The organism is Psychrobacter sp. NC44 (assembly GCF_904846655.1).
GTDB lineage: Bacteria > Pseudomonadota > Gammaproteobacteria > Pseudomonadales > Moraxellaceae > Psychrobacter.
In genome coordinates, this window is sequence record NZ_CAJHBN010000020.1 from 1 (window position 1) to 52,151 (window position 52,151).

At 43.1% G+C, this 52,151-nt stretch carries 36 protein-coding genes, 1 tRNA gene and 1 pseudogene; 6 read left to right on the forward strand and 32 right to left on the reverse strand.

From position 1 onward, the window contains the following. Nucleotides 1-88: 88 nt before the first annotated feature. From JMX95_RS12335 to JMX95_RS12355, 5 genes are all read right to left on the reverse strand, one after another. Complete coding sequence (locus JMX95_RS12335; RefSeq protein ID WP_201560967.1) at nt 89-859, reverse strand: hypothetical protein; 771 nt, start codon at nt 857-859, stop codon at nt 89-91. Between the two features lie 365 nt (nt 860-1,224). Further along, nucleotides 1,225-1,716: a hypothetical protein gene (locus tag JMX95_RS12340; RefSeq protein ID WP_201540150.1), complete on the reverse strand. Its 492-nt coding sequence runs from the start codon at nt 1,714-1,716 to the stop codon at nt 1,225-1,227. Nucleotides 1,717-1,793: 77 nt separating this feature from the next. Continuing rightward, complete coding sequence (rph, locus tag JMX95_RS12345) at nt 1,794-2,510, reverse strand: ribonuclease PH (RefSeq protein ID WP_045443953.1); 717 nt, start codon at nt 2,508-2,510, stop codon at nt 1,794-1,796. 241 nt (nt 2,511-2,751) lie between these two features. Then, the gene (locus JMX95_RS12350; RefSeq protein ID WP_201560968.1) at nt 2,752-4,524 is read right to left on the reverse strand and encodes an AMP-binding protein; all 1,773 of its coding nucleotides are present in this window, start codon (nt 4,522-4,524) and stop codon (nt 2,752-2,754) included. 608 nt (nt 4,525-5,132) lie between these two features. Further along, nucleotides 5,133-6,860 carry an AMP-binding protein gene (locus tag JMX95_RS12355; RefSeq protein ID WP_201560969.1) on the reverse strand — a complete coding sequence of 576 codons (1,728 nt, stop codon included), beginning with the start codon at nt 6,858-6,860 and terminating at the stop codon, nt 5,133-5,135. Between the two features lie 571 nt (nt 6,861-7,431). On the opposite strand from JMX95_RS12355, the gene parC reads away from it, so the two are divergent. The 3 genes from parC (at nt 7,432) to JMX95_RS12370 (ending at nt 10,599) form a co-directional block, all read left to right on the forward strand. Beyond that, nucleotides 7,432-9,741 carry a DNA topoisomerase IV subunit A gene (parC, locus tag JMX95_RS12360; protein ID WP_201560970.1) on the forward strand — a complete coding sequence of 770 codons (2,310 nt, stop codon included), beginning with the start codon at nt 7,432-7,434 and terminating at the stop codon, nt 9,739-9,741. Beyond that, complete coding sequence (locus JMX95_RS12365; RefSeq protein WP_201560971.1) at nt 9,741-10,172, forward strand: hypothetical protein; 432 nt, start codon at nt 9,741-9,743, stop codon at nt 10,170-10,172. Before parC ends, JMX95_RS12365 begins: the two co-directional genes overlap by 1 nt. A 106-nt stretch (nt 10,173-10,278) precedes the next feature. After that, entirely contained in the window at nt 10,279-10,599 is a 321-nt protein-coding gene (locus JMX95_RS12370; RefSeq protein WP_201560972.1) for a hypothetical protein, read from the forward strand. Nucleotides 10,600-10,738: 139 nt separating this feature from the next. Here the strand turns inward: JMX95_RS12370 and JMX95_RS12375 are convergent, their stop codons facing one another. The 3 genes from JMX95_RS12375 to JMX95_RS12385 all read right to left on the reverse strand — a co-directional run bounded on the left by JMX95_RS12375 (nt 10,739) and on the right by JMX95_RS12385 (nt 13,106). Beyond that, complete coding sequence (locus tag JMX95_RS12375) at nt 10,739-11,554, reverse strand: hypothetical protein (RefSeq protein ID WP_201560973.1); 816 nt, start codon at nt 11,552-11,554, stop codon at nt 10,739-10,741. Nucleotides 11,555-11,733: 179 nt separating this feature from the next. Further along, nucleotides 11,734-12,213, reverse strand: a complete 480-nt coding sequence (locus JMX95_RS12380; protein WP_201560974.1) for a BLUF domain-containing protein — start codon at nt 12,211-12,213, stop codon at nt 11,734-11,736. Between the two features lie 377 nt (nt 12,214-12,590). Beyond that, nucleotides 12,591-13,106, reverse strand: coding sequence for a hypothetical protein (locus JMX95_RS12385; protein ID WP_201560975.1), 516 nt, complete (start codon nt 13,104-13,106; stop codon nt 12,591-12,593). A 300-nt stretch (nt 13,107-13,406) separates the two neighbouring features. Here JMX95_RS12385 and JMX95_RS12390 point away from each other — a divergent pair, with 300 nt between their 5' ends. Continuing rightward, the gene (locus JMX95_RS12390; RefSeq protein WP_227676067.1) at nt 13,407-14,237 is read left to right on the forward strand and encodes a Cof-type HAD-IIB family hydrolase; all 831 of its coding nucleotides are present in this window, start codon (nt 13,407-13,409) and stop codon (nt 14,235-14,237) included. Nucleotides 14,238-14,312: 75 nt separating this feature from the next. On the opposite strand, the gene JMX95_RS12395 is transcribed toward JMX95_RS12390, so the two are convergent. Next, nucleotides 14,313-14,576, reverse strand: a complete 264-nt coding sequence (locus JMX95_RS12395; RefSeq protein WP_193009072.1) for a hypothetical protein — start codon at nt 14,574-14,576, stop codon at nt 14,313-14,315. 404 nt (nt 14,577-14,980) lie between these two features. Here JMX95_RS12395 and JMX95_RS12400 point away from each other — a divergent pair, with 404 nt between their 5' ends. Further along, nucleotides 14,981-16,102, forward strand: a complete 1,122-nt coding sequence (locus JMX95_RS12400; protein WP_201560976.1) for an ABC transporter substrate-binding protein — start codon at nt 14,981-14,983, stop codon at nt 16,100-16,102. Nucleotides 16,103-16,343: 241 nt separating this feature from the next. Here the strand turns inward: JMX95_RS12400 and JMX95_RS12405 are convergent, their stop codons facing one another. From JMX95_RS12405 to JMX95_RS12460, 12 genes are all read right to left on the reverse strand, one after another. Next, on the reverse strand, nt 16,344-17,579 hold the full coding sequence (locus tag JMX95_RS12405) for an FUSC family protein (protein ID WP_055124822.1): 1,236 nt from the start codon (nt 17,577-17,579) through the stop codon (nt 16,344-16,346). Between the two features lie 245 nt (nt 17,580-17,824). Next, entirely contained in the window at nt 17,825-19,060 is a 1,236-nt protein-coding gene (locus JMX95_RS12410; protein WP_045443935.1) for an FUSC family protein, read from the reverse strand. 162 nt (nt 19,061-19,222) lie between these two features. Beyond that, entirely contained in the window at nt 19,223-20,644 is a 1,422-nt protein-coding gene (locus JMX95_RS12415; RefSeq protein WP_055124824.1) for a glutamate synthase subunit beta, read from the reverse strand. A 180-nt stretch (nt 20,645-20,824) separates the two neighbouring features. Continuing rightward, on the reverse strand, nt 20,825-25,288 hold the full coding sequence (gene gltB, locus JMX95_RS12420) for a glutamate synthase large subunit (protein ID WP_201560977.1): 4,464 nt from the start codon (nt 25,286-25,288) through the stop codon (nt 20,825-20,827). Between the two features lie 910 nt (nt 25,289-26,198). After that, complete coding sequence (locus JMX95_RS12425) at nt 26,199-27,272, reverse strand: hypothetical protein (RefSeq protein WP_201560978.1); 1,074 nt, start codon at nt 27,270-27,272, stop codon at nt 26,199-26,201. 129 nt (nt 27,273-27,401) lie between these two features. Then, nucleotides 27,402-28,511, reverse strand: coding sequence for a 3-dehydroquinate synthase (gene aroB, locus JMX95_RS12430; protein ID WP_201560979.1), 1,110 nt, complete (start codon nt 28,509-28,511; stop codon nt 27,402-27,404). A 118-nt stretch (nt 28,512-28,629) separates the two neighbouring features. Beyond that, on the reverse strand, nt 28,630-29,190 hold the full coding sequence (gene aroK, locus JMX95_RS12435) for a shikimate kinase AroK (RefSeq protein ID WP_045453412.1): 561 nt from the start codon (nt 29,188-29,190) through the stop codon (nt 28,630-28,632). Between the two features lie 164 nt (nt 29,191-29,354). Further along, nucleotides 29,355-31,694 (reverse strand): type IV pilus secretin PilQ, encoded by a 2,340-nt coding sequence (pilQ, locus tag JMX95_RS12440; protein WP_201502547.1) that lies wholly within the window; start codon nt 31,692-31,694, stop codon nt 29,355-29,357. A 27-nt stretch (nt 31,695-31,721) separates the two neighbouring features. Continuing rightward, the gene (locus JMX95_RS12445) at nt 31,722-32,255 is read right to left on the reverse strand and encodes a pilus assembly protein PilP (RefSeq protein WP_201560980.1); all 534 of its coding nucleotides are present in this window, start codon (nt 32,253-32,255) and stop codon (nt 31,722-31,724) included. Beyond that, nucleotides 32,255-32,989, reverse strand: coding sequence for a type 4a pilus biogenesis protein PilO (locus tag JMX95_RS12450; protein ID WP_045453405.1), 735 nt, complete (start codon nt 32,987-32,989; stop codon nt 32,255-32,257). The genes JMX95_RS12445 and JMX95_RS12450 overlap by 1 nt, the downstream gene beginning before the upstream one ends. Then, nucleotides 32,986-33,648, reverse strand: coding sequence for a PilN domain-containing protein (locus JMX95_RS12455; RefSeq protein WP_045443917.1), 663 nt, complete (start codon nt 33,646-33,648; stop codon nt 32,986-32,988). The genes JMX95_RS12450 and JMX95_RS12455 overlap by 4 nt, the downstream gene beginning before the upstream one ends. Continuing rightward, nucleotides 33,648-34,703 (reverse strand): pilus assembly protein PilM, encoded by a 1,056-nt coding sequence (locus tag JMX95_RS12460; protein WP_201554834.1) that lies wholly within the window; start codon nt 34,701-34,703, stop codon nt 33,648-33,650. Before JMX95_RS12460 ends, JMX95_RS12455 begins: the two co-directional genes overlap by 1 nt. 193 nt (nt 34,704-34,896) lie before the next feature. On the opposite strand from JMX95_RS12460, the gene JMX95_RS12465 reads away from it, so the two are divergent. Then, nucleotides 34,897-37,554 (forward strand): penicillin-binding protein 1A, encoded by a 2,658-nt coding sequence (locus JMX95_RS12465; RefSeq protein ID WP_201560981.1) that lies wholly within the window; start codon nt 34,897-34,899, stop codon nt 37,552-37,554. A 184-nt stretch (nt 37,555-37,738) separates the two neighbouring features. Here JMX95_RS12465 and JMX95_RS12470 read toward each other — a convergent pair whose 3' ends face one another. The 11 genes and pseudogenes from JMX95_RS12470 to JMX95_RS12520 form a co-directional block, all read right to left on the reverse strand. Further along, the gene (locus tag JMX95_RS12470; RefSeq protein WP_201560982.1) at nt 37,739-38,260 is read right to left on the reverse strand and encodes a DUF6586 family protein; all 522 of its coding nucleotides are present in this window, start codon (nt 38,258-38,260) and stop codon (nt 37,739-37,741) included. A 167-nt stretch (nt 38,261-38,427) separates the two neighbouring features. Then, nucleotides 38,428-42,660 (reverse strand): DNA-directed RNA polymerase subunit beta', encoded by a 4,233-nt coding sequence (gene rpoC, locus JMX95_RS12475; protein ID WP_055124834.1) that lies wholly within the window; start codon nt 42,658-42,660, stop codon nt 38,428-38,430. A gap of 188 nt (nt 42,661-42,848) precedes the next feature. Then, the gene (gene rpoB, locus JMX95_RS12480; protein WP_201560983.1) at nt 42,849-46,967 is read right to left on the reverse strand and encodes a DNA-directed RNA polymerase subunit beta; all 4,119 of its coding nucleotides are present in this window, start codon (nt 46,965-46,967) and stop codon (nt 42,849-42,851) included. Between the two features lie 790 nt (nt 46,968-47,757). Continuing rightward, nucleotides 47,758-48,129 (reverse strand): 50S ribosomal protein L7/L12, encoded by a 372-nt coding sequence (gene rplL / locus JMX95_RS12485; RefSeq protein ID WP_011514491.1) that lies wholly within the window; start codon nt 48,127-48,129, stop codon nt 47,758-47,760. 126 nt (nt 48,130-48,255) lie between these two features. Beyond that, nucleotides 48,256-48,783, reverse strand: coding sequence for a 50S ribosomal protein L10 (gene rplJ, locus JMX95_RS12490; RefSeq protein ID WP_045443904.1), 528 nt, complete (start codon nt 48,781-48,783; stop codon nt 48,256-48,258). Between the two features lie 446 nt (nt 48,784-49,229). After that, a complete protein-coding gene (gene rplA, locus JMX95_RS12495) occupies nt 49,230-49,931 on the reverse strand; it encodes a 50S ribosomal protein L1 (protein WP_045443901.1) in 702 nt (233 codons plus the stop codon). Continuing rightward, nucleotides 49,932-50,363: a 50S ribosomal protein L11 gene (gene rplK, locus JMX95_RS12500; protein ID WP_010201717.1), complete on the reverse strand. Its 432-nt coding sequence runs from the start codon at nt 50,361-50,363 to the stop codon at nt 49,932-49,934. It abuts the gene before it with no gap. A 91-nt stretch (nt 50,364-50,454) separates the two neighbouring features. After that, nucleotides 50,455-50,985 carry a transcription termination/antitermination protein NusG gene (nusG, locus tag JMX95_RS12505; protein WP_045443893.1) on the reverse strand — a complete coding sequence of 177 codons (531 nt, stop codon included), beginning with the start codon at nt 50,983-50,985 and terminating at the stop codon, nt 50,455-50,457. Between the two features lie 57 nt (nt 50,986-51,042). Then, nucleotides 51,043-51,531 (reverse strand): preprotein translocase subunit SecE, encoded by a 489-nt coding sequence (secE, locus tag JMX95_RS12510; protein ID WP_083475710.1) that lies wholly within the window; start codon nt 51,529-51,531, stop codon nt 51,043-51,045. Between the two features lie 51 nt (nt 51,532-51,582). Next, nucleotides 51,583-51,658 (reverse strand) — tRNA-Trp (locus JMX95_RS12515). Between the two features lie 379 nt (nt 51,659-52,037). Continuing rightward, a pseudogene (locus JMX95_RS12520) lies at nt 52,038-52,151 on the reverse strand (elongation factor Tu); the annotation flags it as partial.

Here is a 52,151-nt window from a genome sequence, read left to right on the forward strand (position 1 = left end):
GGCGTTGATTCCTTGCAAATATAGACAGTATATAGCGTTAGACCCTACGCCAGCATGAATTTTGTCCATTACACCTAAATATGACACCTTAAACACTAGGGCGCATGATTTGATAGACATTACTCAAATCATAAACACGGTAACGCGCAGGTTCGCGGCGGTTTTCGCCCGCATAGCTGAGGATCAGTGCTTGCTTTGCACGCTCATCAACCCAGCCGACAAACAGTCCACTATGCTCGACGCCATTATAGCCATGATTGATATAATAGAGCCAATCCCCAACTTCAATCTCGCCACTATTGGCATACGGACCTTGACCATAAGTACCTTTATGAATGGTATCGCGTGTCACCCCGGCGCGTTTAAACACGGCATTGAGATAGTCCCAGCAGCCACCTTGAATGATCGCGCGCTCATTCAGCGCCATCTTGCGTGCTGTACTAACTACTTCACGTGCGGCCAAACTACTCTGCATCTCCGCACTGCTCAGTAACGGTAAATACTCGCTATCGACATTATCATAATTACCCGATAAAAAAGCGGGCATCACTGCTGGTGCTTGACGCGCTACTTCAGGATAACGATAGGATGTCTGAATCACTGGTGGAGCACTGGCAGAATTTGAGCGATAAGTTCCTGCACGTTGAATGGTAGAACGCGTGCTGACTTTCGCAGAGGGCACGGCTGAGTATGAAGGTGTATAGCGAGCACTAAAATCAGATTGCACAGATTTTTGGGCGATCAGCGCACTCATACTATCGGCATGGGCCTGACCTACTAAGCCAACGGTAAACAATAAAAGACTGCACGACGCGGTAACCGACGGCGATATAGATAATGACACAGGCAAACGCGACATGACCAACTCCTTGTCAATAAAATATAAATGACAACATAAACCATAATAATAGGATGTTCTAATCTTACTTATAAACCATTTAGACATGAAGCTGCAAGCATTATTCGGCTCAAATAGCCGATAAAAGGTATAAAAATGCCGACTAATGGTTAGATAAGAAGAGCACGTAGAAAAACGATGGAGAGCTGGCGCTAAATAAAAAGGAAATAGAATAAGCAGTGTTTAGATTAAATACTGCGTAGATAGAGTACTGAGCAGATAAAATATTATCTGAGATAGAAGATTGCTGAAATAAAATACTGCTCAGAGAAAGCCACTTAGGTTTTTTATAGCCCAATCCAGTAGATAATCGGCTAAGAAATAAGCTAATCGTTACTCATTTTGATATTCACATGGCGCTTGCCCAATGCTTGACCTTGCAAAATAGCTTTGGCAGCGGTTGCCTCTTGGATACTATCAAAGCCGCTAATATGGTATTTGCGTATATCATCACAATCAACAATCTGTAATTGCTCACCAATAAGCATGATTTTATCACCGTCGGTTAACTGAATATGCTGACGCTTACCTTGATTGTCATGCACCAGCTCACCCGCACGCAGCCACAAGATGCCGCTACTGATAACGCCAGCCATGGCTTTTTTATGTTGTTGGCGTTTTCGATTAAAGATAAAGCTACCAATAATCAGTAGCGCCAATGCCCCTATAGCCAAGCGCTCAGGCAGCAGACTCATTGCCAAAGCAACCGCCACTGCTCCTATTAATAATGCTGAGCCAAACCAAAACATGCCATCATCAGTCGTTTTTGGCTGATCTTGTAGCGTGATTTTGGCACCATCGTCGGTCAGCTTGAGCATGCATGACTACCTGTTACAGAGTAATAAGAAAGTAAAAGTTTACTGAAAATACGATGAGCAAGTAGTCATCAATAGGACTACCAACCCAAGGCTGTTTTTTGCATGGCAATCAGCTCAGCGATGCCTTTTTCGGCAAGGATCAGCATATCATCGGCTTGAGCGCGGGTAAATGGCTTTTCTTCCGCCGTTCCTTGTAGCTCAATAAATTCGCCTTTTTGGGTCATAACCACATTCAAATCAGTATCACAGCTGGCATCTTCTTCGTAGTTTAAATCTAGATACGCTTTGCCGTCTTTCATACCAACAGAGACCGCAGCGACCAAACCAATCAGTGGATCTGCCTTGAGTTTTTTGCTTTTTTGGATACTCTCTAATGCATCGATAAGCGCAATAGCAGCCCCTGTCACACTAGCAGTACGAGTACCGCCATCGGCTTGCAAAACATCACAATCAAGATAAATGGTATTTTCACCCAGCTTACTCAAGTCAATCATCGCTCGTAAGCTACGACCAATCAAACGCTGGATTTCTTGGGTACGACCTGATTGTTTACCACGTGCCGCTTCACGTTGGTTACGAGTATTCGTCGCGCGTGGCAACATACCATATTCAGCAGTGATCCAGCCTTTGCCTTTACCTTTAAGCCAACGCGGTACGCCAGATTCAACACTAGCGGTACACAATACTTTGGTATCACCAAAGCTGACTAACACTGACCCTTCGGCATGCTTAGTATAATGGCGCTCAAAGCTGATCGAGCGAAGTTGGTCAAGCTCACGATTGTCAATACGCATAAAAATCCCTAGTACAATGTTTTAAAGGCGGTGTCATAAAATGAGGTGTCTGTCATTACGTGGCCAACCTTCATTTATCTAGCAAACTATTAACAAGCTAAAATAAATAATAATTGGATGCCATAGCAGACGTAAATATTGAGATATCCTAACGTGGCAGCGGCGCAATAGCAAGATTCGTTCGAGCTATTGCGCCGCTACTTGAGCCAGTCATTGGCTTAACAAAGAAATAGCACCAACTTTATTCTAACCCTTCCATCTTACGCAATTCTTTACGCAGGATTTTACCCACGTTTGATTTTGGTAATTCATCGACGAACTGTATGTGACGCGGACGCTTGTAGCCAGTCAGTTGCTTTTTGCCAAAATCAAGCAACTCTTGCTCGGTCACATCGCCTTTTTTGACCACAAACAACTTGGGCTCTTCACCGCGGTCATCGTTTGGAATACCGATAGCGCCGCATTCTACCACAGCTGGATGCTCGCTCATGGCTTCTTCAATTTCGTTCGGATAAACGTTAAAACCAGAGACTAAAATCATGTCTTTTTTGCGATCAACGATTTTGATAAAGCCTTTTTCGTCCATGATGCCGATATCGCCAGTTTTCAGAAAGCCATTGGCAGTAAACGTTTCAGCCGTTTCTTCTGGACGATTTTGATAACCTATCATTACCTGCGGGCCTTTGACACAAATCTCGCCGCGATCACCCAATGCGACTTCATTTTCATCATCATCGATTAGTATTATATCGGTGCTAGAGGCAGGAATACCAATTTTACCCGTGAATTCAGCAATGGTCATCGGGTTAAAAGCAGCCACTGGTGAGGTTTCTGACAAACCATAACCTTCCACGATAGGCAGACCAGTGATTTTATGCCACTCTTTTGCCACGCTTGGCAAGACAGACATACCGCCACCGATAGACGCTTTTAGGTTAGAGAAATCTAAGTCTGCAAAGCCGTCTTTGTGTACTAGACCGTTGAACAAAGTATTCACCGCAGGGATAAAGGCGGGTTTGTATTTGGCCATCTCTTTAATCAGACCATCAAGATCACGAGGGTTTGGGATAAGCAAGCCTGCATAACCTCGGTACATGCCATACATGCCGCAGACCATAAATGAGAATACATGATATAGCGGCAGTGCCGTCAGGATGACATCACTAGCATCAACATCATCATCAAAGGCACTGTCCATCAATGCACTAATCTGTAGCATGTTGGCAACTAAGTTACCGTGCGACAGCATTGCACCTTTGGCAACCCCTGTCGTACCGCCAGTATATTGCAATAATGCCACGTCGCTTAAATTCAAATCAGGGCGTTTATATTTGCTGGCTGATACTGCATTTAAAGCGTGCTTAAAACTCACGCTGTTTGGCAGACTATAAGCCGGAATCATTTTTTTGACATGGCGCGCAACGAGGTTAACGACGGCTCCTTTCACTGTTCCTAGCATATCGCCAATCTTACAAACGATGACATGCTCAACCTGACCTTTGTCTTCTGCCTCTTGATAGGTGTTCGCAAAGTTCTCTACAATGAATAGGGCTTTGGTGCCACTATCATGCAGCTGATGCGATAACTCTCGGCTGGTATATAAAGGGTTGACGTTGACCAACACCATACCGGCACGGATGATCCCCAAAGCAACCACTGGATATTGCAGGAGGTTGGGCATCATCACCCCAACTTTATCACCTGTTACCAATCCTAATGATTGTAAGTAACTGGCAATTTGGCGACTGTATAAATCCAATTCCTTAAAGCTAATCGATGCACCCATACAAATATAAGCCGTTTTTTTCCCATAACGGCTAAAGTTACGCTCAAACACATCAAGTAAAGAGGTATTGTCATCAGGCATATCGATAGTCGCATCAATGCCATAACGCTCATAAGTTTTCAACCATGGGCTGTCACTATCTATCGTCGGCATAGTAGGAAATACGCTGTCTTTATTGTTCATTGCAGCGTTATCGTTTGTGGTCTCTTTATTGATACTGTCGGTCATAATTTTCCCTAAATGTTACCGTTAAAAACGTAGAATAATCTAATGAAAACACCATTATTTTTTGTGATTGATCAATGACAGCAGAAGCTTGTGAATAAAAAACGTGGTAACAAAAAAGGTTTGTCATTCACAAGCTTTGTCAATCAAAGCGCAACGTTAAGTCCTTGATAAATAGCATAATAACTCAGCACTACCGAATTAAAAACCCCTTTATCCCTGATAGTTTTATCAGAGATATAGCGCAAAACTAACGTCATCTCGTCGATAAATAGACAAATATGTCGGTAAGCACTATAGCAGTTTTGCTAAAAATTCTCTATCTCTACCTGACTGGGTCATAGCGACAAAAAAAGCAATAAATACAAAAAATGATAAGGCAGCATACCAGCAACCTTACCATTTTTGGATCACGACACCCAGTATCACAACCACCACTATCACGACAACTTAGCATCCTGATAGTTTCTTTCAGATTTAGTTCGTAGCGTTAGTTGGTAGCTTTAGTTTTTATCATTAGTATCGTGGTGACTTATCATGATGACTTTACGAGTGCCTAACAAACAGTAGCAGACACTCATAAAAATACTCTGGCACTGAAGGCTAGCTTATTAACCGTGGTTCTGTTCTTCCAGCACGCGCAAATCTTTGTGCAAAATCTTACCGACATTTGACTTTGGTAGCTCATCGATGAACTCAACATAACGAGGACGCTTATAACCAGTTAAATTCTCTTTGCTATAAGCAAGCACTTCTTCTTTAGTCAAACTGTCATCACTACGCACGACATAAATCTTTGGCACTTCGCCGCTCTTTTCATCTTCGATACCGATGACACCGCACTCTAAAATCTTTGGATGACCTGACATCACATCTTCGACTTCGTTTGGATAGACGTTAAAGCCTGATACCAAAATCATATTCTTTTTACGATCAACGATTTTAAAGTAGCCTTCTTCATCCATCACGCCGATATCACCCGTACGGAAATAACCGTCAGACGTCATGACTTCAGCAGTAGCATCATCACGTTTCCAGTAGCCTTTCATAACCTGTGGACCACGAACACAAATCTCGCCACGCTCACCCAGTGCGACCTCATTGCCTTCTTCATCCAAGATAGCCATGTCTGTCGCTGGCATCGGCAGACCAATATTGCCTGAGAATTCGCCCGTACCTTCTGGGTTTGCTGACGCCACAGGAGACGTCTCTGACAGACCATAGCCTTGTACGATCACATTACCAGTAATTTTTTGCCATTTGTCAGCGGTGTCTTTTAATACTGCCATGCCACCGCCCATCGACATCTCAAGTTTGCTATGATCTAAGGCTTTAAATGGATCGCTATTTGCTAAAGCATTAAACAGCGTATTGACCGCTGGGAAAAACGCTGGTGGATAATCTTTGTAAGCTTTGATTAAGCTTGCGCCGTCACGTGGGTTTGGTACCAGTAGCCCGATACAGCCGCGATATAAGCCAAACATACCGCAAACGGTAAACGAGAAGATATGATATAGCGGCAAGGCGGTCATGATAACTGGCTGCTCATCCATACCTTCAAACTTATCAAAAGCATCGCCAAGATAGGTATCACATTGAATCAGGTTGGCGACTAAATTACCATGCGTGAGCATTGCACCTTTAGCAACACCGGTCGTACCACCGGTATATTGCAAAACGGCAATGTCATCAAGGCAGATATTATCTGGACGTTTGTAATTTTTGGCTGAGAAGCGATTCAGTGCTGTTTTAAAGTTGGTGCTGGTTTTAAGGTTATAGTCAGGTACAAGCTTCTTCACGTGACGCACGACCATATTAACGATAAAGCCTTTCAATGGACTCATCAAATCACCCATTGACGTCACGATGACATGGTCAACCAAGTCCTTACCAATGTCTTCATACGTTTTGGCGAAGTTTTCTAAAATAAATAATGCTTTGGTATCAGAGTCTGTTAGTTGATGCTCAAGCTCTTTTGAGGTGTAAAGCGGGTTAACGTTAACCAAGGTCATGCCAGCACGCAGCACACCCAATACGGCAACCGGTAGCTGCAAAATATTTGGCATCATGACGCCGACTTTATCGCCTTTTTTTAACCCAAGTGATTGCAAGTAGGCAGCAATTTGTTTGCTATAACGATCTAAATCTTCGTAGGAGAGTTTTGCATCCATACAGACAAACGCTGTCTTGCCAGCGTGCTTCGTAAAATTCTGCTCAAATATATCGATTAAAGAAGTATTAGCGGCTGGCATATCAATGTCGTATTGAATACCAAGCTTTTCGTAAGTTTTGACCCATACTTTATCGTTACGACGAATTAGGTTACTGTGATTTTCCATAATCTTTTCTCTCCTAGTAATAGTACGCTACCGTCAACCCATACGAATCACAGTGTGATAAAAATATAAAAACTCAGAGCGCAGGCTTGTCATCGTAATAGCAAGCTTGGCTGTGAGGCAATCATATGGTGATGAGCAAACAATATAGCGGTAAATAGCCCTCTGTTCATTAACATACACACTTTATACAGACTACTCAATATAAAAGATTGCTACTTGAGTTCGCAAACTGTCTTGACGGTCAATAATGTCATAGTTATCAAAACCTTAATAACAATAAGCGATAATTTTTCAGCGATTTATTAGCGAACATTTATTCATTAATACTCTTTATAGTGTTTTATCGTTAACTATTTTTTACCTTTACTATCAAGGGCAGTAGCAAGCTCTGCTAAGGTCACAAAGTTACGCTGTGTACTCTCTTTATCGTTATTTAGCACGTCACGACCTGTCGTCTATTCTGACTTATGCCTTTTTAATTTTGCCAATATCCTTTACGATAGCGCTATCCTATTTGTACGCTTGCACCGATTATTTATACCTATTAAAACTGATAAGTGAACCCTATTTTATGTCCGATGTTATTGATCATACGATTGACCCTATTATTCCCAATGAACCGATGGATACTCGCTCAGTCGCAGAGTTCACTGAGCAGGCCTATCTCAACTATGCGATGTACGTCATCATGGATCGGGCGCTGCCAAATATCGCCGATGGCCTAAAGCCTGTCCAGCGCCGCATTGTTTACGCCATGAGTGAGCTGGGGCTAAAATCTACTGCCAAAGCTAAAAAGTCTGCGCGTACCGTCGGTGACGTCTTAGGTAAATACCATCCGCATGGCGATAGTGCTTGTTATGAGGCCATGGTGCTCATGGCGCAGCCGTTCAGCTATCGCTATCCGCTCATTACGGGTCAAGGTAACTGGGGTAGTCCTGATGATCCCAAATCCTTTGCCGCCATGCGTTATACCGAAGCCAAAATGTCGGCTTATGCCAATACGTTGCTGGCAGAACTCGGACAAGGTACAGTCGATTGGCAGGATAACTTTGATGGCACGATGCAAGAGCCAACTACCCTACCTGCCCGCCTACCTAACATACTATTAAACGGCACAACAGGTATCGCGGTCGGTATGGCAACCGATATTCCACCGCATAATCTTAATGAGGTGGTGCGTGCAGCGATTCGCTTGCTTAAAAATCCAGAGTTGTCCGTTAAGCAGCTCACGCAATCAATACCAGCGCCTGATTTGCCAACTCCAGCTGAAATCATCACCAGCAAAAAAGATTTGCAAGCGATGTATGAGACTGGACGCGGTAGCTATAAAATGCGTGCAACCTTCCATGTTGACCCTAAAGAGAAAAATCTCGTCATCATTGACGCGCTGCCTTACCAAGTCTCAGGCAACAAGATTCAAGAGCAAATCGCCAAGTTAATGACGGACAAAAAGCTGCCTTGGATTACCGATATCCATGATGAGTCAGATCACGAAAATGCCTGCCGTATCGTGCTTGAGCTCAAATCAACCCGGGTCGATGTCGCTCGCGTCATGAGCCATCTGTTTGCCAGTACGGATCTAGAAAGCAATTATCGCGTCAATATGAATATGATTGGCCTAAATGGTAAACCACAGGTCAAAAATCTAAAAGAAATCCTTGATGAATGGCTAATCTGTCGCCGTTCAGTGGTCACCCGTCGCTTACAATATCGCCTCGATAAAATCGATAAACGCTTACATATCTTGGCGGGCTTGTTGATTGCTTATCTCAATATTGATGAAGTCATTCGCATCATTCGTGAAGAGGACGATCCAAAATTATCGTTAATGCAAGATTACGACCTCACTGAGATTCAAGCCAATGCTATTTTGGATATTCGTCTGCGTCAGCTAGCAAAGTTAGAGGAAATTGAGCTGCGCCGCGAGCAAGATGAGCTGGCTGCCGAACGCGCGATCATTCAAGAGTATTTGGACAATCCAGACAGTCTGACCAATCTGATGATTGAAGAACTCACAGCTGATATGAAAGAACATGGCAATGAGCGCGTATCACCACTAGCAGAGCGCGAAGAAGCGCAAGCATTAAAAGAATCTGACCTTGTACCGAGCGAACCAATCACTGCCATCCTATCAAAGGCAGGTTGGATTCGTGCTGCCAAAGGTCATGACGTCGATGCCGCTGGCATGAGTTATCGTTCAGGTGACAGCTATCAAGCGCACGTCCGTGGCAAATCCAATGAGAAAATCTACGTGCTCGATAGCACTGGACGCAGCTATAGTATTGACGCGCACAATCTCGCATCGGCTCGTGGTCAAGGCGATCCTCTGACCAGTGTGTTAAAACCACCAGCAGGTGCTAGCTTTGAGCAGCTATTAACCGGTGCTGACAACCAGCGCATCATCCTCGCTAGCTCCGCAGGTTATGGCTTTATCAACACCATCGGTAATCTCGATAGTAATCAAAAAGCAGGTAAGAACATCATTAACTTAGCGGCTGATAGTCGCTTGCTCCCTGTTGCGCGTATCGATGCGCCAGTAGAAACGACCGCTAATGCTGACGGTGAGAATAGCAATACACGTGTAGCACCTGACCATATCGCCGTCGTGACCAATGCTGGATATTTACTGATATTTGCCCTCGATGATTTGCCTGAACAGGCACGCGGTAAAGGCAATAAACTTATCAAGTTAAAAGAAGGCGAAGAAGTGCTTACAATCACGCCACTCAGTCAGCAAGACAGCCTAATCATTACTGCTGGCAAACGTCATGTGACGCTAAAACCAAATGATTTGGCTAACTATACGGGTGTGCGCGGCAATCGTGGTGGTCAGTTGCCAAGGGGCTTTCAGAACGTGACTAGTGTTGAGGTTGGTAAGTAATGAAAAAATCAACTTCACTATTGCTTATATTGCTGCTCTCACAACCAAGCTTCGCTGAATGGCAATTGATAAATGAAAATGATCCAACTGACCCTGTTGAAATCTATATCAATCCGCATCAGACTGAGCATTTAGGCGATTCGCAACATGAAATACCTATGAAGACAAGTACTTGGCCTCAAAGTCATTTCTCTGATTACCCCATTGCGCTTTATGAGCCTTACATAACTGCTTCATATATTATTGACTGTAGAGAACAAACTATCACTACGCACTCTCAAAGGCTGTTTGCAAAGACAGAGCCTTTAGGGTCTTTTGTAGATATATTTGACATGTTTGAGCTGGGGGCAGATGATCGTTCTACTCGCCCTCTTGAGTTTACTGATGCAGTAGATAAGCGTTTATATGAGCGACTTTGTCAAAGTAATTAAGAAACAACAGTGATTGACGTAGGGTGCGTTCCACGCATTAATGAGATTAGTAACGCTAAAAATCGCACACTAGGCGCGACCTACGACTTTAATTATTAGTGATTTTATGAAAATTTTAGCGATAGCAACATCATTTTTATTTTTATTCTGCGCAATAGTAGTAATTTTGGTGACTCCAACTTTTGGAGAATTGTATAAAAGTTTTGGTGTTGATATACCAGTCTTCACTAAGGTCGTGTTAAGTACTCATAAATACTGGTTAGGGTTAGCCTTGATCCCAATACCCTTGGTTTATTTGTTGGAACCGTCAAAAAGATGGCAAGCTACCACTCAATATTTTCTCTTAGCTTTGGCTATTCTTCTTATTCCTTTGACCATTATTGCTCTTTATCTACCTATTTTTGAAATGGGTAGCGTCGTTGGTTAAATTGCATTAGTAAATATAAATGATGCCTTTATCATATAGAGTTGACGGCCTGGCGTAGGCTGAACTTCAGGTTTCCATTACATAAATAAAACCCGAAAGGTGCATGGAAGGCACGCTTTAACTTTCGAAAGCCGACACGCTATATACAGCTACGACTACCACCGCATTGACCATATGCTGCTGCGAAAGCTGCATATGTAAGACCAACACCTAAAGCTTGAATAGGTAGAGTGACGATATCTACTGCCATGGCAACTGGTAGTAGAACCGCGCTAAACTTATTAGCGTTACTGCCTGTCTCCCACTTATAATTCAACTGGATATTTAAGGGCTGCTTGAGCTTATAATTGACGTCATTAATGTTTTGTACTGCAGAAGCTACCGTCAGCTCAACGTTTACTGCACGCTGACAAATTAAATTTTGTTGCTCAGTAACAATGGCTGTCTTACATTCAAATCCAAAACTTTCTAACTTTGATTGCTCGCTAATCTTTAGGGCACTAATCGGCTTAGCATATAGCAAGCCAACAGTTGTAGGTACGTTTTTAATTTGATTTGATTCATCATTTTCTACATCTAGAATAAGCTCATTGGAACCAGCTTGAGTTTTTTGTTGAATATTACGATTGGTATATGAAGATTGAGTGTCGATGTATAACGAGCCTAAATCCACTTGAGCGAAAATTCTTTTAAACAGATCAGATTGTGTATTAGCAGAGACTACAGGCTCTACCAAAAAACTATAATTTTTACCAGCTAGAATCATAGCATCTTCGTATCCTTGTATAGGTTTATTAGGATATCCCACTGCAATGACGCTCTCAGATAAAACGTTTTTTGTGTGCTCCGTTGTATTATCGTTTTTGGCATAATCTGTAAGACCGATAGTCGCACAACTATTTAATACGATTGATGAACCTAAAAGCGTTACTAGCAATAAAGACAATTTTTTCATATGTATAATCCGTTTAAGTTATTCAAATAGCGAACGCCTCAGATGATAATACACAACATATGTAGAATTACAACGCTCAACCTTTACGATCTATAAATATAAGATATTGAAAACAACTAAAAAGCCGCCTACACACTGTATAGACGGCTTTTTTACGCTAGTTATAATAGAGAACTTATCTAAAAATTGCTGGATTTGGTATCTTTAAAAACTGCTGTCAAAAAGCTTTTAATCTGAGCACTTGTCATTAGATAGGGATTATAGTCAGAACCTGCTGAGAAGCTTTTTAGGGCATATTCTTCGTCTTCAGCGCTTGATGTTAGATGTTTCACTAAAAACCCATTCCATTGACGCGACTCTATTTCCTCTATATTAACAATATTGGGAAAAATGGTTGAATGCTCGTCAAGTATTTTTTCTAAGGCAATATTGATAGCGGGCCTTGTTCCTTGAAAACTTTGAACGAAATAACCTTCACTAATGACTAAAGCTGAAGCTATATTGTTTTCTTCAAAATACCTTCGCCAATACTCAAGTGCGCGAGTTAGCTCGATTCCTGAATCTAGGTCGACATTTTTGGCGATATATATCATGTTGATAAGAATATGCTCGCCATTTATTTTTTTGCTTTCTGGAGTATGGCTTGTCGCTATAGTCATGAGAAACCTTATTTATAAAAACCTGATCTAATTTAAGATAAAGTATAATCAATAAAATTTTTTTTCTTAGTGGTTTTTTGTCATCTAGCATCATTGTATTTCTAGAAATAACCATTGGAATTTTAATGAAATAGGATGCTGACATTTCTCGGAGTACAATTGTACTATAAAACTTGGCACAATGACTGCGATATCATTAGTCTAATAATTAACAAGCCTAATCTATATTTTCCTATAGCACGGTCTCAACCCTAACATACGACTGACCCACGCTTACTCATGTCTCAGTCGTTGCAAACATCACTTACTCTTACTAAAAATCCGTCTATACACACGGTATAGACGGATTTTTTATGCTCATTAAAACGACTAAGGCATCAATACCGACCCATCTCAACCGTTGTCTCAGCAAGCACACTATCGCCTTGCCATGCCTGCACATCTACCGTATACAGATGGTTTTTGCCACCTGAACAAGGTGGTTTATATGCCCCTCCCGCTTCCCCTGCACGGCTACGATATTCCGCGACCATCTCAATCCCAACTGGCACTTCATAAGTATGCCCAAACACACGTGGAATCTCAGCACTCGTAGCACCTTCTGGTCGGTTAAACTCTACAATGCCATGTCCACCATGTTGCATACGTTTATTGCTCACATCGTTATAAACGAAGACCAAGCTCTCCGCGCCCATCGGTATGTTTGAGACCGTCATGCTCGGCGTGGCTGGATTTTTGCCATCATAGTTTAGACACTGCTGCCCTTCAGGTATTTTTTTGCCATTCCAAGCAGCATCGTTAAACTTAACATCCATTGCAAAGGCATTGGCAGATAGTGCCAATGTTGCTAAAGCCGTCAAAGTGGTGACTGATTTTAAGGTAAAAATTTTCATACTAGCTCCTTTAGGTAGCGGATACACTGATAAAAATCGTTCATCATTTTGTTAACTGATATTGATCGTTAATCTTAACCTTATAATAAATAGCCACTCTTAAGTTAATTATATCGTTTAGAGTTTTTGTTAACCTTTCCAATAAGCGCAAATCAATCACAATGCCAGCAAAGCTAATACCGCAGCAGTAGCCAAATTTGCATCATCGCAGGTTACTTTATAGGTATTTATCTCTTTGGGTGTGTTGTAGTAGTATCTAAATCATTGGTATTGAAACGACTAAAAAACAATAGGATCATCATGTTTATCGAAGACAAAATCGCCACAGAAAGTATGACTATCAAGACTCCGACACCCAAGATCATCTTTTTTGACATCGATGATACCTTGAGCCGCAATGGCATCATTGCCGAACACAACAAAACAACACTTGAGGAGCTTGCAGGTACTGATATTAAGCTGGTGATTTCAACGGGACGCTCCAAAGCCATATTGCCAGCAGATATTTTAGCCTTGCTCGAAGCTGATGTCTTAGATGCGATTATTTGTATGAATGGACAGTATAGTTTTGATAAAAAGGGTCGGATTAGCCACTATCCGTTGTCCGCTGAGCAAACGGATACCATCGTGCGTCTGTGCCAACAGAGCGAGTTGATTCATAAGTTTGACTCTGCCACCCATATCGCTTGGTCAGGTGAAAATGAGCGCTTGCGCGAGTTTAATGCCATCACGCCAAACTCTATCGTTGACCCTGAATACCATAAAGGGAATACCGTCTATCAATGCTCAGTATTTTTTAACAATCAACAAGAGAAAATGCAGGACGTCGATTTTGCCCAGTACGATTTAAAGCTCGTCCATTGGCATCATATCGGCGCAGATATCTTACCGATAGAGGCATCCAAGGCGCGAGGCATTAAAGACGTCTGTCAATATTATGGGGTAGATGCCAGTGAGTGTATGGCGTTTGGTGATGGAATGAATGATTTAGAGATGTTTGACTTGGTCGGCTATGCAGTAGCAATGGGCGATGCAAAGCAAGAATTGATTGCACGTGCAGACTTTGTTACGGGTACGATTGAGGAGCGCGGTATTCAGTCGGTGCTTGAGCAGTTTCATATTGCGTCTTAGTAATCAGACTTTGCAAATTGCTATTTATCTAGGACGTGTTCTCACTTTTAAAATAAGGACACGTCCTAGCAAAATCTAACCACGCTTCGTCATTAAACTATAAATCCAACTACCGATTTTATAAAATCCAACAACAATCAAAATAAGCACCACCGCTGCCAGCACATAGGCCAACCAAACAGGCACATTACTCAACCAGCCAATCGTAAATGCCAAACCCATGTACGTCTCAACCGGCCAATTAACGATAGGTGTCGGCGAGCCAGCGTTAAACATGGTCATAAAGGCAATGATGCCAAGCACAGCAGTAATCAGTCCAGCGCGTTTACGATTATTCATCTTTTGCCTCTTTTAATTCGAACCATTTAATTAACATTCGATTGTTTTTATTTTATCGGTAACCTTTGTATCTTATAAAAACCACGTTGTAAACTCATGGCTTAAGGGTAAAGCAGCTCTCATCATAGCATGATTATTTACGCTTATTATCTTACTCAAAGACAGCAGTAAACCTCATATTTGTGATTTTATAGATTCTTCAGCCATTCATCAGCGCCACTTTTAACAATATTATGAATAACGAACTTCTTTCTTGCCCTTTAAATTCTTAACAATCATAGCCATAATAGTTTCACAACTGGCTCGATACCTTATATTCAGCACTTAGTATTTAGCCCTTAGCTTCCATTATCTATCATTTAACTTTTTACTCATTTGCATCATTCTTATTTAGGAGAGATATTTTGACTCATTTATCATCGCCCCACAACATTACTCGTAGCGCTCGTATACTACCAAAAGTACTATTAGCCGTGGCTGTTGGGCTAGCACTTGCTAGCTGTAGTAAGTCAGACAATACGGCGGCTGATGGTACAGCGGCGAGTGCTGAAACGCTCAATCTGTATAACTGGTCAGAGTATATGCCGCAAGAGATTCTCGATGGCTTTACTGAGGAGACAGGCATTCGGGTCAATTACACTACCTTTGATTCTAACGAAGCTATGTATGCCAAGCTCAAACTACTCGACGATTCTAGCCAATATGACTTAGCGATTCCGTCGACCTATTATGTCGAAAAAATGGCCAAAGAAGGGCTGCTGCAAGAGCTCGATAAATCCAAATTAAGCAATTTTAAGAATCTTGATACGTCTTTTACCAATACCAAGGTTGATCCAGAAAACAAATATTCGATTCCTTATATGTGGGGCAGCACCGGTCTTGCCATTAATGGTGACAAGGTCGATCCTGCAACCGTAAATAGCTGGAACGATTTATGGCGTCCTGAGTATAAAGGGCAAGTGATGCTGATGAACGATATGCGCGAAGTGTTTGGCATGGCGCTATTGACCCTTGGACATTCAGGTAATAGTAAAAATCCTGACGAAATCAAAGCCGCTTATGAGAAGCTCACGACCTTGATGCCAAATGTGAAGACCTTTAACTCGGATGCCTCGCGTATGCCTTATATGGAAGGCGAAACCACGGTTGGTATGAGTTGGAATGGCGAGGCAATTATCGCCAATAACGAAGGCTTGACCAGCTTGGTTTATAAATATCCAACTGAAGGCGCTATCTTGTGGATGGATAATTTTGTGATTCCGAAAAACGCCAAACAAGTCGATGCAGCCCACAAGTTTATTGACTACTTGCTGCGTCCTGAGAACTCTAAAATCGTCAGCGAAGAGATTGGTTATGCGTCGCCTAATATGGCTGCGCGTGAGATGATGCCAGAAGAGGTGAGAAACAATCCAACCATTTATCCGAGCAAAGACGTGCTGGCAAAAGCGGAATTCCAAGAAGATGTGGGCGATGAAGCATTGCAAGTCTATCAGCAGTATTGGGATAAGCTAAAAACTGGTCGTTAATCACTGTTTGTTGATAGCTGTTTTTTATAGCCATTTTTAATAGCTTTTTTAACAACTGTTACCGCAAAAAAAACGCTGACTTAATAAAGTCAGCGTTTTTTATTTATTCTTTCTTGGCTGTTATTTAACTTTTATAGTCGTTTCAATATAATTTGGATACAAGGAAGGCGAGCGAAAGTACTACCAATAGTAGACTAAGCGAGCCTGACACTGTATCTAATTTATATAGGATTGACTATATTTATAAGTGCAAATCAGTTTCACTACCTTTGTGCTCGATACGGCGCTGCTCGCGACGTTGATAGCGCAGACCAGAGGCGGCAAACCATTTTGGCTTAGTCGTTTGCAATAAATCACTGAGCCGCTGCAATTGAACTTGCAAAGTTTGGGTCAGCCAAAAATAGCCTTGCCACTCAAAGCCTAAGTTTTCTACACTTGGATATTCTGATACCGCGATACGCGTAATCGGTCGAAATACTTCATCATTTGGACTACGTAATACCGCCGCCATATGCTGCATCGCTTGCGTCAATTCGTGCTGATAATGGATAAGTAAAATATGGTTTTCATCATCAATCTCAATATTAGCCAAACGCGGTGCCGCACTTAACAGTAAATCAATGGTACCAATGATATTACGATGGGTACGCTGAATAGTCTCTAGCGTTTCTTTTTCAATGCCCGACTCACTTGCTGTCGCTGCAATATGCGGACGCACGGCAAGCAAACGCTTATTAATCTTTTGTAATGCTTTCACCAAGGACTTATTGACCGGTGTATCTGGTATAGAACTGTTCGATGGATAAATAATACTGGCCGAACTGGTCGCCTTACTATATTTAAACGGCTTGGGCACTAAGACATCCGCATCAATATGATTGCCAACCCCTGCATACAAATTGCTGCAGGTTTCAAGATTACTGGCCAACAAAAACCGCCACATCAACGTCGATTTAAGCGGTAAAATTAACGTTGCGGCCACCGCTACTCCTGCACCAAGCAAAATATTGAACGCGCGATATAAGCCATCTTGGGCAATATTGCTGTGGTCAGGACTCGACACAATCATCAGCATGGTAATACCTGTCAGCAGACCGATATAGCCCAATTGCTTGACCGCCACATAACCGATGATGCCACTGATAATGCCAATCAGTGCATAATATAGCCACAACCAGCCACCGATATCTTTAATCAGCCATAAGAAGCTAAGCCCGACCACCACCCCAAGCAAAGTACCCAATATCCGCTCTTTAGCCTTGGTATAAATCGCCCCTTGATATTGCAACAAACCCAAAATCACAAACACGGTAATGGTCGTCCACTCACCATGCGGCAAGTGCGTAAACTCATTTAACAAGAGCGCAATAAGTACAGCCAGACCCAAACGTATGGCATGCAAAACATCTGCATGCTGATAACGGGCATAAGGCTCTACAAACGGGGCGGTAAATCGTTGCCAAAAAGTCGGTTTCACGCAGGGTATCTCTTATAAGTGAAGGAAGAAAAAATCGGTTAAATTCTAGCTACTGGCTTAACCACTGATAAAGCGCTGATAAAGTCATGATCAAAAAATAGCGCCTTTTACCTATTAAAAGATAAAAGACGCTGAAGGTCAAAACATGCTAGCACATAACGACAAAAAAACACCCTAACAACATCGCATTTGGCTATTGGTAACGCTGAAAGGTGCTGACAAATACTTGCCAGCATCTCCTATATTTACAAGTGTAAATCGGACTCGCCCCCCTGCTCTTTCATTCTACGCTGCTCACGCCTTTGATAGCGCAGACCAGAAGCAGCATACCACTGCGGTTTGGTCGTTTGTAGCAGATCACTTAACTGTTGCAGTTGTGCTTGCAACGTTTGCGTCAACCAAAAATATCCTTGCCACTCAAACGTTGCATACTGTACGCTAGGATATTCTGATAGCGCAATACGCGTAATCGGTCGAAAAGTCTGATCGCTTGGACTGCGTAATACTGCCGCGATATGCTGCATGGCTTGGGTGAGCTCGTGTTGATAGTGAATCAGTAGCGTATGATTATCATCGTCGATATCGATATTCGCCAAACGCGGTGCTGCACTGAGTAACAAATCGATGGTACCGATGATATTGCGATGGGTACGCTGAATCGTTTCTATCGTCTCTTTATGAATGCCGGACTCGCTTGCTGTTGCAGCGATATGTGGACGTACTGCGAGTAGTCGCTTGTTTATTTGCTGCAGCGATTTTATCAACGCTTTATTAACAGGCATATCTGCAATAGCGCTACTTTGAGGATAAGACAGGCTAGCTGAGCTTGTCGCCCTAGTATAGACAAGCGACTTGGGAGCCACTATTTCAGCATCAATATGATGTCCGACACCAGCATAAAGAGTACTACAGGCTTCTAAATTATTTGCCAATAAAAATCGCCACATCAACGTCGACTTTAGAGGTAAGACCACTGTCACCATGACCGCAATACCTGTACCGATTAAGATATTGAGTGCGCGATAGACACCATCTTGCGCCATATTAACTTGATTCAAGTTAGAGACGATCATCAGCATAGTAATGCCAGTGAGTAACCCAGTATACCCTAGCCGCCTGACCGAAAAATAACCAATAATCCCACTAATTATACCAATAAGCAGGTATTCTATCCCTAACCAAGCACCCGTCCCTTTATTGAACCATAAGATCGCAAATGCCACCACGATACCCAAAACCGTGCCCAATACTCGCTCTTTGGCTTTGGTATAAATAGCGCCTTGATACTGTAGCAATCCCAAAATGATAAAGACGGTGATCGTCGTCCATTCCCCATGTGGAAAACGGCTTATTTGATTGGCTAACAGCGCAAACACGATGGCTGCACCGATACGTATGGCGTGCAAGATATCAGCGTGCTGATAGCGCGCATAAGGTTCAATGAATGGTGCAGTAAATCGTTGCCAAATTTTTGGTTTCACGCACAGGTACTCTTATTAATTGAAGAATATATAGTCAATGAAAAGTAATATCGAACCATCATGTACTGCTGATATCAAAAAAAACGTCTCTTACCTGTTAAAAGGCAAAAGACGTTTGAGATCTAAATAGAGTGGTCAATAATTGGATGTAAACCAAAACCATTATACCTCTAAGAAGTCCAAAATACCTTCAGCGGCTTCACGACCTTCCCAAATCGCAGTCACGACCAAATCAGAACCACGTACCATATCACCACCAGCAAATATCTTGGGGTTTTTGGTTTGGAATTTAAAGGTTTGCTTTTCCGCTGCCAGCACGCGACCAGAGCTGTCCATTGCCACTTGCTGAGACTCAAACCAGTCAGCAGGGCTAGGACGGAAGCCAAAAGCCATAATTACAGCATCACATGGGATAATTTCTTCTGAATTAGGAATCGGCTCAGGACGCTGACGACCACGATTGTCTGGCGCACCCAAGTGAGTCGTGACGACTTTCACGCCATTCACTTTACCATTCAAGCCAATGATTTCTGTCGGTTGACGATTGAATAGAAACTCAACGCCTTCCTCTCGAGCATTGACCACTTCGCGGCGCGAACCTGGCATGTTCTCTTCGTCACGGCGATAGGCACAGACTACTTGCTCAGCGCCTTGGCGAATACTGGTACGGTTACAATCCATCGCAGTATCGCCACCACCTAGCACCACCACTCTTTTACCCTTAAAGTCGATATATTCTTCAGGATTTTTTTCCCAATCGTTGCAGCGATTGACGTTAGCAATTAGGTAATCTAGCGCATCATGAACACCGATAAGCTCTTCACCAGCAAAGCCGCCACGCATATAAGTGTAAGTACCCATGCCCATAAATACCGCATCGTACTCGCTTAGCAACTCATCAATACTAATATCAGTACCAATTTCTGTCTCAAGACGAAATTCCATGCCCATGCCTTCAAAGATGACACGGCGGTTACGCATGACGTCCTTTTCCATTTTAAATTCTGGAATACCAAAGGTCAGTAAACCACCAATTTCAGGACGCTTATCAAACACAACTGGTTTTACGCCGTTTCTAACGAGTATATCTGCACAGCCCAAACCTGCTGGCCCTGCACCGATGATCGCGACTTTTTTATCTGTCCAAACCACATCAGACATATCCGGACGCCAGCCAAGTGCAAAGGCGGTATCGTTGATGTACTTTTCGACATTACCAATGGTCACAGCGCCAAAGCCATCGTTTAAGGTACAAGCGCCTTCACATAAGCGATCTTGGGGACAGACGCGACCGCAGACCTCAGGCAACGTATTGGTGCGGTGACACAATTCAGCCGCTTGAAATATCTGCCCTTCGGTGGCCAATTTGAGCCAGTTAGGAATGTAGTTATGTACAGGGCACTTCCATTCACAATAAGGGTTACCACACTCCAGACAGCGGTGCGATTGCTGCGCAACGGCTTCACTCTCAAACGGTTTATAAATTTCAACAAATTCCGTTGAGCGCGTGGCGATGTCTTTTTTGGTCGGCTCAAGCCGTGGTACATCTAAAAACTGAAAACTATTTTCTAAGCGTTTTGCCATGGTATTGTCTCTTTAATATGAGGCTTTTTATATCAAGCTTTTTTAAAGTGGGCGGTGACAGTCAACGATGTCTCATTTATCGCAAAATTAAGAGCTTTATATCGTGACCGTCACTTACCTGCTGAAAACCTCTGAGTTAAAAGGTTTTTAAAAGCGGAACATTGGATAATCCAAGCAAAGCTACTGTGGGTCAGCCATGGTGGTCTTGAGAAGGCTCGCAATGTTTGCCGCTTTAGGCTTCACCAAATAAAACTTACGAACATAGTGCTCAAAGTCAGCCAATATCGTCTGACCCCACGCGCTGCCTGTTTTATTAACATGCGCTTCAATCACTTGCTGCAAATGAATACGATGCTCTTCGGTTTGCTCACTTGAGATACGATTCAGATCGATCAGCTCATGGTTACAACGGTCAAAGAAGTCCCCTTCCATATCGAGCACATAAGCAAAGCCCCCTGTCATACCTGCCCCAAAGTTGAGACCCGTACGCCCAAGAATAGTGACAATACCGCCTGTCATATATTCACAGCAATGATCGCCTGTGCCTTCGATGACTGCGTGCGCGCCAGAGTTACGCACCCCAAAGCGCTCGCCAGCAGTACCAGCTGCATATAGTTTGCCGCCCGTTGCGCCATATAAGCAGGTATTACCAATGATGGCGGTCTCTTGCGCCGTAAAGCTTGAGTCTTTTGGTGGATAAATAACAATCTCACCGCCAGCCATGCCTTTGCCGACATAATCATTGGCATCGCCTTCTAGCTCAATATTTAGACCACCTGCATTCCAGACGCCTAAACTTTGCCCAGCAGTACCAGTCAGATGCAGTTTAATTGGCATATCACTCATGCCAAGGTTGCCCCATACTTGCGCAATTTCACCAGAGATACGCGCGCCGATAGAGCGATCACAGTTACCGACATAATAGCTATAATCGCCGCCATTACCTTGACGAATATTGAGCAGCATATCACTAATCATCTGTTCAGCGAGTAAGCCTTTATCAAATGGCTCATTACGCTCAACCTGACAGGTTTGGGCTTTCCCACTACTGGCCGGATGGCTAAATAATAATGGCGTTAAATCTAAATGACGCTGCTTATCCGTGTTGCCTTCTAATACTTCAAGCAAGTCAGTACGTCCGACCAACTCTTCCATACTACGCACACCAAGGGCGGCAAGCCATTCACGCGTTTCAGTTGCTACAAATTTAAAGAAGTTAATGAGCATCTCTGCTTCACCAATGAAATGCTCGTCACGTAGTTTGGCTTTTTGCGTCGCAACTCCAGTCGGGCAATTATTCAGATGGCAAATACGTAAGTATTTACAACCAACGGCAATCATCGGCGTGGTACCAAAGCCAAAGCTTTCTGCCCCAAGGATAGCGGCTTTTACCACATCAAGTCCTGTCTTTAGACCACCATCAGTTTGAATACGAACTTTATGACGCAAGCCATTTACTCGTAGTGATTGATGGGTTTCAGCCAGTCCTAGCTCCCATGGTGACCCTGCATGATGGATAGACGATAGCGGAGAGGCTGCTGTGCCGCCATCATAGCCTGAGATAGTGATTAAATCGGCATAGGCTTTTGCCACACCAGTCGCGATAGTACCAACGCCCGGACGTGAGACCAATTTTACCGACACCAAAGCATCAGGGTTGACTTGTTTTAAGTCAAAAATCAGCTGCGCCAAATCTTCGATAGAATAGATATCATGATGCGGTGGCGGTGAAATCAACGTCACACCCGGTACAGAATAACGTAAGCGTGCAATCAAAGCATTGACCTTGCCACCCGGCAGCTGACCACCCTCACCCGGCTTGGCACCCTGTGCAACCTTGATTTGCATCACTTCTGCTGAACGCAAATACGCTGGGGTGACGCCAAAACGACCCGAGGCAATTTGTTTGATCTTTGAGTTGCGCAACGTGCCATAACGTACTGGATCTTCGCCGCCCTCACCAGAGTTTGAACGTCCACCGATGGTATTCATCGCCATGGCAATCGCTTCATGGGCTTCGGGTGACAATGCCCCTAACGACATGCCCGCCGAGTCAAAGCGCGTCAGAATGGATGAGATATCCTCCACGTCATTAACGTCGATAGAGTTATCTGTTTTTAATTGCAATAAATCACGCAAGGTCGCAACCGGACGGCTATTGACCAAATCAGCATAATTACGATAATTGTCGTAATCACCCGTGCGTACAGCTGTATGCAGGCTGTTAATCACATCTGGATTAAAGGCATGATATTCTTTATTGAAGACAAACTTCAGTAAGCCACCTTGATCGAGTGGCGCGCGACGCTTGAAAGCATTCGCCGCTAGCTGTGCTTGATCGGCAGCTAAGTCAGCAAAGGTCGCACCTTTAATACGACTCTGTACGCCTTTGAAACACAGGCTCACCACCTCTTCAGAGAGACCCACTGCTTCAAATAACTGCGCGCCGCGATAAGAGACAATGGTCGAGATGCCCATTTTTGATAAGATTTTTAGCAAGCCTTTATCCAAGCCTTTACGGAAATTAACCCGCGCTTGAATCGGATCACCAAGCAGCTCACCAGTCGCTACTAAGTCATCAATAACATCATAAGCCAAATAAGGATAAACGCAGGTCGCACCAAAACCAATCAAGACTGCCACTTGATGCGAGTCGCGCGCCAAACCAGTCTCAATGATTAAATTAGCATCAGTACGAATACCTTGACCAATCAAATAATGATGCACCGCACCAGTCACCATGATGGCATTGGCTGGTACTTTATCGGCATCGATGTCTTTATCAGACAACACAATCAAAGTGTGACCAGCTCGGATGCTGTTAGCTACTTGCTCGCAGATAGCCATGATGGCTTCTGATAACTCAAGGGTGCGATCATAGTTTAAATCAATACGCGCCATTTTAAAGGCTGGATCACCCAAGGTCTCAAGCTGCTGCATCTTGCTGGCTGACAGTACAGGCGACGATAAGATAATACGGTGTGCATCTCGCGCTGATGGCGCAAACACGTTAGTTTCAGCACCGAGGCAGGTCTGCAATGACATCACGATAGATTCACGCAATGGATCAATCGGTGGATTGGTCACCTGTGCGAACTGCTGGCGGAAGAAATCACCGACATGGCGGATTTGCTGCGACAGCACTGCCATGGGCGTATCATCACCCATTGAACCGACAGGCTCTTGACCATTTTCGGCATTGGGGCGAATAATTTCAGTACGCTCTTCATTGGTGATGTGATACATTTTTTGCAGTGTTTTTAGCTCATTACCACGGCATGTTTGCGCTGCTAACTCTTCTTCTAAACGCTCATCGTCACGGATACGGGTTGCTTCTTCACGCAGCCATTTACGGTACGGATGGGCTTTTTTCAGTAACGTCGCAATCGCTTTAGTATCTAAAATTTGACCCGTTAAAGTATCAATAACGAGCATTTGACCAGGGCCAACGCGTCCTTTTGCCAATACATCTTTTGGCGAGTAATCCCACACACCAACTTCAGAGGCAACGGTGATATAGCCGTTCTTAGTTGTCACCCAGCGCGATGGGCGTAGACCATTACGATCAAGCATACAGACCGCATAGCGTCCATCTTGAATCACCAAACCTGCTGGGCCATCCCACGCTTCCATGTGCTGCGAATAAAACTCATAAAAGGCGCGCAAATCCATATCCATGCTATCGACATTCTGCCAAGCAGGTGGCACGAGAATCGACATCGCATGGAATAGATTCATACCGCCTGACATGAGGACTTCAAGCATATTATCTAAGCTTGATGAGTCAGAGCCCGTACTGTTCACCAGTGGCGTCAATTCATTCAAATTGGGCAATTTGTCTGATTTTAGTTTTGGCGTCCGTGCCTCAGACCAGTTGCGATTGCCTGTGATGGTATTCAACTCGCCATTGTGAGCAAGATAACGAAACGGCTGCGCCAAAGGCCAACGCGGCAAGGTATTGGTGGAGAAACGTTGATGAAATACCACGATATGCGATGCCAAACGCGCATCTTGTAGATCCAAGAAAAATGCTGGCAAGTCTGATGGCATCACCAAACCTTTATAGATAATCGTCTGACAGCTCAATGAGCACACATAAAACAGCTCATCATCAGCTAAGCGCTGCTCTGCTTTTTTGCGTGCGACAAACAGTTTACGGTTAAAGTCGTCCGCTGCTAAATCATCGGGTGCGTTGACAAACACTTGCTTAAAATCAGGTAAAGTCTCACGGCCAATGTCACCGACGATGCTCAAATCAAGCGGCACATCACGCCAGCCAGCAACCTCTAATCCTTGGGCGACAATCTCATCGCTAAGCACTTGCTGGCTATCACAAGCTTTTGTCTCATCTAAATTGACAAAGATCATACCAACGGCAAAGTTGTCAGTAATCGCGAACCCTTGCTCAGCAGCAATACCTCTAAAAAACTCAATAGGCGTCGCCAGTAGTAGACCACAACCATCACCCGTTCTACCATCAGCAGCAACACCGCCGCGATGGGTCATACAGCTTAGACTATGAATAGCAGTTTTTACCAAATCATGGCTGGCTTGTCCCTCAATATGAGCGATCAAACCAAAACCACAGTTATCAGAAAAGTCATCTGGCGTGGCCAGGTGGGTTTGCGAGGAAATCATTGACATGGCTAGTCCTTTTAGGTGAACGGGCAATTTATGCATCCAATGCAGATCATAAACTGAAGACCGTAAGCAGAACGGGCTAATAATTAATATTCGTATATCCGAATTAATAAATGGTGTGACGCTCATAGACATCATACTTTGAGACTAAGGTGAAAGCTCTGGCACTCCCAGTCATTGAATGATGTTTCAATAGATCATTAACATATTAAAAGATAGTAAACGGTCGCCCTTGGCAATGACATACAGCCCTGTATACCCGTTACCTAATCATCAATAACACAATGTCGCTATCTTGAGTGTCACTTGTTATCACACCATGCCTAGCAATCCAGACTGATTGACTACGCATGTAATAACCGTGCATTTGATTAATTTTGAATATCTGACGCTCTGTAATCAAGCGCTTCATTCACTCTAAAGAGAGCGATAATAAGAGAGGTTGCGTCACTTGCGATAGCTTAATTATAGATAGCAAGTGACAACGCTTGAGACAAAAAAATTTAGTAACGCATCTTTTAAATGATAGAAGTTTACCAATTCATTGTTAAAAAACAATTTTTACGATAACTATACAGAACGTCGCCCACAGTTATATTAGTTAATGACGGACAAAAAATCTAGTCTTTTCTATCGATTCATCCACCATATTTTGTAAGAGAACTTATTACTATTGGTTATAGGATGATTAAATGTTCTATGCAAATTTTGATACATAGTATCTGTGACAAGGCTTAGTTGAGATGCTTAATTAAGATCAACTTCTTTTGAAAACGTATTTTTAGCACTAATTATATGTTTTACGATGCTCCACAAAAAAACCCACTAACCAGCTTGTCAGTGGGTTTTTTTAATCATAGTGGTAACGAGGTTATCATAACTATCAACGATATGGTCACAAGACAAACATACTCTAATTACTTTTGTCTTCTATCAGTGTTTTTATGCTGTCGTTATTGCTCTTAGGAGGATTGGTATTCTTGCTAGTAGTGTTTGCGCCAGAATTTGTGCTACTGGTACTACTTGGCGGCTTCGGTGTTGCGACTACTGGGGGTTTTTTAGTGGTATTTTCAGTGCCTGATGTCGCTGGTTTTTTATTCTCTGATTCAGACTTAGTTCCACTACCTTCATTTTTAGGCGTGGTGATAGAGGATACTTCCTCTTCATTGCCAACAATACGCTCTTCAGTGACCGATAAAGTATCGGAGGTATCTGCTGACTGACGGATACTTTCATTGTCGCTGTTACTGGCAGTTTCTTGACTGCTACGACCAGCATTGTCCCCATTATCCGTTTCTGGCAGTGGCTGGCGCACTGGCACTTCGCGCTTAGTCGGCTTTAGATCAACAGAACGTGTGCGTCTGGTGCTCAAATCTTTAACTGGATCAGGGCGTTCATAATTATCGATGATACCGACATAACGATTGATCTCTTCTGGCAACACACGCACATTGGCTGGCAACTTAAAGTCTATCAGTTTTGCCGCGCCAACCGCTTCTTGTGGACTACTCATGAGCCCATAAGTTAACATATAGCGAACTTGATTTTCATCATCAAGATAACGGAAATAAGCAAATTTATTACGGTCTGCGCGGCCTTCTAAATAACTGACAATCACATCGTTTTCGGCGACATTCATCACCTGCACTGTCCATTTGCCTTTATTCGCCAACAAATAACGTTTGTCTTTAAACTCAGCAGGATAATTGCGCAAATCACGTACCGTCGTATCAAAACTAATGGGCTGCACGTCGGTATCAAGCTCGTGTAACGACTCGATTTTTAAGGGCTGCTCAAGCTCAGCACTCAATGGTTGCGGTGCTGATATGGGGGCATTTTCAATTTTGGCACCCATCGCTGGCGTTTGACTAAACATCCAAATCAGAGCCGTAACCACACCCAGCAGCAAGGTCATTATCAGCCAAATCAACGCTTGACGGCGATATGACTGGCTAGCGGTACGCGGCGTCGATCTTGAAGCTGCCATGGGAGTATCCTTGGTGAAAATAAAGTTGACCGCATTCAAGAGATGCGCAGTAAGTAGAATGGCGGCGAGCCAGTCTGCTTTAAACCGTTGCGTTCAGTGAGTATTCACGAGCACTAAAGCTTTAAGACATTATACGCGGTGTTGTGATAATACCTCGTACAAAAGCTCTTCATCGAAATCACTGGTCAATACGGCCTGACCTAGTGATTTTAACAAAATCAGGCGGATTTGTCCGTGTTTCACTTTTTTATCATGTCCCATCAAACTTAGCGCCGTTTGTGTATCAATGCGTGGCGGGGTGATAGGCAAATTTGCTAAGTTTAAAATACGCTTAATACGAGCAATGTCTTCGACCGTTAACCAACCCATTCTCTGTGATAACTCTGCGGCTTGTACCATGCCAGCAGCGACTGCCTCACCGTGTAGCCAATTACCATAGCCTTCATGTGTTTCAATGACATGACCAAAAGTATGACCGAAATTTAACAATGCTCGCACGCCTGACTCTCTTTCATCTTGCGCGACGATATCGGCTTTATACTGACAGCAGCGTTTTACGGCATCACCAAGTACCGCTAAATTCAAATCCATCATCGCTGGCAGATTGACTTCCAGCCAATCTAAGAACGTGACATCCATAATGAGTGCATATTTAATGACCTCAGCCAACCCGGCTGACAACTCGCGCGCTGGCAAAGTCTTGAGCGTACTCATATCAGCAAGTACCATTTGTGGCTGCCAAAAAGCGCCAATCATGTTTTTGCCTTGAGGATGATTGATGCCCGTCTTACCACCAACGCTCGAATCCACTTGTGACAGTAGCGTGGTTGGAATCTGGATAAAATTTACACCACGCATAAAGCTTGCTGCAGCAAAGCCCGTCATATCACCAATAACGCCACCACCTAGAGCAATAAGCGTAACGTCACGATTAAAATGCTCGGCCATCAATACATCGTAAATTTGATTGATACTGCTCTGATGCTTATATTGCTCACCATCTGGCAATACGCAAACACGCACAGTGAACTGCTCTGTTAACTCTTTTTCTAAAGCGTTTAGGTATAAAGGCGCAACAGTATCATTAGTGACAATCAATACTTGGCGACCACGAATATAAGGTGTGATCAGCTTTGCCATACTGTTGTGATTTATCGCTGTTTTCTCAGTAATGACGATTGGATAGTCATGGCTTTGCGTATGAACCGTTAAACCGTCATGAAACAGTGGCGTTGCCATTAAGCACTCCCTAAACATTTTGAATGAGATAAAAGTAGCTGAGCTTAACTAGGGCGCGTCCTGATTTTTATCACCATTTTTAAATGAGGACACGCCTTGATAAAGTTTATCATTATGGTTAATTTTCTTTATCTTCTGGTGCTATAGCAGTCGAGTCAGTAAATGACTCTAGTTGCTGTAAGAGCTGATTGACCATATGACGGGGATAAGTATGACCAGTTGGCATAATAATATGAGCGACTTGGCGATATAAGGGATCACGAGTGCTATATAAATCTTGCAAGATTTTTCTAGGATTTGGCTGCTGTAACAGTGGTCGTGATTTGTCTTTAGCCGTGCGAGCCATTTGCACATCAACTGGCGCATTCAAATAAACCACGATGCCGCGCTGATGCAAAAACGCTCTGTTTTCAGCACACATCACAGCGCCACCACCAGTCGCTAAGACGATTTGGTCTTTTTGAGTCAACTCATCGATGGCGCGCGTTTCACGCTCACGGAAGCCCGCCTCGCCTTCTTTAGCGAATATCCAAGCTATGTCAGCCCCTGTCTGCGATTCAATGTACCAATCGCTGTCTACAAAGGTGCGCCCCAACTGCTTAGCCAGCAATTTACCGATGGTTGTCTTCCCTGCTCCCATCGGCCCTACTAAAAATACCGACGGCAATTCCTCCACCATAATACTTACTCAGCTAAATTAGCTATGATACAACGTCATTGATATTCTGGCTAGTAATGAGCGTTGATTATTGTTAGTAAAATTCAATCAATATGAAAATTTTCCCATAAAAAAAGCAAGCGTTGATGCTTGCTTCTTTTGAGCGAAAACCAATCAATAAATGATTAATCTATGCGGCTAATACCATCATTGATCAATTTTGGCGTGATAAATATCAATAACTCTTCTTTCGAATTACTACGCACGTCTTTACGGAAAGCGCGACCAATATAAGGCAGATCTCCTAAGAAAGGTACTTTATCGACACCATTGCTGGTACGATTCTTAAAGACACCACCCAACACAACCGTTTGACCATCTTCAACAATAACATTGGTCGAAATAGAGTCTTCAGCAATAGCAACCTGATTGTTAATAATGGTCGGCGTACCGTTAGTGATTAACAATTGCAAGCCGATTTTACCATCTGGGGTGATATTTGGTGTGGCCTCTAAACTCAATGCTGCTTCTTTAAAGCTAGTGGTAGTTGCTCCACTGGCAGACGCTTCTTGATAAGGAATCTGCGTCCCTGAAGAGACTTTCGCCGTTTGCTTGTCTGCTGTCAGAATCTTCGGCGTAGAAATCACTTCACCGCGATTATCCGCTTGCAGTGCTGACAATTCAAGATCAAGCATCACATCTGACATGCTCAGCAAGCCAAAGGCAATACTACCAGCAGGGTTGGCAACCCCTAAATCGACGTTTAAGTTATCAGGACGAGTAATATCGTATGAAGGATAAGAAACTGTTTGACCATTTACCGTCGTCGTTTCTACATCAAAGTCTTTTAAATCCCATAGCGTTTGATTACTACCACCGACCAATAAATTACGGTTGTTAGCAGCACCATTTGACAAGATACCCCAACGAACCCCAATCTCTTTACTAAAGCTATCAGTGGCACTCACAATACGCGCTTCAATCATGACCTGACGGACTGGAATATCAATTTTACCAATCAATTTATGGATATTTTCGATACTGTCAGCCACATCTTTAATAATTAAAGTATTGGTACGTTCATCTACCGTTACCGTTCCACGATTAGACAATAAGGTATTGTTATCAGCAGCATTTGCATTGCTGCCACCTGATGAGCCACTGCCTTGAGAAATAAGTGTCAAAACATCTGGCGCTTTTGCATAGCTAAGACGAATATATTCTGTGCGTAATGGCGCAAAAGACTCAACTGCTTGCTGTGCTTCAAGCTCACGTGCTTCTTGCTCAGCAAGCTCGGTGGAAGGCGCAACCAAAATGACATTGCCATTCTCACGCTTACCAAGATTCTTACTCTTTAGAATAATATCTAGCGCTTGATCCCATGGGACATTAATCAGGCGTAAGGTGATATTGCCCGCGACTGAATCACTAGCCACAATATTCATTTCTGTGAACTGCGCTAGGATATCTAAGACACTACGAATCTCAACGTCTTGAAACTCCATAGATAGCGCTTCACCGCTATAGACTTTTTCTTCAAGTGTTGGCTCACGTAGTAGCTCAGGTTTTCTGATATTAATATTCAGCTGATTGCCTGATTGATAAGCCTGATACTCATAATCTTCTTTGACATTAATAGTAATTACACCATTTTGACCTTGGTTTTTAGTATCAATACTATCAACCAGACCACTATTAATATTCAAACGGCGCAATAAATTTCTTGGCACGGTGCTACCCGTTAAGCGTACCACTAACTTGTTGCCTTGACGTTGCACATCAACGGGAATGGCTTCATTGGTAAGTGCGATGCTAACGTTGCCACCACCATCATTTCCTGCGGCAAAATTGACGGCACTCAAACCATCATAGCTATATTGCTTACTCACTTGCGATGCAGCAAGTTGTGGGCTTAATAACGGGTTAACTCTGACCACCATGGTATCAGCAGGTACTTGGTTTTTAACCACAGTTTTACTGGCTATATTGACTGCCGGTGCACTACTGGTTTCTACAATCGGTGTAACGACTGCTGTCGTCGTGATCGCATTATTGTCATTGAGTACGTCTTGGATAGGATCATTGGTCATTACTGGACGGTTAGGATCGGTGATGGTTAATAGTAAATCGTTACCCTCAATCGATGTCGTATAGTTACCTGCCTGTTTTAGCTCAACAATCAGGCGCGTGGTACTGTCACTATTTAAAGTCGTGACCTTATCAATCATACCAATATTGTATTCATTAAAGCGACTAGCAAGTCCATTCTGCACTTTTTCAAAATCTAGTACCAAACGGCTAGGGTTATCAAGCTGATAGGCGGCAGGTAACACTGGTAAACCGTCAAATCCCAAACGCATTTGTGTCACCGCTGGCGCAGTTTGTACCACAGAAACTTCGTTAATGCGCTGTGCGGCATGGGCACTATTACTCACTGCTACCATGCTGATTGCCAATGCTGAAATGGCAAAAGCAGAAGATACGCGGTTACTCATCATCGTTACCTTGTTATTGCGTACTGTCATTATTTATTCCTCAAAAAATCTGCCGACTTAGCTTATGGGTGAAACCAACGACTGGGGTTTTTCAACAAACCCAGCGCGGCTGTCTGGCACAATTTCAATCAAGTTAATCTGGGTCGGCGTGATTTCAACAATACGGCCGTCATTTAGTCCAAGATAATCACCTACTTTCACACTCGCGACTGAACCATCAGGGCGTTGTACCAACGCATATCGCTGACCTTCAGGTGAAATTACGACACCACGAAAAATCAGTTGCGATAGCTCATATTGCTCAAGAGGTTCTTTCACTCTGGTAATGTCAGGACGCACACCATCGATGGAAGTGATAGGACCTTGGACATTGACTAAACTCGGTGGTAAGAATGGACTGCGCTGTGCGCTGGCACTATAAACAAAGTCTTCTACTAGCTCAGCTTTGGGCGGTGGTTCAATAGGTTGAGCTGGCTGATTACGGATATCGGTCATTGATTGCTCTGCCATACCAATGCGATCCGCACACCCTGTCATGGACAATACAGCCATGCTTAAAACCAATAGCGTAGGCAGTTTTTGAATATTCATTAGTTGCCTCCTGCATTATCAGTGGTCGCAGCGTCAGTGACAGCAACCGTTTCATCACCCTCAGGGTCAGCTTCTTTTGAACGATAGGTTTTGGTTTGTAATACCAAATTAAGCTCCGGTAAAACATCCAATGTCGGCTGCGGATTGCTGACCTCAAAATCATGCATAGTAATGATTCGTGGTAAGGCGGCAAGACCACTAATAAAGCTACCAAACTGATGATATTCGCCCAAAGCAGCAATGCGGATAGGTTGCTCAATAAAAAATTCGTTTTCAATCTCAGGCTCTACTGAAATGTCTTGAAAACGTATATTGCTGCCGACACCCGTCATGTTAATGCCCTCAACCAGCTCTGATACACGCGTATCTTTTGGTAACTGATCGAGTAAGGTATTGAACTCAGCTTCCATTTGGACAACTTGCTCTTGGTAAGCTTTTAAATGACGCGCGCGTGATTCTTTTTCACGATAGCTATCAAGTAACGTTTGTTGCTGGCTCTCAGCAGCATTGATCTCATCGATTTTACTACTAATCGGTAAAGCCCACGCCAACGCTGCGATGAGCGTGATGATAAGCCCTATTACCGTTACCTTTACAGGTAATGGCCAGCTGCCGTAGTTTTCAGAGTCTAACGACTCAAAACTGCGGCGAAACTCCTGTAAATCAAACTGTTGCTTTGGTTTCAGGGCTGTTTTTTTGGTTTTAATCAGGCTTTTTTTACGGTTAAGCTTCATAACTCACCTCCAGGTACAGTGGTACCGTCAGCACCTTCTACAGGAACGGCTGTTTCCGACTGTACTTTGGTCGTGATCACAAACTGTACATAACTGTCTTCAGGATAAATAGGACGCGGCTGTTCGCCAGCGGTGACCGTATTATTAAGCACTGGTGCAGATTCATAAGCACTGATATTTTGTTGGATATTACTAACGGCTGAATCACCCATCCATTTACTATCATCAAGATTACGAATCAAACTTGATACAATATTTGGATTATCAGCTCGACCTGTCAGCGTCAAAACATCGCCTTCACGTTTGAGGTTATTCAAATAGAGTGCCGGCGGGATAGCTTTAGCAAGATCATCCCATAAACGAACGGGCACAGGACGTCGACCCTGCAAGTCTTGAATGACTTGCATACGTGAAATAATATCCTCACGGCGCTGCTCCAGACTATCAATTTCAGTCAAAGCCGTATCTAAAAGAGCATTTTCTTTTTCAATCAATGCGTTTGCATCAAGTTGTTCATCAAGCTCGTTGTTAAAGTAGCTCCATGAAGCAAATGCAGCCAATAAAGTGAGCAAAGTCACTGCCACTACTAACGTGAGAAATTCTTTATTGCGACGCTCGCGCTCTTCTTGGCGCCAAGGTAATAGGTTAATACGAGCCATTAGTCGAAGCTCCTTAACGCAAGACCGCATGCAGCCATTAAACTTGGTGCATCAATGGCCAGTTGCTCATTATCGATATTTGGTGCAATAGTCATATTGGTAAAAGGGTTGGCAATACTGACAGTCACCCCAAGTTTTTGCTGTGCCATGCCAGCAAGACCAGAAATAGAGCTACTACCACCAGCAAGGACCACATGATCGATACTACTGTATTGGCTTGAAGAAAAATAAAATTGCAATGAGCGAGTAATTTGTTGAATAGCATTTTCGATAAAAGGCGTCAGCACATCAAGATAGTAGTCATCTGGTAAGGTACGCTCACGCTTACTAACAGCCGCTTCTTCAGCAGATAGTCCATAACGGTTTTGTATCGCTTCTGTTAACTGAACACCACCAAATAATTGTTCACGGCTATAGATAAACTCACCGTTCTTAGCAACATATAAAGTCGTTTGATTGTGACCAATATCTATCAAAGCAACTAACTCAGGGGCATTTGGTAAGTTATTTACCATGAGTCCAAAAGCACGCTCTATCGCATGGGATTCAATATCCATGACCTTCGTTTGAAGACCACCAAAGGTTAAGGCATCAACTCTTTGGTCAACATTCTCCGAGCGTGATGCGGCAAGTAAGACTTGCACCATGTCATCACTTGCTAAAGAAGGCCCTAAAACTTCAAAGTCTAGGTTGACGTCTTCTAATGGATAAGGTATGTATTGATCAGCATCTAAACGTATCTGCGCTTCACGCTCAACGTCGCTTAGCGCAGCATCCATATCAATAATTTTAGTGATTACTGCTGACCCTGACACGGCAGTTGCAGCACTACTACCAGCGACATGACAACGTTTAGCTAAGTTAGCAATAATATGACCAACCGCTTCAGTATCTACAAGAAGTTTATCGACGACTATACCTTCTGGCAGTCTTTCAATACCATAAGATTTTAGATGAAACATGCCCTGTTGGCGCTGTATGTCAACCAACTTTACTGAAGTGGCACAGATATCCACACCAATTAAATTCTGACTTTTGGAAGTAAATAGCCTCACAAACTCTATACCTTATATTAAGTGTACAATCTGATAGTTATTTGTAATAATTCAGTACAATACTTTACTTAACAGATAGATTCAAGCATTTAAACAGGTTATTAAGGTCAACTTACACATTTATTATGACCTGCTGATTTTGTTCAAGGTATAATGTTTTATCTGTTGCAAATTTTAATTGATAAGTCTTCTTATGACCAAAAAAAATGCTACCGCCCGTCTCATTCACTTTTTGGTGGGGCTTGTTATTGCCTGCTTGGCATTGGCAGTTATCTTAGCACTTGCTGTGCCCATTGGTTTTTATGGGATGGCAATGTATTTATCGCCTACCCTACCTAGCATTCAAGAGATTAAAACAGCAAATTTAGAGATGCCATTACAGATATATAGTAGTGATGACAAACTCATTGGCCAATATGGTAACCGTTTATCTTTACCCGTTACTTTTGAAGATATTCCTGAAAATTTGACTCATGCTTTTTTAGCAGCAGAAGATGCGTCCTTTTTTCAGCACAGCGGTATTAGTATTAAAGGTCTTGGTCGCGCAGTGACAGAAGTAGTGACTGACGACGACAGCCAAACGGGCGGCTCTACCATTACTATGCAGGTTGCCAAAAACTACTTCTTAAGTCCAGAGCGCACCTTAAATCGCAAATTGGTCGAGCTATTTTTAGCACGTAAAATAGAAGATGAGCTCAGTAAAAATGATATCTTGACGCTTTATGTCAACAAAATCTATCTAGGTGAAGGCGCTTATGGTATCCGCGCCGCGGCCAAAAAATACTATAGTAAATCCTTAGAAAACCTCACTATTGCTGAAACAGCAATGTTGGCAGGTCTGCCCAAAGCCCCTTCTAAATACAATCCTGTTGCCAATCCCAGTCGCGCGCTGACTCGCCGCAACTGGATCATTGGACGCATGCACGAGTTAGGCTATATCAGCAAAGCACAACGCGACGAAGCGATCAGCTCACCAGTAGGCATTAACCTCTATAAAGAGAAGCTCGACGTCAATATGCCGTATTTGGCAGAAATGACACGCTCTACATTGGTCAATCGCTATGGTGAGCAAGTGATGCATAGTGGATGGCGGGTACGCCTTACGGTTGATAGCAAAGCACAGACAGATGCGGAAGCGGCGGTACTGACCGGTTTGGTGGCTTACGAACATCGTCATGGTTGGCGCGGGGCTGAAGCAAATGATGAACCGCTAGAAAATTTCCGCCGCTATAGTAATATGACTCCCGCCAAAGTCACCAAGGTTAATGCTCGCAGTTTTGAGGCGACAATGCCCTTTGGTGAAAATGTGACCGTTGGTTGGTCTGGGATGAGCTGGGCACGCAAGTATATTTCTGCCAATCGTATCGGTTACTTTCCTGACAACGCCCGCCAAATTGTCAATAAAAACGATATCATTCGTTTGATACCGACCGCGAATGGTAATTGGCAGCTGGGACAAATTCCCAAACTACAAGGAAGTCTGGTCTCCTTGAATCCAGAAACTGGCGCTGTTAAGGCATTGGTCGGTGGCTTTGACTTTAATCACAGTAAATTCAATCGTGCTCTACAAGGCTGGCGTCAACCAGGCTCAACCATTAAACCGCTTGTCTATACCGCTGCTCTAGAAAAAGGCTATCGCCCAGATAGCATTGTTTCGGATCGACCGATTCAAGTGGGTGACTGGAAACCGAAAAATTCTGATCAACGTTTTTTAGGCGAAATCACTTTACGCCGTGGACTGTATTTATCTCGTAACTTAGTCTCTATTCGTCTCTTACAAGCCATTGGTATCTCTGATACGCGCGACCTATTAGATGAATTCGGACTTGATAAAGAAAAGCTACCGACGACTTTGTCGTTAGCGTTAGGTGCAGGACAAGCAACACCGTTACAAATGGCAACAGCCTATGCTACGTTCGCGAATGGTGGTCACCGTGTACAGCCGTATTTTATCGAACAAATTTATAATTATAATAATAACCTCCTCTTTCAGGCAAACCCACGCCAAGCGTGTGCCACCTGCTTCAATGAAAAACTTGAAGACCTCAATAGAAATCTCCTCGAAGATTATAAGAAGTCAATTGAAAATGAAGACAGTGCTATCGATGATGAAGTGACGGTTAAAGAACAAAATTTAGAGAACAATGATGATATTGATAACATTGAACAAAGCGGTAAAGCGCTAAATCTAAAGGTTTATGATGCTAGTCCACAGGCCGATCGCTTAAAAGCACCAGCGGTTCAATATGCAGTGGCTAAGCAAGCACCTAGAATCTTACAACCCAGAGTCGCTTTTGAGATGGCAGATATCTTACGTGACGTCGTACAGCGTGGTACGGCAGTACGAGCCAAGGCTTTAGGTCGTGATGATATTGGTGGCAAGACCGGTACCACCAATGAAGCAAAAGACGCTTGGTTTGCAGGTTTTCATCCTACCAATGCAACTGTCGTGTGGATGGGTTTTGATCAACCATCAACCATGGGTCGTCGCGAATATGGTGGTGTGGCAGCTCTACCCGTTTGGATGGATTTTATGAAAGCCCAACTTAAAGACACGCCTCATCAATGGGTGTCTATCAATAACCGCGCCAAATCGAAAAAACAAAAGCAAAAAATTATAGAAATGACTGATGATGGTATTCTGGCCGATGATGAAGATACGGATAGCAGCGAATCAGAAAAACCAGTTAAGACGCAGACTCAACAGCGTAAATCACCACCAGCTGAACCTGTTGAAGCACAAACTAGCTCTCAAGCAGCCAAACCTAGTAACAGCCGTAGTAATGATAGTGTGCCGCAAAACCCTTTATCGGTAACACCCGTTGAGCGTATGCCACCGATACCAGAGTAGACAACCATTAATAATATAAACTTATGACTTAAAAAAGGCTTATTTAGCACTCGCTAAATAAGCCTTTTTTATACTTAATATTTTGATCAATACCACTCTATTAAAGGACAGTCATCAGTCAACTAGGACATGTCTTCATTTTAAAAATGGTGATAAAAATGAGATAAAATTTTAATAACTATTTTTAGAACTCAACCATACCAGCACGTAGTTGCTCAATCAGCTCTAAAAACTGCTGACGCCACTCTCGTATCGTCGCCTCATCTGGCAGCCATTGATTCGACAAGGTCACAACGTTAACAATAAGATCAGGTGAGGCAGTATTGCTTGGTGTTTGATCTACGATAGCATCTGGCGGTACGGCGTACAGACAACGCTGATACGCACGCTCTATATTGGCCAAAAAACCCTGCTGCTGTAACTGCTGTAATCGCTGAATCTCAGGCGATACTTGGGTACGCTCGCTCAATGCTTGCTCAATATCTGACAATGTTGGTGCGCTCATGTTTAAACTATAAAAATAACCTAGCTCTTGGGTAAATGCGAGAAAGGCACCGTACAGATGAAAAATAGCAGTTTCACAATGGGCTTGATAGTGCTGTTTATCATCGGTACTTCCCGCCGCTTGGCAGGATAAACGACAGAAATACAGTTTTTGATTGGTTCGATCTGCTTGATATTTGGCAACGCGGGTTTTACCTGCCATTTGCGACTTATCCTTATATGAAATGTAAATTAGGGCATATTTTCCAGTGTACTATTTTTTTAGATAACAGTACCATGCATTTCTCACTTTATTGCACACACAAAAAAGCCAGCAACTTAGGCTGGCTTTTTATCAAATTAACAATAAATCAAAGACGCTTAATACTATTAATTATCCTGATTAAGCTCTTGTGCAAAGGCTTCATCAAAGCTTGCAAAGTCTTTACTATCCGTGCTCGCTGACATATCAAATGCTGCATTGTCAAACCCTGCTTTAAGATCTTTATCTAGCAGTTTTTGCTCCGCTTTCTCTTTGCGTGCTTTATGATAAGCAAGACCAGTACCAGCAGGAATCAAGCGACCAACAACGACGTTCTCTTTCAGACCACGTAGTTCATCCACTTTACCAGTCACGGCAGCCGCAGTTAGTACACGGGTCGTCTCCTGGAACGATGCTGCTGAGATAAAGCTTTCTGTTGCCAGACTTGCTTTGGTGATACCTAGTAATTGACGCTCGAACTGTACTGGGAATTTATCTTCCGCTTCCAGCTTCGCATTCAATGCTTTGATATCAGAGTACTCTGCTTGATCGCCTTTGAAGTGGTTTGAATCGCCACCATCGGTAATCTCAACTTTGCGCAACATCTGACGAATAATCACTTCGATATGCTTATCGTTGATTTTTACACCCTGCAAGCGATAAACATCCTGTACTTCGTTAACGATGTAATCAGCAAGCGCAGTCTGACCTTTCAAACGTAAGATATCATGCGGGTTCTGTGGACCATCAGCGATCACTTCACCACGTGCTACCGTTTCGTTTTCAAAGACGTTGATTTGACGCCATTTCGGGATTAGCTCTTCATGAATCTCACCATCTTCATTGGTGATGATGAAGCGGTTTTTACCTTTAGTCTCTTTACCAAAGCTAACCACACCTGTCATTTCTGCCATGATGGCATGATCTTTTGGACGACGTGCTTCGAACAAGTCAGCAACACGCGGTAGACCACCGGTAATATCTTTAGTACCTGAAGAAGCTTGTGGTACACGACCTAAAATCGAACCGGCTGCTACTTTTTCACCATCGCTGACGCGAATGATGGTTTCAGCTGGTAAGAAGTAAACCACTTCTTTGCCTTCGTCAGTGTTCAAGATAATCGCAGGACGTAAGTCTTTTGCTGAACTTGAACGGTCACGAGTAGCAAGAATCTCAAATGAGCTCATACCCGTCGCATCATCAACTTTTACGGTAGCAGTTAAGCCATCCGTAATCTCACTGAAGCGTGCAGTACCAGCAAATTCTGTGATAATAGGATGCGTGTGCGGATCCCATTTAGCGATGGTTTGACCAGCATCAACCTGATCTTCGTGTTTCACAAGCACGCTAGAACCATAAGGCACTTTATAACGTTCACGCTCACGACCAAGCTCATCGGTCAAGGCGATTTCAGCTGAACGCGATACGATGACTAAGTGACCATCGGTATGTTGAACCGTTTTCATGTTTTCGAAATGCGCTTGACCAGCACTACGAACTGAGATGCTGTTATCCACTGATGCTGAGCTTGCTGCCCCGCCCACGTGGAATGTACGCATCGTTAACTGAGTACCTGGTTCACCGATAGACTGTGCAGCCATAACACCGACTGATTCGCCGATATTCACTTTATGACCACGAGCCAAATCACGACCGTAACACTGTGAACAAACACCATGCTCGACATTACAAGTAATAACTGAGCGTACCCAGATATCATCAATCGCATTGTTATCAAGCACGTTTACCCAATGCTCGTCGATCAAAGTACCTGCTGGAATCAATACCTTATCGGCATCATCGTTATAAGTCACATCACGAGCCGTAACACGACCTAGTACTAGCTCACCTAACTTCTCAATGATTTCACCACCTTGAATATGTGGTTTCATGAGCAAGCCTTGCTCAGTACCACAGTCATCACTGGTAATAACCAAATCTTGTGCTACATCAACCAAACGACGCGTCAAGTAACCTGAGTTAGCCGTTTTCAGTGCCGTATCCGCAAGACCTTTACGTGCACCATGCGTTGAAATAAAGTACTGAAGTACGGTCAAGCCTTCACGGAAGTTTGCTTTAATTGGCGTTTCGATGATTGAACCATCTGGCTTAGCCATCAAACCACGCATACCAGCCAACTGACGAATCTGAGCCGCACTACCACGAGCACCAGAGTCTGACATGATAAAGATAGAGTTGAATGACTTCTGCTCTTCTTCTTCACCTTTGGCATTCATGATTTTATCAGTGGCCAAATTGTCCATCATCGCTTTAGCGACTTTGTCATTGGTACGTGACCAGATATCGACTACTTTGTTATAGCGCTCACCAGCGGTCACAAAACCTTGCTCGAATTGATCTTCGATTTCGCGAACTTCACCTTCTGCCACTTCGATGATTTGCTTTTTCAGTGGTGGAATAACCATGTCATCAATACCGATAGACACACCAGACAATGTCGCTTGGGCAAAACCAAGATACATCAATTGGTCAGCAAACATGACACTTTCTTTAACGCCAACTTTACGGTAGCAAGAGTTGATCAAACGAGAGATGTTTTTCTTCGTCATCTCTTGGTTACATTCATCAAAAGACATACCTTTAGGCATGATGTTCCAGATCAATAAACGACCTGCAACCGTTTCTTTTAAGCTGATTTCTTTAGTCTCATTGCCGTCTTCATCGATATGCGTCTCGGTGACACGCACTTTGATCTTAGCGTTTACATGCAAATCGTTTGAACCAATCGCACGCAATGCTTCATTAACGGTGGCAAAAATCATGCCCTCGCCTTTGGCATTGATAGACGAGCGACTGATGTAATATAGACCCAGTACAACATCCTGTGACGGTACGATGATTGGATCACCGTTCGCAGGCGACAAGATGTTATTGGTAGACATCATTAGCGCACGTGATTCAAGCTGTGCTTCTAGCGTCAATGGCACGTGAACGGCCATTTGGTCACCATCAAAATCGGCGTTAAACGCGGTACAAACGAGCGGATGCAATTGGATTGCTTTACCTTCGATTAGTACTGGCTCAAATGCTTGCAAGCCCAAACGGTGAAGCGTTGGTGCACGGTTAAGAAGCACTGGATGCTCACGGATAACCATGGCCAGCATATCCCACACTTGCGGCTCTTCACGCTCTACCATCTTTTTGGCAGCTTTAATCGTGGTCGCTAAACCATGAGACAATAATTTGTTATAAGTAAATGGTTTGAATAATTCAAGTGCCATTTTCTTTGGTAAACCGCACTGATGTAGACGTAGCGTTGGACCAACAACGATCACCGAACGACCAGAATAGTCAACACGCTTACCAAGTAAGTTTTGACGGAAACGACCTTGCTTACCTTTGATCATATCTGCCAAAGACTTCAATGGACGCTTGTTACTACCAGTGATCGCACGACCGCGACGACCATTATCCAGCAAGGCATCCACTGATTCTTGCAACATACGCTTTTCGTTACGTACGATGATATCAGGGGCGCTCAGCTCAAGCAGACGCTTTAGACGGTTATTACGGTTGATCACGCGGCGATATAGATCGTTTAGATCTGAAGTCGCAAAACGACCACCTTCTAGTGGTACTAGCGGACGCAAATCTGGTGGTAGTACTGGCAAGATGTTCATCACCATCCACTCAGGCTTGTTATTAGAGTCACGGAAGGCTTCTAATAATTTAAGACGCTTAGACATCTTTTTAAGCTTGGTTTCAGAACCAGTTTGCGGAATCGCTTCGCGCAAATCATCGATTTCAAGATCCAAATCGATATCTTTCAATAGGTCTTGAACCGCTTCAGCACCCATTTTGGCAGTGAATTCATCGCCAAACTCTTCAAGCGCTTTATAATAATCTTCATCATCAAGCAGTTGATACTTCTCTAGAGAAGTCAAACCTGGCTCAGTAACAATATAGCTTTCAAAATATAGGACGCGTTCGATATCACGAAGCGTCATGTCTAGCAATAGACCGATGCGGCTTGGTAATGACTTTAAGAACCAAATGTGCGCCACTGGGCTGGCTAAGTCGATATGACCCATACGATCACGACGTACTTTCGCAGTCGTCACTTCTACGCCACATTTTTCACAGATAACGCCTTGGAACTTACGGCGTTTATATTTACCACATAAACATTCAAAGTCTTTTACTGGACCAAATATTTTGGCACAAAATAGACCATCACGCTCAGGCTTAAACGTACGATAGTTAATCGTTTCAGGCTTTTTCACTTCGCCATGCGACCATGACTTAATGACGTCAGGTGAGGCTAAAGTAATTTGAATGCTATCAAACTCTTGATTACCGTTGCCGGTAGGGCTTTGCATGATATCGAGTAAATCTTTCAAGTTGCTTCTCCGTTATCTTTATAATCATCTGATAGCGTATTATTGACGCAAATAAGATGAATGAAGGCAATGAATAGGGTTGAGACAAATCACTAAAAGCAGCAGCGATGCGCATACTGCTTTTAGGTTGACCACTAAGGATAATAATTAACTGAAGCTATGTTAAAGGTAGCTTCAGTCAGCCGTGCTTAATGGGTTTGTTTTAACTCAATATTAATACCCAATGATTTGATTTCTTTGGTCAGTACGTTAAACGATTCAGGCATACCTGGATCCATATACTGCTCACCATCAACGATGTTTTTGTACATACGCGTACGGCCTTCAACGTCATCCGACTTCACAGTCAGCATTTCTTGCAGCGTATAAGTCGCGCCGTAAGCTTCTAGCGCCCAGACTTCCATCTCACCGAAGCGCTGACCACCAAACTGAGCTTTACCGCCGAGTGGCTGCTGCGTCACTAATGAGTAAGAACCGGTTGAACGCGCATGCATTTTGTCATCAACCAAATGGTTAAGTTTGAGCATGTACATATAACCAACGGTTACTTTACGGTCAAACTTCTGACCAGTACGACCATCATACAACGTCTGTTGACCATCACGGTCCATACCAGCAAGCTCTAGCAGGTCTTTAACTTGGCTTTCTCTTGCGCCGTCAAATACTGCTGTGCCCATTGGTACACCAGCGCGCAAGTTATCTGCTAGCGCCATGATGTCATCATCACTCAAGCTATCAAGATCAACTTGCTCACCGCCGACTTGGTTATAGATTTTGTCTAAGAAGTCACGTAAATCTTTGATCGCTGCTTGCGATTTGAGCATACCATCGATCTTCTCGCCCAAACCTTTCGCTGCCATACCCAAATGCGTTTCTAGAACCTGACCGATGTTCATACGCGATGGTACACCAAGCGGGTTCAAGACGATGTCAACGGTATTACCATTTTCATCATAAGGCATATCTTCAACTGGCATAATGCGCGATACAACACCTTTGTTACCATGACGACCGGCCATTTTATCACCAGGCTGAATACGGCGCTTAACGGCGAGATAAACCTTGACGATTTTTTGTACGCCGTGCTGCAGATCATCACCAGCGGTTAATTTGCGTTTTTTCTCAGCAAACTTCACATCGATATCTTTTTGCTTATCAACCAAATACTCAGCGATTTGCGTTAGACGCTCAGAGATTTCTTCTTCAACTGGTTGGATATCCAGTAAGGTCTCAAGGCTCATATCTTTCATATCAGCCAATGCCATCACTGTACCGGCTTTTAGACCAGAACCACCGCTGACTTTTTGACCATCTAACAAGTTACCAATACGCCCACGAGCTGCTTCTTCAAAGATACGTAGCTCTTCTTTTAAATCTTTACGATAGCTATCAAGCTGTGATTTTTCAATTGCTCTTGCACGTGCATCTTTTTCAACGCCGTCACGAGTAAAGACTTGCACGTCAATAACCGTGCCTTTACTTGATGTTGGTACACGTAGCGACGTGTCTTTAACATCAGCCGCTTTTTCACCAAAGATAGCCCGCAAGAGTTTCTCTTCTGGCGTCAGTTGTGTTTCACCTTTTGGCGTCACTTTACCAACTAAGATATCACCAGCGTCAACTTCAGCACCGATATAAACGATACCTGCTTCATCAAGACTTGATAGCGCCGCTTCACCAACGTTCGGAATATCCGCAGTGATCTCTTCAGTACCTAGCTTGGTATCACGAGCCACACACGTCAATTCTTGGATATGAATGGTAGTGAAACGATCTTCTTTAACCACTTTCTCAGACAGCAAGATTGAATCTTCGAAGTTGTAACCATTCCACGGCATAAATGCGATACGAATGTTCTGACCCAATGCAAGCTCACCAAGATCCGTTGACGGACCATCAGCTAAGATATCGCCTACAGCAATAGCATCACCTTGGTTGACGATAATACGTTGGTTGATACAAGTATTTTGGTTAGAACGCGTGTATTTAACGAGGTTATAGATATCAATACCGGCTTCACCAGCAATCATCTCATCTTCATTAACACGAACCACAACACGTGAGGCATCAACGTCTTCGATCACACCGCCACGCTTAGCGATCACACAAACACCTGAGTCACGCGCAACGTGACGCTCCATGCCCGTACCTACTAACGGCTTATCAGCACGTAGCGTAGGAACTGCCTGGCGCTGCATGTTCGAGCCCATAAGCGCTCGGTTAGCATCATCATGCTCTAGGAACGGAATCAAACCTGCCGCTACCGATACAACCTGACTTGGCGACACATCCATATGCGTCACTTTTTCTGGCGGCATACGCACGAATTCACCATAGCTACGAACACTGACCATTTCATCAGATAACGCGCCTTCTGCGGTTACTGGTGAGTCAGCCTGTGCAATGACCGTACCTACTTCTTCAATTGCTGATAGATACTCAATGACATCCGTTACTTTACCATCAACCACACGGCGATAAGGCGTTTCTAAGAAGCCAAAGCTGTTGGTTTTAGCAAAAGTTGCCAATGAGTTGATAAGACCAATGTTTGGACCTTCAGGAGTCTCAATCGGGCATACACGGCCATAATGGGTATCATGTACGTCACGTACTTCAAAGCCTGCACGTTCACGAGTTAGACCACCGGGTCCTAGTGCTGATACACGGCGTTTATGGGTAACTTCAGACAATGGGTTGTTCTGATCCATAAACTGCGATAACTGGCTTGAACCAAAGAATTCTTTGACCGCAGCAGCAACAGGTTTTGAGTTAATCAAATCTTGTGGTGACAAGTTATCAGATTCCGCTGAGCTTAAACGCTCTTTGACTGCACGCTCTACACGTACTAGACCAACACGGAATTGGTTTTCTGCCATCTCGCCGACCGAACGAATACGGCGGTTACCTAAATGGTCGATATCATCGACTTCGCCGCGACCATTGCGAATTTCAATCAATTCTTTTAGGACGTTAACGATATCGTCATTGGTCAATACACTGCGCGCGCGTTGGATGTCTGGATCGTCAGTATTATCAAACTCTAACCCTAAACGACGGTTAAATTTCATACGACCGACATTTGATAAGTCATAACGATCAGCGTTAAAGAACATGCTGTCAAATAGTTTTTCAGCGGTCTCAACCGTTGGTGGCTCACCTGGACGCATGACTTTATAGATTTCAATCAATGCTTCTTCACGGCTTGACGTACTATCAGCACGCAAAGTGTCGGCAATATAACTGCCTTGATCGATATCATTGGTGAATAGAATGCTGAATTCTTTGATAGACTCGCTGGCTTCAAATGCACTTAATTTAACCAATAATTCATGGTCAATTAGGGTATTCGCTTTAGCGATAACTTCGTCATTCACCACGATATCTTCAGCTAAAATACGCTCATAAAGATATTCATCAGGTATCGCAATCTTCGTCATACCTGCTTCTTCAAGCTGACGAATACGGCGTGCATTAATACGCTTGCCCTGCTCTACGATGACATCACCTTCTGGTGATACGATATCGAACTGAGCCATCTCACCGCGCAAGCGATCAGCAACCAAATCAATCTCGAACTGCTCTTCACCTTTATAAACGGCTACTTTATCAAAGAACAAATCTAAGATTTCAGACGTTGTTAGACCAAGCGCACGTAGAATAATTGAAGCCAATAGCTTACGACGACGGTCAATACGAGCAAAAACTAAGTCTTTTGCATCAAATTCAAAATCTAACCATGAACCACGGTAAGGAATGATACGGGCGTTATATAGCACCTTACCACTTGAATGTGACTTACCTTTATCATGGTCAAAGAACACACCAGGTGAACGATGTAGCTGAGATACGATAACACGCTCAGTACCATTGATAATAAAAGTACCGTTAGCCGTCATCAACGGCATCTCGCCCATATAGACGCTTTGCTCACGGATATCTTTAATAGCCGCTTTGCTGTCTTTGTCTTTGCTGTCTTTGTCTTTAATGATCAGACGGATTTTGACACGCATAGGCGCGGCAAATGTTGAGCCACGCAAGATACACTCACGCTCATCAAATTCAGGCGTGCCTAAATAATATTCAACGAATTGTAGCTCTGCGTTACCAGAGTGACTCTCAATTGGGAAAATAGAGGAATACGCAGCTTGCAAACCAGTATTCTCACGAGCTTTCGGCTTTTTGTGCTCTTGCAAAAATTGCTCGTAAGAATCTACTTGAATAGACAGTAAATAGGGAATGTCCATCACAGTGGGCAATTCAGCAAAACTTTTGCGAATACGCTTTTTTTCAGTATAAGAATATGCCATCGAGAGTCCTTACAGTAAACGTGGAAACAAATTAAAAGCGTGGCCAGCGTGCATAAATACGATGCAAACTTGGCGACGTAAACGATAATATAAAACAGGTAATCGTGTTCAGTTGATATCTTTTGTCAATTACTACTTCTGCTATCAGTGCTTACTTAGCACCCTTACTTTCATTTTATGATCGGTATCTAAGTCAGTCTATATGACCACTCAGACAACCAAATTCAATATCACATCATCTAAAACATATTGCTTTTAAGCAAAACTTACTCATAGAGGTAAGAAAAAATGACTCATTCAAGGGTATTTCTAAGTTATCTGCTATCAAAACTGATTGTATTTAGTCATTTTTCTTTCAAAAAACCAGCTCTTTCAAAACCAACAATTCTATCAAAACTAATATCGTCGCTGATATGTACCGTCTATAAGCCTAACTACTGACAGTAATACCCTGCGAAACGGACAACCTAAACTTAATAACTTTTCAGAATTAATAATAATCGGGGTAACTATAACTTTTAGAATCAGTATAAACTATAGTGTTAATGGGAAAGCATGCAGACACAAAAAAATGCCAAACATCTATGGACGTTTAGCTTAAATTAACTGATTTCAAAAACTGGCATGTGTGCTTGCATGTATATCGTCTGTCCTTTTGATGGGTATCCACCGTGATGTTGCATACGTATGTTGGCAGACACAAAAGGTCAAGCTACGAATTATAGTAAAAAAAAGCTGGCAATGCAAGGCATTACCAGCTTTTTTTGTACAACACTAAGATAAGCGAAGCTTATTTTAGTTCAACAGTTGCACCAGCTTCTTCAAGTTTCTTTTTCAACTCTTCAGCTTCAGCTTTGTTAACGCCTTCTTTGATTGGAGCTGGAGCGCTTTCAACCAAATCTTTCGCTTCTTTCAAGCCAAGACCAGTAGCTTCACGTACGGCTTTAATTACGCCAACTTTCTTCTCGCCAAAGCTGGCAAGAACTACGTCAAACTCGTCTTTTTCTTCAGCAGCAGCAGCAGCAGGGCCAGCAGCAGCAGGTGCAGCAGCAACAGCAGCTGTTACGCCGAATTTTTCTTCCATAGCGCTGATTAATTCAACGATATCCATTACTGACATTTCAGCGATTGCGTTTAACACGTCATCTTTAGATAGTGCCATGAGAACTCTCCGTTATCTGATAAAAATTAATTGATTTTAAAATCGCTTGGATTGCTTGCCAAATTTTCAAATAGTGTTGGCAATAAAGTGCAATCGGCGATGTCAAAGTTACGTTAAAACAAGCAATTATGCCGCTTCTTTTGCGTCTTTGATTGCTGCTACCGTGCGAACAAGCTTACTAGGAACAGCGTTCATAGTTTGAACAAGCTTGGTAACTGGTGCATTCATAGTAGCCATCAAGATAGAGATTGCTTCGTCGCGAGTTGGTAGCTTCGATACGCGCTCTAGCTCTTCTGGACCATAAACAACACCACCAACTGATACCAATTTGGTCTCTAAAGCTTTGTGATCTTTACTGAACTCGAAAACAACTCGAGCAGCAGATCCCAAATCTTCCATAGAGAAAGCCAAAAGTAATGGACCAGTCATACGGTCTGACATGCTCTCAAACTTAGTGCCTTCAAACGCACGTTTTGCTAGGGTATTTTTTACCACTTTCAAAACGACGCCTTTTTCACGGGCTTGTTCGCGCAGCTTAGTAAGCTTTGCAACACCAATACCATGATATTCGGCAGCTACTGCTGAGTAAGCATTAGCAGCAACTTCAGACACTTCAGCCACAACTTGTTGTTTTTGCTCTAGCGTTAATGCCATAAGTTGACTCCTTTAATCTTATCAATCAGCTGAATATTTAATCATTTAAACCTAAGCTTTTAAGCATTGGCATTCAATAATTAAACGAATCGCTTAGACTGACTTGATACGACACGTTATCAGCATATTTATTAATAATAAATTTACTCATAACGACTGATTACGGCACCGTTATCAGAATGACATCAAGTAATAGATTGAACTATCGGCTCTTATCAACAACTGGGTGGGTCACCGTCTGCGTAGGACAACTAAGATTTTCATCTTTCGTCGATTAACAAAAGCAGCTCGTTGTTATTACTAATGATCCGAAAAAAATTAATAAAAACGTAAAACTGCTTTCTACCTACGGTCTTAGACAGCATAGCGTTTGCTACGCTGACCTAATTCTTTAAAATATTTTTGCAGCCTTTATTTAAAATTGTCAAATAAAGGCACATATCTAATTATTTTGCTGTGCGATATGGAACTGGATCAATACTTAGACCAGGACCCATCGTGCTAGACAAGGTAATTTTCTTAATGAAAGTACCTTTAGAAGTAGCAGGCTTAGCACGTCTTAAATCTGCAATCAGTGCTTCAGCATTCTGGATTACTTGCTCAGCAGTAAAACCAACTTGACCGATAGTCGTGTGGATGATACCTGCTTTGTCTACACGATACTGTGCTTGACCGGCTTTAGCGTTAGTAACCGCTTCAGCAACGTTAGGCGTAACCGTACCGACTTTAGGGTTAGGCATTAGACCACGTGGACCTAGGATAGTACCTAGTTGACCAACAACACGCATTGCATCAGGAGCAGCAATAACGATATCAAAGTCCATGTTACCAGCTTTGATTGATTCTGCTAGGTCTTCAAAACCAACGATATCTGCACCAGCTTCTTTGGCGGCTTCAGCAGCAGCACCTTGAGCAAATACAGCAACGCGTTTGGTTTTACCAGTACCAGCAGGTAGGTTGGTAGCGCCACGAACCACTTGATCAGATTTACGTGGGTCAACACCCAAGTTAATCGCAATATCAATTGACTCTTTGAATTTAAGAGGTGGTAAATCGTTTAGGATTTGAACCGCTTCTTCAACTGTATACTGCTTTTCATGTACGATACGGCTTTGAATTTCTTTTTGACGTTTGGTTAGCTTGCTCATTTACACACCCTCCACGGTAATACCCATTGAACGTGCAGTACCAGCGATGGTACGAACAGCAGCATCAAGATCAGCAGCAGTTAAATCTGCATCTTTGGTCTTAACGATGTCTTCTAGTTGTGCACGGTCAACTTTACCGACTTTAGCGGTATTTGGTGTACCAGAACCTTTAGCGATACCAGCAGCCTTACGTAGTAAGTATGCAGCTGGTGGTGACTTCATGATGAAAGTAAAAGACTTATCGCTATATACAGTGATCTCAGTAGGAATCGGTAGACCCGGCTCTTGATTTGAGGTCGCAGCGTTAAATTCTTTACAGAACGCCATGATGTTCACGCCTTTTTGACCCAATGCTGGACCAATCGGTGGTGAAGGATTTGCTTTGCCTGCAGGGACTTGTAGTTTGATGTAACCATCAATCTTCTTAGCCATGATTTTCTCCTAAATGGGTAATAGCGCCAAATCAATGTGGTATAAACCTTATTGACTAACAGCTCCCCGGTTGATGAACTTTTTTGCTGATTTAGTCTAGCTTTTCAACTTTACTAAATTCAAGCTCGACCTGAGTCGGTCGATTAAATACGTTTACCGTTAAATGTAGTTTAGACTTCTCGTAATCCACTTTTTCTACCAACCCTTTAAAGTCAGTAAATGGACCATCGATAACCAACAGCTCTTCGCCCGGCTCAAATAGAGTCTTAGGACGTGGGTCGGTTTCAGTCTGATTCAAACGGTTTAAAATACGATCTGCTTCTACTTGCGTAATTGGAGCTGGTGTTTCAGGTGTACCACCGATGAAACCCATAATACGTGGGCACTCTTTAACGATATGCCAAGTATTGTCGTTCATTTCCATCTGGATCAATACATAACCTGGAAAGAACTTACGCTCACTCTTACGCTTTTTGCCGTCTTTCATTTCGACGACTTCTTCAGTAGGAACCAATACGTCACCGAATGATTCAGCAAAGTCACTACGATTAATACGATCAGTTAATGAACGCTGTACTTGCTTTTCATATCCTGAAAACGCTTGGACAATATACCAACGCATATCACGCTCCTGATCATTATAAGTAAATTTTGGGGTAAGACTCACTAATACGTGCGACTAACCAATAAAGATGCCAACGAACCAATTGAAAAAGTTATCTAATAACCAAACCAGAAAACCAACAATGGCAATCATGACAATGACCTGCCAGGTATATTGAAACGTTTCATCTTTACCTGGCCATGTCACTCGGCGCAATTCAACAGCAGCGTCTTTCAATAATATTTTAAAAGCGCGGCCTTGATGCGTTAATGCCAAGCATACTAAGGCAAATACAATAAGGGCAACGATAATACCAATACGTACCCAGACATCATTGGCAGGTTGCCAATAGCCAGGTAAATACTGATTAACTAACGTCGCCCCGATTAATACTGCTGCGGCAAGTAGCCACAGTACCACATCTTTTATTGAACCTGTTTTAGCCACTTCAACAGCAGTTGTTTGATTGCCCGCTGAGATGTGCTTACCTTTAGACAGCATTCCACCAGCACCCGCCTTGGCATCAGATAACTTAGTCTCGAGGTTATCTTGATCATTGCTCATAAAGAACTCGCTTCGGAGATGGTGAGGTATAACAAAGATGTGATAAGAAGATGGCAGGCGATGTAGGACTCGAACCTACAACCCTCGGTTTTGGAGACCGATGCTCTACCAATTGAGCCAATCGCCTATGGGTGTAAAGGACAGCATTATACAATATTTGATATAAAATGCAAGCCTTTAGCGATAAAATTATTACTTTTACCTAGTTTTGCTCTTATTTGAATGTGCTACTAAATCATCATTACTTTAACAAAATGAAAATGTAAGCGGCTAATAAGAAGCAGCGTTAATATAGCAAGCTCCGCTTAGAATTACAATAGATTGGAAAGTAAATTATAAACGTTATAGGTATAACTGGCTAATCATGTTGCTAAGACAACGAAAGGTTTGATCATACTACTGAAGAATAACCATATTTCCTGATCATTTGATCTAAAAAAAGCCACCCTTAAACAAGGATGGCTTTTTTATGACTAACTCACAATCTCATTACTGAGAATGACAGATTAGTTTAGTACGTTAGCAACAACACCAGCGCCTACAGTACGGCCGCCTTCACGAATAGCGAAGCGAAGACCTTTGTCCATAGCGATTGGGTGGATAAGCTCTACGCCCATCTC

What these genes read in the sequence shown, in the direction of transcription:
- JMX95_RS12335 (WP_201560967.1), bottom strand. Translation starts at nt 859, where the DNA reads ATGTCGCGTTTGCCTGTGTCATTATCTATATCGCCGTCGGTTACCGCG.
- JMX95_RS12340 (WP_201540150.1), bottom strand. Translation starts at nt 1,716, where the DNA reads ATGCTCAAGCTGACCGACGATGGTGCCAAAATCACGCTACAAGATCAG.
- rph (WP_045443953.1), bottom strand. Translation starts at nt 2,510, where the DNA reads ATGCGTATTGACAATCGTGAGCTTGACCAACTTCGCTCGATCAGCTTT.
- JMX95_RS12350 (WP_201560968.1), bottom strand. Translation starts at nt 4,524, where the DNA reads ATGACCGACAGTATCAATAAAGAGACCACAAACGATAACGCTGCAATG.
- JMX95_RS12355 (WP_201560969.1), bottom strand. Translation starts at nt 6,860, where the DNA reads ATGGAAAATCACAGTAACCTAATTCGTCGTAACGATAAAGTATGGGTC.
- parC (WP_201560970.1), top strand. Translation starts at nt 7,432, where the DNA reads ATGTCCGATGTTATTGATCATACGATTGACCCTATTATTCCCAATGAA.
- JMX95_RS12365 (WP_201560971.1), top strand. Translation starts at nt 9,741, where the DNA reads ATGAAAAAATCAACTTCACTATTGCTTATATTGCTGCTCTCACAACCA.
- JMX95_RS12370 (WP_201560972.1), top strand. Translation starts at nt 10,279, where the DNA reads ATGAAAATTTTAGCGATAGCAACATCATTTTTATTTTTATTCTGCGCA.
- JMX95_RS12375 (WP_201560973.1), bottom strand. Translation starts at nt 11,554, where the DNA reads ATGAAAAAATTGTCTTTATTGCTAGTAACGCTTTTAGGTTCATCAATC.
- JMX95_RS12380 (WP_201560974.1), bottom strand. Translation starts at nt 12,213, where the DNA reads ATGACTATAGCGACAAGCCATACTCCAGAAAGCAAAAAAATAAATGGC.
- JMX95_RS12385 (WP_201560975.1), bottom strand. Translation starts at nt 13,106, where the DNA reads ATGAAAATTTTTACCTTAAAATCAGTCACCACTTTGACGGCTTTAGCA.
- JMX95_RS12390 (WP_227676067.1), top strand. Translation starts at nt 13,407, where the DNA reads ATGTTTATCGAAGACAAAATCGCCACAGAAAGTATGACTATCAAGACT.
- JMX95_RS12395 (WP_193009072.1), bottom strand. Translation starts at nt 14,576, where the DNA reads ATGAATAATCGTAAACGCGCTGGACTGATTACTGCTGTGCTTGGCATC.
- JMX95_RS12415 (WP_055124824.1), bottom strand. Translation starts at nt 20,644, where the DNA reads ATGGCAAAACGCTTAGAAAATAGTTTTCAGTTTTTAGATGTACCACGG.
- gltB (WP_201560977.1), bottom strand. Translation starts at nt 25,288, where the DNA reads ATGTCAATGATTTCCTCGCAAACCCACCTGGCCACGCCAGATGACTTT.
- JMX95_RS12425 (WP_201560978.1), bottom strand. Translation starts at nt 27,272, where the DNA reads ATGGCAGCTTCAAGATCGACGCCGCGTACCGCTAGCCAGTCATATCGC.
- aroB (WP_201560979.1), bottom strand. Translation starts at nt 28,511, where the DNA reads ATGGCAACGCCACTGTTTCATGACGGTTTAACGGTTCATACGCAAAGC.
- aroK (WP_045453412.1), bottom strand. Translation starts at nt 29,190, where the DNA reads ATGGTGGAGGAATTGCCGTCGGTATTTTTAGTAGGGCCGATGGGAGCA.
- pilQ (WP_201502547.1), bottom strand. Translation starts at nt 31,694, where the DNA reads ATGACAGTACGCAATAACAAGGTAACGATGATGAGTAACCGCGTATCT.
- JMX95_RS12445 (WP_201560980.1), bottom strand. Translation starts at nt 32,255, where the DNA reads ATGAATATTCAAAAACTGCCTACGCTATTGGTTTTAAGCATGGCTGTA.
- JMX95_RS12450 (WP_045453405.1), bottom strand. Translation starts at nt 32,989, where the DNA reads ATGAAGCTTAACCGTAAAAAAAGCCTGATTAAAACCAAAAAAACAGCC.
- JMX95_RS12455 (WP_045443917.1), bottom strand. Translation starts at nt 33,648, where the DNA reads ATGGCTCGTATTAACCTATTACCTTGGCGCCAAGAAGAGCGCGAGCGT.
- JMX95_RS12465 (WP_201560981.1), top strand. Translation starts at nt 34,897, where the DNA reads ATGACCAAAAAAAATGCTACCGCCCGTCTCATTCACTTTTTGGTGGGG.
- JMX95_RS12470 (WP_201560982.1), bottom strand. Translation starts at nt 38,260, where the DNA reads ATGGCAGGTAAAACCCGCGTTGCCAAATATCAAGCAGATCGAACCAAT.
- rpoB (WP_201560983.1), bottom strand. Translation starts at nt 46,967, where the DNA reads ATGGCATATTCTTATACTGAAAAAAAGCGTATTCGCAAAAGTTTTGCT.
- rplL (WP_011514491.1), bottom strand. Translation starts at nt 48,129, where the DNA reads ATGGCACTATCTAAAGATGACGTGTTAAACGCAATCGCTGAAATGTCA.
- rplJ (WP_045443904.1), bottom strand. Translation starts at nt 48,783, where the DNA reads ATGGCATTAACGCTAGAGCAAAAACAACAAGTTGTGGCTGAAGTGTCT.
- rplA (WP_045443901.1), bottom strand. Translation starts at nt 49,931, where the DNA reads ATGAGCAAGCTAACCAAACGTCAAAAAGAAATTCAAAGCCGTATCGTA.
- rplK (WP_010201717.1), bottom strand. Translation starts at nt 50,363, where the DNA reads ATGGCTAAGAAGATTGATGGTTACATCAAACTACAAGTCCCTGCAGGC.
- nusG (WP_045443893.1), bottom strand. Translation starts at nt 50,985, where the DNA reads ATGCGTTGGTATATTGTCCAAGCGTTTTCAGGATATGAAAAGCAAGTA.
- secE (WP_083475710.1), bottom strand. Translation starts at nt 51,531, where the DNA reads ATGAGCAATGATCAAGATAACCTCGAGACTAAGTTATCTGATGCCAAG.